The 57,671-nt window shown below is 54.7% G+C and carries 52 protein-coding genes, 1 tRNA gene and 2 pseudogenes (1 of these 55 running past the window's edge); 34 read left to right on the forward strand and 21 right to left on the reverse strand.

Features of this window, described 5'->3' with window-relative positions; translation table 11 throughout:
- Nucleotides 1-187, forward strand: a pseudogene (locus AB4Y96_RS16995) (hypothetical protein); the annotation flags it as partial.
- A gap of 230 nt (nt 188-417) precedes the next feature.
- Here AB4Y96_RS16995 and AB4Y96_RS17000 read toward each other — a convergent pair.
- Entirely contained in the window at nt 418-1,653 is a 1,236-nt protein-coding gene (locus tag AB4Y96_RS17000) for a glycoside hydrolase family 5 protein (protein WP_441918585.1), read from the reverse strand.
- Nucleotides 1,654-1,726: 73 nt separating this feature from the next.
- On the opposite strand from AB4Y96_RS17000, the gene ybgC reads away from it, so the two are divergent.
- The 14 genes from ybgC (at nt 1,727) to AB4Y96_RS17070 (ending at nt 17,728) form a co-directional block, all read left to right on the forward strand.
- A complete protein-coding gene (ybgC, locus tag AB4Y96_RS17005) occupies nt 1,727-2,194 on the forward strand; it encodes a tol-pal system-associated acyl-CoA thioesterase (RefSeq protein ID WP_441918587.1) in 468 nt (155 codons plus the stop codon).
- Nucleotides 2,195-2,612: 418 nt separating this feature from the next.
- The gene (tolQ, locus tag AB4Y96_RS17010) at nt 2,613-3,323 is read left to right on the forward strand and encodes a protein TolQ (protein ID WP_091879872.1); all 711 of its coding nucleotides are present in this window, start codon (nt 2,613-2,615) and stop codon (nt 3,321-3,323) included.
- A 33-nt stretch (nt 3,324-3,356) separates the two neighbouring features.
- Nucleotides 3,357-3,803, forward strand: coding sequence for a protein TolR (gene tolR, locus AB4Y96_RS17015; RefSeq protein WP_091879873.1), 447 nt, complete (start codon nt 3,357-3,359; stop codon nt 3,801-3,803).
- Nucleotides 3,804-3,809: 6 nt separating this feature from the next.
- A complete protein-coding gene (locus AB4Y96_RS17020) occupies nt 3,810-4,913 on the forward strand; it encodes a hypothetical protein (protein ID WP_441918589.1) in 1,104 nt (367 codons plus the stop codon).
- 29 nt (nt 4,914-4,942) lie between these two features.
- Nucleotides 4,943-6,259: a Tol-Pal system beta propeller repeat protein TolB gene (tolB, locus tag AB4Y96_RS17025; RefSeq protein ID WP_441918591.1), complete on the forward strand. Its 1,317-nt coding sequence runs from the start codon at nt 4,943-4,945 to the stop codon at nt 6,257-6,259.
- A gap of 233 nt (nt 6,260-6,492) precedes the next feature.
- Nucleotides 6,493-6,996 (forward strand): peptidoglycan-associated lipoprotein Pal, encoded by a 504-nt coding sequence (gene pal, locus AB4Y96_RS17030; protein WP_091879876.1) that lies wholly within the window; start codon nt 6,493-6,495, stop codon nt 6,994-6,996.
- Nucleotides 6,997-7,162: 166 nt separating this feature from the next.
- Nucleotides 7,163-8,176 carry a tol-pal system protein YbgF gene (gene ybgF, locus AB4Y96_RS17035; RefSeq protein ID WP_091879878.1) on the forward strand — a complete coding sequence of 338 codons (1,014 nt, stop codon included), beginning with the start codon at nt 7,163-7,165 and terminating at the stop codon, nt 8,174-8,176.
- Entirely contained in the window at nt 8,151-9,518 is a 1,368-nt protein-coding gene (gene tilS / locus AB4Y96_RS17040; protein ID WP_441918594.1) for a tRNA lysidine(34) synthetase TilS, read from the forward strand. Before ybgF ends, tilS begins: the two co-directional genes overlap by 26 nt.
- 96 nt (nt 9,519-9,614) lie before the next feature.
- The gene (ftsH, locus tag AB4Y96_RS17045; RefSeq protein ID WP_091879881.1) at nt 9,615-11,549 is read left to right on the forward strand and encodes an ATP-dependent zinc metalloprotease FtsH; all 1,935 of its coding nucleotides are present in this window, start codon (nt 9,615-9,617) and stop codon (nt 11,547-11,549) included.
- Nucleotides 11,550-11,762: 213 nt separating this feature from the next.
- The gene (glmM, locus tag AB4Y96_RS17050) at nt 11,763-13,115 is read left to right on the forward strand and encodes a phosphoglucosamine mutase (RefSeq protein ID WP_091879882.1); all 1,353 of its coding nucleotides are present in this window, start codon (nt 11,763-11,765) and stop codon (nt 13,113-13,115) included.
- A 210-nt stretch (nt 13,116-13,325) separates the two neighbouring features.
- Entirely contained in the window at nt 13,326-14,096 is a 771-nt protein-coding gene (locus AB4Y96_RS17055) for an outer membrane protein (protein WP_441918597.1), read from the forward strand.
- A 196-nt stretch (nt 14,097-14,292) separates the two neighbouring features.
- The gene (locus tag AB4Y96_RS17060) at nt 14,293-15,468 is read left to right on the forward strand and encodes a phosphoserine transaminase (protein ID WP_441918599.1); all 1,176 of its coding nucleotides are present in this window, start codon (nt 14,293-14,295) and stop codon (nt 15,466-15,468) included.
- 81 nt (nt 15,469-15,549) lie between these two features.
- Nucleotides 15,550-17,145: a phosphoglycerate dehydrogenase gene (serA, locus tag AB4Y96_RS17065; protein ID WP_441918601.1), complete on the forward strand. Its 1,596-nt coding sequence runs from the start codon at nt 15,550-15,552 to the stop codon at nt 17,143-17,145.
- 64 nt (nt 17,146-17,209) lie between these two features.
- Nucleotides 17,210-17,728, forward strand: a complete 519-nt coding sequence (locus tag AB4Y96_RS17070) for a GNAT family N-acetyltransferase (protein WP_441918604.1) — start codon at nt 17,210-17,212, stop codon at nt 17,726-17,728.
- Here the strand turns inward: AB4Y96_RS17070 and AB4Y96_RS17075 are convergent, their stop codons facing one another.
- Nucleotides 17,729-18,622, reverse strand: coding sequence for a DMT family transporter (locus AB4Y96_RS17075; protein WP_441918606.1), 894 nt, complete (start codon nt 18,620-18,622; stop codon nt 17,729-17,731).
- 190 nt (nt 18,623-18,812) lie between these two features.
- Here AB4Y96_RS17075 and AB4Y96_RS17080 point away from each other — a divergent pair, with 190 nt between their 5' ends.
- Together AB4Y96_RS17080 and AB4Y96_RS17085 are read left to right on the forward strand one after the other, a co-directional pair.
- Complete coding sequence (locus tag AB4Y96_RS17080) at nt 18,813-20,105, forward strand: adenylosuccinate synthase (protein ID WP_091879888.1); 1,293 nt, start codon at nt 18,813-18,815, stop codon at nt 20,103-20,105.
- 54 nt (nt 20,106-20,159) lie between these two features.
- Nucleotides 20,160-21,836 (forward strand): hypothetical protein, encoded by a 1,677-nt coding sequence (locus AB4Y96_RS17085; protein WP_441918608.1) that lies wholly within the window; start codon nt 20,160-20,162, stop codon nt 21,834-21,836.
- A gap of 56 nt (nt 21,837-21,892) precedes the next feature.
- Here AB4Y96_RS17085 and AB4Y96_RS17090 read toward each other — a convergent pair whose 3' ends face one another.
- Both AB4Y96_RS17090 and AB4Y96_RS17095 read right to left on the reverse strand, forming a co-directional pair.
- On the reverse strand, nt 21,893-22,354 hold the full coding sequence (locus AB4Y96_RS17090) for a GNAT family N-acetyltransferase (RefSeq protein WP_441918610.1): 462 nt from the start codon (nt 22,352-22,354) through the stop codon (nt 21,893-21,895).
- Nucleotides 22,351-22,821, reverse strand: coding sequence for a GNAT family N-acetyltransferase (locus tag AB4Y96_RS17095; RefSeq protein ID WP_441918612.1), 471 nt, complete (start codon nt 22,819-22,821; stop codon nt 22,351-22,353). Before AB4Y96_RS17095 ends, AB4Y96_RS17090 begins: the two co-directional genes overlap by 4 nt.
- 100 nt (nt 22,822-22,921) lie before the next feature.
- Between AB4Y96_RS17095 and AB4Y96_RS17100 the strand changes: the two genes are divergently transcribed.
- Nucleotides 22,922-23,320: a VOC family protein gene (locus AB4Y96_RS17100; protein ID WP_091880265.1), complete on the forward strand. Its 399-nt coding sequence runs from the start codon at nt 22,922-22,924 to the stop codon at nt 23,318-23,320.
- Nucleotides 23,321-23,398: 78 nt separating this feature from the next.
- Here AB4Y96_RS17100 and rpoH read toward each other — a convergent pair whose 3' ends face one another.
- A complete protein-coding gene (gene rpoH / locus AB4Y96_RS17105; protein ID WP_091879894.1) occupies nt 23,399-24,310 on the reverse strand; it encodes an RNA polymerase sigma factor RpoH in 912 nt (303 codons plus the stop codon).
- 258 nt (nt 24,311-24,568) lie between these two features.
- Nucleotides 24,569-25,627, reverse strand: a complete 1,059-nt coding sequence (locus AB4Y96_RS17110) for an RluA family pseudouridine synthase (RefSeq protein WP_175540568.1) — start codon at nt 25,625-25,627, stop codon at nt 24,569-24,571.
- A gap of 2 nt (nt 25,628-25,629) precedes the next feature.
- Between AB4Y96_RS17110 and AB4Y96_RS17115 the strand changes: the two genes are divergently transcribed.
- Both AB4Y96_RS17115 and AB4Y96_RS17120 read left to right on the forward strand, forming a co-directional pair.
- Complete coding sequence (locus AB4Y96_RS17115) at nt 25,630-26,031, forward strand: fimbrial protein (protein WP_091879896.1); 402 nt, start codon at nt 25,630-25,632, stop codon at nt 26,029-26,031.
- Nucleotides 26,032-26,117: 86 nt separating this feature from the next.
- Nucleotides 26,118-26,192: transfer RNA gene (locus AB4Y96_RS17120), tRNA-Glu, on the forward strand.
- Between the two features lie 158 nt (nt 26,193-26,350).
- Here AB4Y96_RS17120 and AB4Y96_RS17125 read toward each other — a convergent pair.
- From AB4Y96_RS17125 to AB4Y96_RS17135, 3 genes and pseudogenes are all read right to left on the reverse strand, one after another.
- A pseudogene (locus AB4Y96_RS17125) lies at nt 26,351-26,455 on the reverse strand (PAAR domain-containing protein); the annotation flags it as partial.
- Nucleotides 26,456-26,483: 28 nt separating this feature from the next.
- Nucleotides 26,484-27,113 (reverse strand): hypothetical protein, encoded by a 630-nt coding sequence (locus AB4Y96_RS17130; RefSeq protein ID WP_441918616.1) that lies wholly within the window; start codon nt 27,111-27,113, stop codon nt 26,484-26,486.
- A 228-nt stretch (nt 27,114-27,341) separates the two neighbouring features.
- On the reverse strand, nt 27,342-28,529 hold the full coding sequence (locus AB4Y96_RS17135) for an alpha-hydroxy acid oxidase (protein ID WP_441918618.1): 1,188 nt from the start codon (nt 28,527-28,529) through the stop codon (nt 27,342-27,344).
- Between the two features lie 202 nt (nt 28,530-28,731).
- Between AB4Y96_RS17135 and AB4Y96_RS17140 the strand changes: the two genes are divergently transcribed.
- Entirely contained in the window at nt 28,732-29,658 is a 927-nt protein-coding gene (locus AB4Y96_RS17140) for a 2-hydroxyacid dehydrogenase (protein WP_441918620.1), read from the forward strand.
- Nucleotides 29,659-29,705: 47 nt separating this feature from the next.
- Here AB4Y96_RS17140 and purU read toward each other — a convergent pair whose 3' ends face one another.
- The 5 genes from purU to cobG all read right to left on the reverse strand — a co-directional run bounded on the left by purU (nt 29,706) and on the right by cobG (nt 35,152).
- Nucleotides 29,706-30,560: a formyltetrahydrofolate deformylase gene (gene purU, locus AB4Y96_RS17145; RefSeq protein WP_441918622.1), complete on the reverse strand. Its 855-nt coding sequence runs from the start codon at nt 30,558-30,560 to the stop codon at nt 29,706-29,708.
- Between the two features lie 147 nt (nt 30,561-30,707).
- Entirely contained in the window at nt 30,708-32,402 is a 1,695-nt protein-coding gene (gene cobJ / locus AB4Y96_RS17150; RefSeq protein ID WP_441918624.1) for a precorrin-3B C(17)-methyltransferase, read from the reverse strand.
- The gene (locus AB4Y96_RS17155) at nt 32,399-33,139 is read right to left on the reverse strand and encodes a precorrin-2 C(20)-methyltransferase (RefSeq protein ID WP_441918626.1); all 741 of its coding nucleotides are present in this window, start codon (nt 33,137-33,139) and stop codon (nt 32,399-32,401) included. The genes cobJ and AB4Y96_RS17155 overlap by 4 nt, the downstream gene beginning before the upstream one ends.
- Nucleotides 33,139-33,765, reverse strand: a complete 627-nt coding sequence (locus AB4Y96_RS17160; RefSeq protein ID WP_441918628.1) for a precorrin-8X methylmutase — start codon at nt 33,763-33,765, stop codon at nt 33,139-33,141. Before AB4Y96_RS17160 ends, AB4Y96_RS17155 begins: the two co-directional genes overlap by 1 nt.
- On the reverse strand, nt 33,758-35,152 hold the full coding sequence (gene cobG, locus AB4Y96_RS17165) for a precorrin-3B synthase (RefSeq protein ID WP_441918630.1): 1,395 nt from the start codon (nt 35,150-35,152) through the stop codon (nt 33,758-33,760). Before cobG ends, AB4Y96_RS17160 begins: the two co-directional genes overlap by 8 nt.
- A gap of 125 nt (nt 35,153-35,277) precedes the next feature.
- Here cobG and cbiE point away from each other — a divergent pair, with 125 nt between their 5' ends.
- Nucleotides 35,278-36,507: a precorrin-6y C5,15-methyltransferase (decarboxylating) subunit CbiE gene (cbiE, locus tag AB4Y96_RS17170; protein ID WP_441918632.1), complete on the forward strand. Its 1,230-nt coding sequence runs from the start codon at nt 35,278-35,280 to the stop codon at nt 36,505-36,507.
- A 171-nt stretch (nt 36,508-36,678) separates the two neighbouring features.
- Nucleotides 36,679-37,728, forward strand: coding sequence for a DUF475 domain-containing protein (locus AB4Y96_RS17175; RefSeq protein WP_091879911.1), 1,050 nt, complete (start codon nt 36,679-36,681; stop codon nt 37,726-37,728).
- Between the two features lie 75 nt (nt 37,729-37,803).
- Here the strand turns inward: AB4Y96_RS17175 and AB4Y96_RS17180 are convergent, their stop codons facing one another.
- The 3 genes from AB4Y96_RS17180 to AB4Y96_RS17190 form a co-directional block, all read right to left on the reverse strand.
- On the reverse strand, nt 37,804-38,289 hold the full coding sequence (locus AB4Y96_RS17180; RefSeq protein ID WP_441918634.1) for an SRPBCC family protein: 486 nt from the start codon (nt 38,287-38,289) through the stop codon (nt 37,804-37,806).
- Nucleotides 38,290-38,378: 89 nt separating this feature from the next.
- A complete protein-coding gene (locus tag AB4Y96_RS17185) occupies nt 38,379-39,620 on the reverse strand; it encodes an RNA polymerase sigma factor (protein WP_441918636.1) in 1,242 nt (413 codons plus the stop codon).
- The gene (locus AB4Y96_RS17190) at nt 39,617-39,991 is read right to left on the reverse strand and encodes a YciI family protein (RefSeq protein ID WP_441918638.1); all 375 of its coding nucleotides are present in this window, start codon (nt 39,989-39,991) and stop codon (nt 39,617-39,619) included. Before AB4Y96_RS17190 ends, AB4Y96_RS17185 begins: the two co-directional genes overlap by 4 nt.
- Nucleotides 39,992-40,222: 231 nt before the next feature.
- On the opposite strand from AB4Y96_RS17190, the gene AB4Y96_RS17195 reads away from it, so the two are divergent.
- Nucleotides 40,223-41,107, forward strand: coding sequence for a hypothetical protein (locus tag AB4Y96_RS17195; RefSeq protein ID WP_441918640.1), 885 nt, complete (start codon nt 40,223-40,225; stop codon nt 41,105-41,107).
- Nucleotides 41,108-41,122: 15 nt separating this feature from the next.
- On the opposite strand, the gene AB4Y96_RS17200 is transcribed toward AB4Y96_RS17195, so the two are convergent.
- A complete protein-coding gene (locus tag AB4Y96_RS17200) occupies nt 41,123-42,316 on the reverse strand; it encodes an FAD-dependent oxidoreductase (RefSeq protein ID WP_441918642.1) in 1,194 nt (397 codons plus the stop codon).
- Between the two features lie 25 nt (nt 42,317-42,341).
- Entirely contained in the window at nt 42,342-43,484 is a 1,143-nt protein-coding gene (locus AB4Y96_RS17205) for a GNAT family N-acetyltransferase (RefSeq protein ID WP_441918734.1), read from the reverse strand.
- A 188-nt stretch (nt 43,485-43,672) separates the two neighbouring features.
- Here AB4Y96_RS17205 and AB4Y96_RS17210 point away from each other — a divergent pair, with 188 nt between their 5' ends.
- Complete coding sequence (locus tag AB4Y96_RS17210; protein ID WP_441918644.1) at nt 43,673-44,671, forward strand: glycosyltransferase; 999 nt, start codon at nt 43,673-43,675, stop codon at nt 44,669-44,671.
- A 12-nt stretch (nt 44,672-44,683) separates the two neighbouring features.
- A complete protein-coding gene (locus AB4Y96_RS17215) occupies nt 44,684-46,873 on the forward strand; it encodes a glycoside hydrolase (protein ID WP_441918646.1) in 2,190 nt (729 codons plus the stop codon).
- On the opposite strand, the gene AB4Y96_RS17220 is transcribed toward AB4Y96_RS17215, so the two are convergent.
- Both AB4Y96_RS17220 and AB4Y96_RS17225 read right to left on the reverse strand, forming a co-directional pair.
- Nucleotides 46,870-47,943, reverse strand: a complete 1,074-nt coding sequence (locus AB4Y96_RS17220) for a hypothetical protein (protein WP_441918648.1) — start codon at nt 47,941-47,943, stop codon at nt 46,870-46,872. The genes AB4Y96_RS17215 and AB4Y96_RS17220 overlap by 4 nt on opposite strands.
- A 141-nt stretch (nt 47,944-48,084) precedes the next feature.
- Nucleotides 48,085-49,389, reverse strand: a complete 1,305-nt coding sequence (locus AB4Y96_RS17225; protein WP_091879925.1) for a lipopolysaccharide biosynthesis protein — start codon at nt 49,387-49,389, stop codon at nt 48,085-48,087.
- A 160-nt stretch (nt 49,390-49,549) separates the two neighbouring features.
- On the opposite strand from AB4Y96_RS17225, the gene AB4Y96_RS17230 reads away from it, so the two are divergent.
- The 8 genes from AB4Y96_RS17230 to AB4Y96_RS17265 form a co-directional block, all read left to right on the forward strand.
- Nucleotides 49,550-51,028 carry a GumC family protein gene (locus tag AB4Y96_RS17230; RefSeq protein ID WP_441918650.1) on the forward strand — a complete coding sequence of 493 codons (1,479 nt, stop codon included), beginning with the start codon at nt 49,550-49,552 and terminating at the stop codon, nt 51,026-51,028.
- 12 nt (nt 51,029-51,040) lie between these two features.
- Nucleotides 51,041-52,369, forward strand: coding sequence for an O-antigen ligase family protein (locus AB4Y96_RS17235; RefSeq protein ID WP_441918652.1), 1,329 nt, complete (start codon nt 51,041-51,043; stop codon nt 52,367-52,369).
- Nucleotides 52,362-53,138: a polysaccharide deacetylase family protein gene (locus AB4Y96_RS17240; protein ID WP_441918654.1), complete on the forward strand. Its 777-nt coding sequence runs from the start codon at nt 52,362-52,364 to the stop codon at nt 53,136-53,138. The genes AB4Y96_RS17235 and AB4Y96_RS17240 overlap by 8 nt, the downstream gene beginning before the upstream one ends.
- A gap of 8 nt (nt 53,139-53,146) precedes the next feature.
- Nucleotides 53,147-54,376 (forward strand): glycosyltransferase family 4 protein, encoded by a 1,230-nt coding sequence (locus tag AB4Y96_RS17245; RefSeq protein WP_441918736.1) that lies wholly within the window; start codon nt 53,147-53,149, stop codon nt 54,374-54,376.
- Nucleotides 54,376-55,524 (forward strand): glycosyltransferase family 4 protein, encoded by a 1,149-nt coding sequence (locus AB4Y96_RS17250; protein WP_441918656.1) that lies wholly within the window; start codon nt 54,376-54,378, stop codon nt 55,522-55,524. Before AB4Y96_RS17245 ends, AB4Y96_RS17250 begins: the two co-directional genes overlap by 1 nt.
- Before the next feature lie 261 nt (nt 55,525-55,785).
- Complete coding sequence (locus tag AB4Y96_RS17255) at nt 55,786-56,145, forward strand: GtrA family protein (RefSeq protein WP_441918738.1); 360 nt, start codon at nt 55,786-55,788, stop codon at nt 56,143-56,145.
- Nucleotides 56,138-57,091 carry a glycosyltransferase family 2 protein gene (locus AB4Y96_RS17260; RefSeq protein ID WP_441918658.1) on the forward strand — a complete coding sequence of 318 codons (954 nt, stop codon included), beginning with the start codon at nt 56,138-56,140 and terminating at the stop codon, nt 57,089-57,091. Before AB4Y96_RS17255 ends, AB4Y96_RS17260 begins: the two co-directional genes overlap by 8 nt.
- Nucleotides 57,084-57,671, forward strand: the start of a protein-coding gene (locus AB4Y96_RS17265; RefSeq protein WP_441918660.1) for a hypothetical protein. The gene runs 936 nt beyond the window's last position; the window shows 588 of its 1,524 coding nt (coding positions 1-588); it begins with the start codon at nt 57,084-57,086; the stop codon falls past the right edge of the window. The genes AB4Y96_RS17260 and AB4Y96_RS17265 overlap by 8 nt, the downstream gene beginning before the upstream one ends.

A 57,671-nucleotide genomic window follows, 5' to 3' on the forward strand; every position in this document is an offset into this window, starting at 1 on the left:
CCTCTACATGGCGTGCCTTTCCATCATAAGGGCCAAGAGCCAGCCACTGGCACGCTTCTACCAGAAACTCAGAGCCGCTGGAAAACCCTTCAAGGTTGCAATTGTGGCCATCATGCGAAAACTCATCGTCATCATCAACGCCATCATCAAAACCGACACACCATGGAGATTAGAACACCAAATCTGATCAACACCCAAACACAGTTGCTCACCATGAGGGAGAGTGTGGATGCAACGATAATCGTCAACGTTTCAGATCACAAATATTGCAGATCAAAAAGGTTGCAGCGCAAAGGGTGCAGAACATGGCTCCCTTGCATCACCCCTCTCCCTCATGGTGAGCTTGTCGAACCACGAACCACGAACCACGAACCACGAACCGTGACTATGCAAACTAAGTTTGTTGAGGAACATCCATCAGCGTCCCCTCAATCCCAACCCCTTCAGGATAACCGGGTCAAGCTGACGCTTGTCATCATCAAGGGTGATGCCGAAGGCACCACCCCATGACCAGACTGACCACGGAAAGCCGCGTTGTTGTGCTGCCTGTGTCATATCCCTGAGATAGGTGGCCCGCCAGGCGGAGGGCATGCGGAACTCCTTCTGGTATTCCTGCCGGATCATGCCGAACTCGCCAAGCAGTATGCGCTCCGGCGGTATATTGTGCGCCTTGCCCCAGCTTTCGGCCTTTTTGAACGGCTCTTCCAGCTTCGATTGCGTCTGTACCGCGTTCATAACGCCGCCCGCCATGCTATCGAGCCCTTGAAGCAATTCAGGCCTTTGTGCTTCGGGCGCTTTCTCTGTGATCTTTTTGCGAATGGCTGCCAGTCGTTCGGCAAGAGCTTTCTGCCCTATCAAATCGGGTGGATAGGGCAGCCCTTCCACATAACGCATCACGTCGCCGGTCCAGCTGGCACCCTGATGCGTCAGGAAATAGGGCTCGTAACTGTGAAACGTCCAGATGATGTTGTCGTCGTTGAACTCAGCCGGATTAATCTTGTCGAGACCCCAGGCGCTGGACCAGCAGCCACCTGACAGGACCAATGTATGAACGGGGGCGCCCTTGCGCGCGGCTGCATACAGCCGTTTCAGCATGGGTGGCCATTTTGGCGTAACATCAGGATCGCAATCGATCACCGGTTCATTCAGCGCTTCAAAAGCCGTTGTGGCGGGATCGGTGACAGAGAGGGCTTTGCCGAGCCGTTCGACCATGGTCAGATAGCGGTTAAACAGGGCTTCATCGGCAATAACCTGCTTTGTGCCAATTTTGCGGGAGTCACTCGGGATCAGGTGAAAATCGACAATCACCTTCAATCCGGCTTTGTGCAGTTGATCGACGGCGGCAAGTGTGTCCCGTATCAGCCTTGATATGCGTGCTTCCGATGCATCCTCCAGAAAGATCGCAGGATCGACAGGCATGCGCACAAAGTCAAAACCCGCTTTGCGTATATCGGCAAGATTGCGGTCTGTTACGCCTTTGCGCCATTCGGGGAAGTTGGCCAAAACCTCCTCGTCATCCCAGTGCTCCGGACCCGGCCATGTGGTCCAGATATCGAGATTGAGGCCACGCTGCATGGTGAACGTGGCTGCCCAAGCGCCTGAGGCAAAGACCAGAAGACATGCAAGGCAGAGAACGGCGCGGAATGCGGGCAAGGTCAGTTTCCTTCACAACCTCTGGTAATGGCTCTGGACAAAATGCCTGTCGTGCCTGCAAAAGGGAAGGATCATGAGTGAAAACAATCTTTCCGTTCCGTCCATTGGCGGCCTTGCTGGCGAACTAACCCCATTCGGGCACCGTCTTTTGGCGCGGGTTTATTATGCCGATACGGATTTCTCGGGGATCGTTTATCACGGGCGCTATCTGGAGTTTCTGGAGCGCGGGCGTACCGACTACCTACGGTTGCTCGGCGTGCATCATTCAGAGCTTGCCGATGGCAAGCACGGCGAGAGCATTGTCTGGGTTGTCAGGCGTATGGAGATCGATTTCAAAGGTGCAGCCCGTATTGACGATGTGCTGACGGTTGAAACCCGCACTGCCGAAATTTCAGGTGCGCGGGTCAAGATGGCGCAAGCGATAAAACGAGGCGATGATCTCCTGATTTCAGCCACCGTTGAAGCGGCGCTGATCAATAATGCCGGACGTCCGCGCCGGTTTCCTGCCGAATGGATCAAGCTTTTTCAGCCTGAGGCATGAATTTATTCATCCTGGGCATGAAAATATTCAGCCCGGGCATGAAAATAATCAGTCTGTAACCTGAACTCAGCGCGTTTAAATGCCGCTTGGGTGCAGAATCATAACTGATCCTTAACCATAACAAACCATGAATAAGGCTATGAAACGGGGTGTTTCGCGTTAACGCCTTCGTTTTACCAAAATTAACCGTGAGAAGCCGCGGTATGAATACTGGAAAAAGTCCGGTCTCAGAACGTGGCTCTCGGAATTTAGTCAGCAAGTATGGATGCCGGTCCGGCGTTCGGCCGAGTTCCAAAGAAATAAATTGGCGCGTGGCCGTATTGCCGAACCTTTTATACTTCGGTGGACCATGCACGGGTACAAGAGACGATTGCAGCCCGGTTGAAATGCCGGGTTTTCGGATTCGAGGGTAGTGGATATGGAAAATTTAGCGGTTGCTGTTCAGACATCGGATGTTTCCCTGTGGGGACTGTTCTGGCAGGCCGGATTTATCGTCAAGCTGGTCATGGTCGGCCTTCTCGGGGCCTCCATCTGGACCTGGGCGATCATCATCGACAAGGTGCTCGGCTATGGCCGCGCCAAGCGCGCCTTTGACCGTTTCGAGCAGGTCTTCTGGTCCGGCCAGTCTCTCGAAGAGCTTTACCGCAATCTCGGCGAAAAGCGCACCACCGGCATGGGCTCGATCTTTATTGCCGCGATGCGCGAATGGAAAAAGTCGTTTGAGAAGGGCGCGCGTTCTCCCATCGCCCTGCAAATGCGTATCGATAAGGCCATGGACGTCGCCCTGTCACGCGAAAGTGATATTCTTGCGGCGCGTCTCGGATTTCTGGCAACCATTGGTTCCGCCGGACCCTTCATCGGTCTGTTCGGCACGGTCATCGGTATCATGACCTCGTTCATGGGCATTGCCGGTTCCAAATCGACAAGCCTTGCGGTTGTCGCGCCCGGTATCGCCGAAGCGCTGCTGGCGACGGCTATCGGTCTGGTTGCGGCTATCCCTGCGGTTATTGCCTACAACAAACTGTCAAGTGATGCGGGCAAACTGACCGCACGCATGGAGGGCTTTGCGGACGAATTCTCCGCCATACTCTCGCGGCAAATCGATGAGAAGCTGGCTCCGCGTTCTTAAGCAATTGGTTTTACAAGTGCAGGATTAATTGCCATGGGCATGTCTATTGGTAACAAAGGTTCAGGTGGACGCGGCCGGCGCGGGCGCGCCAGCAAGGCGTTGATGAGTGAAATCAACGTGACGCCGCTCGTCGACGTCATGCTCGTGCTCCTGATCATTTTCATGGTAACCGCACCGATGATGACGGTGGGCGTGCCTATCGATATGCCTGAGACACAGGCCAAGGCGCTGAACAGCGAAACCAACCCTATTTACGTGACGATCAATCAAAAAGGTCAGGTATTCCTGCAGGAAACCGAGATTCCGATTGAAGAAATCGTCCCCAAACTCCAGGCCATCGCCAAGACCGGCTATGAAGAACGCATTTTTGTCAAAGGCGACAAGTCTGCCGATTATGGCACGATCATGAAGGTCATGGCACGTATCTCCGGTTCCGGATTCAAGAATATCGGTCTCGTCAGTCTTCCGGAAGGCAGCTGATCGACCATGAGGACAAGCGTTACAACCTCCGCMATTATCCATGCCGTTTTACTCGGCTGGGGGCTGTTGACCTTTTCTGCGCCAACGCCGATGGACTTGGCCAATTCTGAATCGCTGCCCATCGAGATCATTTCCGATACGACCCAGTTACAGAAGGGCGATACCAAAGCGCCGAAGGCTGAGAAATCTGCGCCAAAGCCGACGGAAAAGCCGCAGACAAAACCTGACGCCCAGAATATTGGCRACAGCGAAGTAGATGTTGAATCAAAACCTATTCCGACGACGAAGCCAAAGGTTGTAGAGTCAGCGGAGGCTCCGAAGCCATCGGATGTGCCTGTTGCCAAGCCTGATCCTAAGCCTGTCGTTCAGCCGGAAACAAAGCCCGTTCCGGTTCCGGCAACGGAAATAGCGCCTGAGGCAAAGCCGAAACAGGACGTTGCGCCGGACCCGATCACAGCAGCGATCAACGATTCCAAGCCAGCGCCAACACCTGACGCGCCGAAGGCAGAGCCAACGCCGCAAGCGGAAAAACCTGCCGAGGAAGCATTCAAGCTGCCGGAGAACGTGGCAAAGCCCGAGGACAAGCCGAAGCCCGCCCCGGCGCAAACCGCAACGACACCTGAGCGCAAGGATCCCAAGGAAACACCCAAGCCAACGAAGACAGCGCCAACACCTTCCAAGGAGAAGAACGGTATTGCTGATCAGGTTGCAGATTTGTTGAATCGTGAGAAGCCATCTGGTGGTGGTGCCAAGCGCTCGACCGACCAGGCCTCGCTTGGTGCCACAAAATCCACGGGTGGCAATAAGCTGAGCCAAAATGAAATGGATGCATTGCGCGGAATCATCTCGAAGAACTGGAACAAGCCTGTCGGAGCCCCTGACTATCCAGACATGATTGTGGTGGTCAAATTCCGGCTTACTAAAACCGGTGAAGTTGACGGTACTCCTACGGTTACCGGCAGCGGTGGTGATGCGACGGTCTTGAATGCGGCAAAGAGTGGGGCCCTGCGGGCTGTAATGCGCTCTGCGCCCTATACTTTGCCACAAGATAAATATGAAGGTGGCTGGGACGTTGTCGAACTGACATTCCACCCCGCCGCAGATGACTAATAGGCCAGCCAAAAGAGGGCCCTGAACTTATGCTGAAAATTACCCGGATTATTCTCCCAATTTTTGTAACGTTCGTTGCGACATTGGCAATTGCCATACTGCCAGCGCGGGCAGAGCTCAAACTCGACATTACCAAAGGTGTCGTTGAACCAATGCCCATAGCAATCACGGATTTCCTTTCCGGTGATCAGCTTGGTGCCAATATTACCAGCGTCATCGCGGCTGATCTGGAACGATCAGGCCTTTTTGCGCCGATCGACAAGGGTGCCTTTATCGAAAAGATTTCCAACCCGGATGCGGCCCCGCGTTTTGAGGACTGGAAAGTCATCAATGCGCAGGCACTGGTGACCGGGCGCGTTACCAAGCAGCCGGATGGCAGGCTCAAGGCTGAATTCCGTCTCTGGGATACATTTGCCGGTCAGCAGCTTGATGGGCAGCAGTTCTTTACCTCTCCTGACAGCTGGCGCCGCGTCGCCCATATTATCGCCGACGCTATTTACCAGCGTTTGACCGGTGAAAAGGGCTATTTCGATACGCGCGTTGTCTTTGTTGATGAGTCCGGCACACGGGAGAAGCGGGTCAAGCGTCTGGCGATCATGGATCAGGACGGTGCCAATGTGCGCTATCTGACCAATGGCAAGGATCTCGTTCTGACACCACGCTTTTCGCCAAGCCGTCAGGAAATCACCTATATGTCCTTCGAAGGCAACAAGCCGCAGGTCTATCTGTTGCAGCTTGAAACCGGCCAGCGCGAACTTGTCGGCAATTTCCCCGGCATGACGATTGCGCCGCGCTTTTCCTCCGATGGCCAGAAAGTTGTCATGAGCCTGCTGCAGGATGATGGCAGTGCGAACATCTACACCATGGACGTGCGTAGCCGCACGACAACACGTCTGACGAGTACAAGCGCTATTGATACCGGTGCATCCTATTCGCCGGATGGTAGTCAGGTTGTGTTTGAATCCGACCGTGGCGGCCGCCCGCAAGTCTACAAGATGGGTGCAGATGGCTCCAACCCGCAGCGCATTTCCTTCGGCGATGGTTCCTATTCCACGCCTGTTTGGTCACCGCGCGGCGATCTTGTTGCCTTTACCAAGCAGTCTGGCGGCCAGTTCTCCATTGGCGTCATGAAAACAGATGGCTCCGGTGAGCGCATCCTGACAAGCGGCTATCACGATGAGGGCCCGACCTGGGCACCGAATGGCCGCGTTCTGATGTTCTACCGGTTCCCTCCCGGCTCAAACAGCCCGCATCTGTTCACGATCGATCTGACCGGTCGTAACCTGCGCCAGATCCAGACGCCGAACCTGGCTTCCGATCCTGCCTGGTCACCACTGCTTGAGTGAGCGAATCTTGATTTACTGCTGATTTATGCCCATTCGCGGCGGTGTTGTGTCAACACTGCCGCGAATGTCGTTTTTCCGCCGCATTGTTTGCATTAAGGATGCAGAACATTCATATATTTCGCCGTTAATCCTGGTGTTAAGAGTGGATTAACCCTGTTTCTTGAATTGGCCTTAACCTCGATATGGTTACTGCTTGTTCACCGAAACAATTCAATTCCTAAGGAGTCCAGGCTATGCGCCGCTTCGAAATGATCGCCCGCAGTCCAGTTGTCGTCGCCCTTTTCATGGCCCTCGCTATTGCGGGCTGTGCGAAGAAACCTATCAATAGTGCCGGTGATCTTGGCCTCAACGGTGCGGGTAGCGCGCGTCCGGGCTCCACACAGGATTTCACTGTAAACGTTGGCGATCGCATTTTCTTCGACGTTGACTCCTCCGTCATCCGTGCGGATGCCCAGCAGACCCTTTCCAAGCAGGCTCAGTGGCTGCAGCGTTATCCTAATTACGCAATCACCGTTGAAGGCCATGCGGACGAACGCGGAACACGCGAATACAATCTGGCTCTTGGCCAGCGCCGTGCCGCTGCTGCCCGCAACTTCCTAGCTTCGCGCGGCCTTCCAGCTTCCCGCATCAAGACAATTTCCTACGGCAATGAGCGCCCGGTTGCAGTTTGCGATGCGGACTCCTGCTGGTCGCAGAACCGCCGTGCGGTTACTGTTCTCGGCGGCGCAGGCAGCTAAGCCTTTCCAACCGAGTTGGACTTCAGAAAAGCGGCCTTTCGGGCCGCTTTTTTTGTCTCACCCGTGATCACAACAAAATTTGGCCGAAGTCGCGTTGCTCGTGTTAGATAGGTTCGCCGTAAATCGTTGCGGTGGTTAAAATTCCCATATCAGGGGCGGTAAAGGAATGAACAAACGACTGAAAAGAATGGTTGTGGCTATGGCGGTGCTGCCTTTTCTGGCGACCGGCGCAGCCCATGCCTCGAACTTTGATGGCAACTTTTTCCCGTCGGCGCCGAAGGCAAATGTCGGAACGAGTAATGCGCCAATCCAGATGGCACAGGCGGGTGATCCGCGTGTCAGCCAACTCGAGGAGCAGATCAGGCAACTGACAGGCAAGATCGAAGACCTCAATTTCCAGTTGCTGCAAATGCAGGAGCAGATGCGCAAGGTGCAGGAAGATAATGAGTTCCGTTTTCAGGAACTGGAAAAGAAGGGTGGCGGCGGCAAGAAAACGGATGCCGGTGGCAAGGGCGATCGTACGATCGCCGATGCTGCGCCTTCACGGAAAACGGGGGAGGCATCGCCAGATGCCTCCGCTTATCCCACGGCGCCGTCACAAACGTCGCCGTCCGACAGCACCGATTCCGCTGCTATTGATCCTCAGGCCAATGCTCCCGCTACCGCGCAGCCAGGCGAACTGCCGCGCGAGCTTGGGCAGATCGAGTTTGATGCCAATGGCAACGTAATCGGTGGTTCGAAGAACGATACGCCTGCTCCAGCAGCCAATCCGAATCTTGCTTCGCTGCCGCAGACGGATGATCCCAACGCGCTGTACAGGCAGGCCTATCAATTGTTTCTGTCGGGAGACTATCGCAATGCCGAGGCGGCCTTCCGCAGCCATATCGACCGGTTCCCGAAGGACCCTTCCGACCCTGATGCCCGCTACTGGCTTGGCGAATCGCTGTACGGTCAGGAGCGCTATCAGGATGCGGCTTCTGTTTTCATCGACAATCACAAGCAATTTCCTGACGCCAAGAAGAGCCCAGAAAATCTTCTCAAGCTAGGCATGACTCTGGCCAAGATGCAGGATCACGATGTTGCCTGCGCCACCTTTGCCACTGTGAGCACGCGTTATCCCAGTCTCTCAGCCGCGCTCAAAGAGCGCGTGAAGAATGAACGTGCCGCCAACAAATGCTGATAATCGCCCTGATCCGGAAGCGATTTTCGGTGCGATTGACTTTGACAGGCTGACAACGGTCGTCGTGGCCGTTTCCGGCGGCAGCGATTCCCTCGCATTGCTTTTCCTTCTTGACGATCTGCGCAAGGCAAGGGCGTCCTTTCCCTCACTTGTGGCTGTGACTATTGATCATGAGTTGCGACCGGAATCGGCTGACGAAGCATTGTATGTGGCCGGGCTGTGCAAGGCGGCTGGTCTTTCGCACCGGGCCCTGAACTGGACAGGCCCAAAACCCGTTTCGGGCATTTCTGCCAAGGCCCGGGATATTCGCTATGCGCTTCTGTGCAAGGCAGCCAGTGAGGCCGGCACCGATATGGTTTTGACCGGTCACACACTCGACGATCAGAATGAGACCTTCATGATGCGCTCTGCGCGTGGCGGCGAAAGAGGTCTTGCTGGCATGGCGCCCGCTACCCTGCTGGAACGTGAAATCTGGCTCATCAGACCGCTGCTCGGCATCACACGCGAACGGCTTCGCTGGTATTTGCGGGAGAGGGGCATTGAATGGCGGGATGACCCTTCCAACACAAACCCCAGATATGAGCGGGTGCGCGTCAGAGATGCGCTGCAAAAGCATGATCGTGATAGTATTCAACCGCTGATTGCGGAAAAAGCTTTGAAGCGGCAAACGCTCAACAGCGAGGCGGCGGCGCTTTTGCAGAGTTGCGTTACCGTCTTTAATGGTATTCGCGCTGAAGTGAAGCTGGAGCATTTTTGCAGCTATCCGGATGAGGCACAATATCTTGCCGCGGGGGTACTGATGTCGGTACTGGGTGGTCAGCCATTCCTGCCATCGGCAGAAGAATGCGCCAAGGTGGTGCGCCATCTTTGCGAGACGGATATTTCCGGTCGCATGAGCCTTGGCCGTTGCATCATTCAGCGCGGCAAGACAATTGCTACCATTTACCGGGAGATGCGATCGATCCCGGAAATCGTGGTTGAGCCTGACAGTTCACTTATCTGGGATGGCCGTTACCGGGTATCGAACGCTACACAAAAACCGGTACTGATCATGGCTGGTGGTGACGCAGGATTGGCTTTTTTAAAGGATGTCGGGATCGGGGATGTCCATCGGGCTTCGGTTAAATCCAGCCCCATGCTGATGTCCGATGGCCGGATTATGGCTGTCCCTGCGTTGAAGGATCACGGGAATGTGCCCGCCGGTGTTGTGGTGGTCAGGCATGTTGCCCTGTTCGATCATATCCTTTCAGGGTATGATGAAATACTTGCTGCCAGCGTGGCAAAATTGTTTGGTTTGCAGGATTACAAGCGATTTTCTGTAAACCAGATTGATAAGAAATGATTTGAGTTTGATTGTCAGCCTTGGCAAGGCCATGCTTCGAACCTATGTTACGTGTAAATTCCGCGTCCTTGCGGTTGTGATTGATGGGACCCGATAATGAATCCTAACTACCGGAACTTCGCACTGTGGGCGATTATCGCTTTGCTTCTGATTGCGTTGTTCAATCTTTTTCAAAGCCCTTCTCAACGTTCGGCATCCAGCGATGTGGCTTATTCAAAGTTCATCAGCGATGTGAATGATGGCAAGGTTAAAAGTGTAGTGATTGCTGGCAACCGTATTACCGGCGCCTATATTGACGGCACTACAACGTTCCAGACCTATTCTCCCGGTGATACCGGTCTTGTTGCGCGTCTTGAGAGCAAGAATGTGCAGATCGCCGCGCGTCCGGAGAATGACGGCTCTACATCCATTGTCAGTATGTTGATCAACTGGCTGCCGATGATCCTGATCGTCGGCGTGTGGATTTTCTTCATGCGCCAGATGCAGGGCGGCTCGCGCGGTGCCATGGGCTTTGGTAAGTCGAAAGCTAAGCTTTTGACCGAAGCGCATGGCCGCGTGACATTCCAGGATGTTGCTGGCGTTGACGAAGCCAAGGAAGATCTGGAAGAAATCGTCGAGTTTCTGCGCGATGCGCAGAAGTTCCAGCGGCTTGGCGGACGCATTCCGCGTGGTGTGCTGCTTGTAGGCCCTCCCGGTACCGGTAAGACGTTGCTGGCCCGTGCTATTGCCGGCGAAGCCAATGTGCCGTTCTTCACCATATCCGGTTCCGACTTTGTTGAAATGTTCGTGGGTGTCGGCGCATCGCGTGTCCGTGACATGTTCGAACAGGCGAAGAAGAATGCGCCTTGCATTATCTTCATCGACGAAATCGATGCGGTTGGCCGTCATCGTGGCGCTGGTCTTGGCGGCGGTAACGATGAACGCGAGCAGACGCTGAACCAGTTGCTGGTCGAGATGGACGGCTTCGAAGCCAATGAAGGCGTCATTCTGATTGCTGCGACCAACCGTCCTGATGTTCTTGACCCTGCATTGCTGCGTCCGGGCCGTTTCGACCGTCAGGTTGTCGTGCCTAACCCGGATGTGTCTGGCCGCGAGAAGATTCTGAAAGTTCACGCCCGCAATGTTCCGCTGGCACCGAATGTCGATCTAAAGGTTTTGGCTCGCGGTACGCCCGGCTTCTCCGGTGCTGATCTGATGAACCTTGTCAACGAAGCCGCCCTGATGGCAGCGCGCCGCAACAAGCGCCTTGTCACCATGCTCGAATTCGAAGATGCCAAGGACAAGATCATGATGGGTGCCGAGCGCCGCTCGACAGCCATGACCCAGGCGGAAAAAGAACTGACCGCTTATCACGAAGCCGGTCACGCCATTGTGGCATTGAACGTTGCGATGGCCGATCCGCTGCACAAGGCAACGATCATTCCGCGCGGCCGTGCACTTGGCATGGTCATGCAGTTGCCGGAAGGTGATCGCTATTCGATGAGCTATAAGTGGATGATCTCGCGTCTGGCCATCATGATGGGCGGCCGTATTGCCGAAGAGCTGAAGTTCGGCAAGGAGAACATCACGTCAGGTGCTTCATCCGATATCGAACAGGCAACGAAACTTGCCCGTGCGATGGTTACCCGCTGGGGCTTCTCCGACAAGCTCGGTCAGGTTGCTTATGGCGAGAATCAGGAAGAAGTGTTCCTGGGCCACTCCGTTGCCCGCACGCAGAACGTGTCTGAAGAAACGGCACAGCTGATCGATGCGGAAGTGCGTAAACTGATCGAAGATGCCTATACGCAGGCGCGCACCATTTTGACAAAGAAGAAGAAGGAATGGATAGCGATTGCCGAGGGCTTGCTCGAATATGAGACGCTGACCGGCGAAGAGATCAAGGCGCTGATGATCGGCAATAAGCCGGCCCGTGACCTCGGCGACGATACACCTCCGTCGCGTGGTTCGGCTGTTCCGAAAGCCGGTTCCGCCAAGAAGCCGCGCAAGGGCGACGAGCCTGACAAGGGTCTCGAACCGCAGCCGCAGTCCTGATTTAGACCCGCAATAGTCATTAACGGCCGGTATCTACCGGCCGTTTTTGCACCAATTGTTCATCGATTGAATGATAGTATAATCGTCACATAATTTGTGAGATGCGCATGTAGGGGTCTTCTGCAATAAGCGTGAAGATCAAGCATAAGCAAAATAGGGCTAAGCTCTGGCGCTGCCAGATGCGTGACAGCCGGTAGAGTTTGGATAGACAATATGGCTCGAAAATATTTCGGCACCGATGGTATTCGCGGACTGGCGAATGCCTATCCCATGACCCCCGATATCGCGATGAAGGTGGGCATGGCTGTTGGGCTCGCCTTTAAACGTGGCAATCATCGTAATCGGGTGGTGATCGGCAAGGATACACGCCTGTCGGGCTATATGATCGAGAACGCACTGGTGGCGGGTTTTACCTCCACGGGTATGGATGTGTTTCTGCTTGGACCCATTCCGACACCTGCTGTAGCCATGCTTTGCCGCTCGTTGCGCGCTGATATCGGCGTAATGATCTCCGCATCGCACAATCCTTACCATGATAACGGCATCAAGCTTTTCGGCCCGGATGGTTTCAAGCTTTCCGATGAGATCGAACTTGAGATTGAACGTCTGATGGATGAGGATTTATCAAGTCGTCTGTCCAGCTTTGACGCATTGGGGCGGGCAAAGCGCGTTGATGGTGATATTTATCGCTATATAGAATTTGCCAAGCGGACCATGCCGAAAAACATCTCGCTGGACGGCCTGCGAATTGTCGTGGATTGCGCCAATGGCGCTGCTTACAAGGTTGCTCCTGCCGCACTGTGGGAACTTGGCGCCGATGTCATCACGATCAATGATAAGCCGAATGGCACGAATATTAATGAAGATTGCGGTTCCACCCATCCTTTGAGCCTGATCAAGAAGGTGCATGAAGTCAGGGCCGATATCGGCATTGCGCTTGATGGCGATGCGGACCGGGTTCTTATCGTTGATGAAAAAGGTTCGATCATCGATGGCGATCAACTGATGGCGGTGATTGCCCAGTCATGGCAGGAATCGGACCGGCTTCTCGGTGGCGGCGTTGTTGCGACGGTGATGTCCAATCTCGGGTTTGAGCGTTTCCTCGGTGATCGCGGCCTGACACTGGCCCGTACCAATGTCGGCGATCGCTATGTGGTTGAGCATATGCGCAATCACGGTTTCAATATTGGCGGCGAACAATCAGGCCATATTGTTATCTCGGATTTCTCGACAACCGGCGATGGTCTTGTCTCTGCCCTGCAAATTCTGGCGGTTGTTCAGGAAGAGGGAAAGCCTGTGAGCGAGGTTTGCCGCAAGTTCGAACCGGTGCCTCAGGTTCTTAAAAACATTCGTACAGCGGGCGGTAAGCCGCTTGACGACAAGAAGGTTAAGACTGCGATTGACGATGCCCGTGACCGGCTTGGCAAATCAGGGCGTCTTGTTATTCGTCCGTCAGGCACGGAGCCTCTGATCCGTGTTATGGCGGAAGGCGATGATAGCCAGCTCGTGGATACGGTTGTCAACGACATCATCTCGGTGATTTCGTCGGTCAAATCAGCAGCCTGATCTTCAAAAACACTGCATCAATGAATGGGCCCTCTACGGGCCCATTTGCGTTTGTGCAGCCGTGCCGAGCTGTTTGGTTTTCGTTAACGTTAATGAGTATGGTGAATAAACACGGTTAAGCGGGATTTAACTTTTTCCCTTCATATTGCCGTCTAGAACCTTAGTAGCAGTCGCTACATCTAGATTTTGGGCCGGATAAGGGAAATGAAAATGGGCATTCTCAACAAATATGCTGCGATTGGTGCAGCTCTACTGTGCCTCGGGGCAATCCCGGCCCACGCTGCGGATCTCGTGGAAGCGCCAGTTGTGGAAGTTCAGCAGTTTGGTGGCTGGTATCTGCGCGGCGATATCGGCATGAGCAATCAGCGACTTGATAAGCTGGACTACTACAATTTTGACACCACTGAGGTACATGGTTGGCTCGATAGGGGTGGCTTCGACTCCGGAATCACTGGTCAGATTGGTGTCGGTTATCAATTCAATGATTGGCTGCGTGCTGACGTCACCGGCCAATATCGTGGGAAAACGTCATTTAGTGCACTCGATTACTATGACAATCCCAGCAATCCATCGTTTGGCAAGGGAACAAACGATTATCGTGCCACCAAGTCTGAATGGCTATTTCTTGCCAACGCATATGCGGATCTGGGTACGTTCAGCGGCATCACGCCGTACGTCGGTGCGGGTATCGGCGCATCACGCAACACAATCTCCAATTTCAGGGACGATAACGTCCTGAACAATGGCGGGGGTTATGCCGGAAGCGGATCGCAATGGAATCTTGCCTGGGCACTGCATGCCGGCGTGGGAATCAAGGCAACCGACCGTATGACCATTGACCTCGGTTACAGTTATGTCGATCTGGGTGATGCAAAAACAGGCACCGCCTATAATCTTGATGGCAGTACACATAATGAATCTTTCAAGTTCAAAGACATCACGTCGCATGACTTCAAGGTGGGCGTACGCTACGCTTTCTAATTGAAACAACATGATTTTTCGAGCGGCAGGAGGCTTTCTCCTGCCGTTTTTGTTTGTGCTTCATTCCGCCGGATGGGACAAATTTAATGTCGCGCACAAACATATTTCTTGACTGTGAACGACATTTCTCCTAGTTCCCGGAGTGGGCCACCTCTCCCCAACGAGAGGCGTGCTATCTGTGAGGATAGGAGAAAACATGACGACGCTTACAAAGCCGGCGCAGCGCCCGGCTAACCCTAATTTTTCATCAGGTCCCTGTGCAAAACGCCCCGGATGGTCGCTTCAAGCGCTTTCCGACGCATCGCTTGGCCGCTCGCATCGTGCGAAGGTTGGCAAGACGAAGCTGAAACAGGCGATCGATCTTACCCGCGAAATCCTGCAAGTCCCCGCTGATTACCGCATCGGCATTGTTCCTGCATCCGATACTGGTGCCGTCGAGATGGCTTTGTGGTCGCTGCTTGGCGAACGCGGCGTCGACATGGTTGCATGGGAAAGCTTTGGTGCAGGCTGGATCACCGATGTGGTCAAGCAGTTGAAACTTGCCGATGCCCGCAGCATTGAAGCTGGTTATGGTGAACTGCCTGACCTTTCCAAGGTCGATTTTGACCGCGATGTGGTCTTTACCTGGAATGGTACGACTTCGGGTGTGCGTGTTCCCAATGGTGATTTCATTCCTGCTGATCGCAAGGGTCTGACAATCTGCGATGCCACTTCGGCAGCCTTCGCGCAGCGGCTTGATTTCGACAAGCTCGATGTCGTCACCTTCTCCTGGCAGAAAGTGCTCGGCGGAGAGGGCGCACACGGCATGCTGATCCTCAGCCCGCGCGCTGTCGAGCGGCTCGAAACCTACAAGCCCGCATGGCCCTTGCCGAAGATTTTCCGCCTCACATCGGGCGGCAAGCTCATTGAAGGCATTTTTGCCGGTGAGACCATCAACACACCGTCGATGCTTTGCGTTGAGGACTATCTTGATGCGCTGAACTGGGCGAAGTCGCTTGGCGGTCTCGATGGACTTGTTGGACGTGCGGACAGAAATTTTGCCGCTCTCGATGCTTTCGTTGAACGCACGCCATGGATTGCCAATCTGGCAACGGTTCCGGCCACACGGTCCAACACCTCCGTTTGCCTGACAATTGTCGATCCGGAGATCACGGCACTCGACAAGGATGCGCAGGCCAATTTCGCCAAGAACCTTGTTGCGGTTCTGGAGAAGGAAGGTATTGCCTATGATATCGGCGCCTATCGCGATGCTCCGTCTGGTCTTCGCATCTGGGCCGGGGCAACGATTGAAACGGCTGATCTTGAAGCGCTGACGCTGTGGCTCGACTGGGCATTCCAGTCGCAAAAGGCCGCGCTGAAACAGGCTGCCTGATTTCTTCGGCATGATGTGACCGCACTCGGGTGCGGTCACTCCCCCAATCATTTGATTCCTGATTCAACGATGGAGGCCATGATGGCACCGCGCGTACTCGTATCTGATAAGCTCTCCCCAACCGCCGTACAGATCTTCAAGGATCGCGGTGTCGAAGTCGATTATCTGCCAGACCTTGGCAAGGACAAGGACAAGCTGGCCGAAGTGATCAGCCAATATGATGGTCTTGCCATTCGTTCGGCTACCAAAGTCACGGAAAAGCTGATTGCTGCCGCAACCAACCTCAAAGTCATTGGCCGCGCTGGTATCGGCGTTGACAATGTTGATATTCCCGCTGCATCGCGCCGCGGTATCATCGTGATGAACACGCCTTTTGGCAATTCCATCACCACTGCGGAACATGCCGTGGCCTTGATGTTTGCCGTGGCGCGCGAACTGCCTGAGGCTGATGCTTCGACCCGTGCGGGCAAGTGGGAAAAGAACCGCTTCATGGGTGTTGAGATCACCGGCAAGACGCTGGGTGTTATTGGCTGCGGCAATATCGGCTCGATTGTGGCCACGCGCGGCGTCGGCCTCAAGATGCATGTCATTGCGTTTGATCCCTTCCTGTCGGAAGGCCGGGCGGAAGAACTTGGTGTTGAGAAGGTCGAACTTGACGAATTGCTGGCCCGGGCAGATTTCATCAGCCTGCACACACCGATGACCGACAAAACGCGCGGCATTATCAATGCTGAATCCATTACCAAGATGAAAGATGGTGTTCGCATCATCAATTGCGCTCGTGGAGGTCTGATTGTTGAGAAGGATCTGGTTGCAGCACTGAAAGCAGGCAAGGTCGCCGGTGCCGGTATCGACGTGTTCGAGGTGGAGCCAGCCACGGAGAACGAGCTGTTCAACCTGCCAAACGTTGTCTGCACACCGCATCTCGGTGCATCGACAAGCGAAGCACAGGAAAATGTCGCGTTGCAGGTTGCCGAGCAGATGTCGGATTATCTGATCAAGGGTGCCGTTTCCAACGCCATCAACATGCCTTCGATTACGGCTGAAGAAGCACCGCGCCTGAAGCCTTTCGTCAAACTGGCGGAAGTGCTGGGTGCTTTCGTTGGTCAGGTCACCGATGAGCCGATCGAGGAAGTGGAAGTCCTTTTTGATGGTTCCACTGCGGGCATGAACACACGGGCACTCGTCAGTGCAGCACTGGCCGGTTTGATCCGCCCGCAGATGGCCGATGTGAACATGGTTTCGGCACCTGTCATGGTGAAGGAGCGGGGCATCATCCTCTCCGAAGTTCGCCGTGACAAGTCGGGCGTGTTTGACGGTTACATCAAACTGACAGTCAAATCCGCTTCTCTGACCCGCTCCATTGCCGGTACATGCTTCTCCGATGGCAAGCCGCGCTTCATCCAGATCAAGGGTATCAATCTCGATGCCGAAGTTGGTCAGCACATGCTTTATACGACCAACAACGACACACCGGGTATGATCGGCATGCTCGGAACGATCTGCGGGCAGAATGGCGTCAACATTGCCAACTTCTCGCTGGGCCGTGATAATCCGGGTGGTAATGCTATCGCGATGCTCTATCTCGATGAGCGGATTCCGGATCATGTTCTGGAAGAACTGCGCGTCAACAAGGCCATTGTTTCGGCCAAGCCGCTGGAATTTGACATCGGCTGATTGTAGGGATGTCCAAGCCTTTCCTGCTTAGGTAGAACTGGTTCCAGTAAGCAGGAAAGGCACTATGTCAACATCGTCAACACATGCACTGAACTGGCGCTTGATGGAAGCGGGGGACCTCGTTTCCGTCATCGCCATGGCTGCCGTCATCCATACGGATTTTTACGAGGATGATGCGGTTTATCTGGAGCGTATGCGCCTTTATGGTAAAGGCTGCTTTGTGCTGGAAGGTCAGAACGGCGAATTGTTTGGCTATGCCATCACGCATCCGTGGCAGCTTTACACAACGCCTGCGCTCAATAGCCTGCTCGGGCAGATACCCGATCATCCAAACACCTATTATCTGCATGACATAGCGTTGCTGCCAGCATCACGCGGCAGTGGGGCTGCGCCGCGCATTGTTTCGATCTTAGCCGATCAGGCAAAGACAGAAGGGCTAGAAACCATGTCGCTGGTCTCGGTCAACAATTCGGTCGGCTTCTGGCAGAAGCAGGGGTTTGAGGTGGTGAGCCGCCCTGAACTCGACGCAAAGCTCAAATCCTATTCGGATGACGCCTGTTTCATGGTGCGAAAGCTCAACTGATCACGCAGCTGCGTGCTTGCGCCCGCTGATTTCGGCGATGCCGATGCCGCCAAGAACCAGCACCAATGCAATGGCATGATAGAGATGAAACGCCTCGCCCAGCAGGATGACTGCCAGAAATGTGCCAAAGATGGGCACGGCATTGATGAACAGGCCTGCGCGGTTGGCACCGATATATTCAACGCCCTTGATGAAAAGCACCTGCGCGGCCAGTGATGGCAGGACAGCCGTGTAAAGCACGATCATGATACCGGTGAAATCAGGTGTAATCATTGCGCCGTCCCGCCATTCCCAGATTGTGAAGGGGATGGCGGTGATAAAGGCAAAGAATGTCATGACTGTCATCAGGCTTTGCCAATGAATGGCCGGCCGAAAACGCAAAGCCACCGTGTAACCGCTGTAAAGCAGCACGGCGAGAAGCATCAGCGCATCACCCTGATTGACCTCAAGTTCGGCGAGTTTGAGAAAACTGCCATGGCCCGCCGTTAAAGCCACGCCGACAAGCGACAGGCTGAAACCCACTATCTGGCCGGGACGTACCGCCATGCCGAATAGCAGGAGATTGGCGACGAAGATCACCATAGGCATCCCGGCCTGTTCAATGGTGACGTTGATAGCCGAGGTGTAATTCAAGGCGCTGTAGAGCGCCATGTTGAAAAAAGTGAAGCCAAAGGCACCCAACGCCGCGAGCAAAGGAAGATGTGCGCGCAGCATCTTCCAGTCGCGACGGACCTGATTGCCGCTGATCGCAGCAACGATGAGAAATGCCACGAGCCAGCGCAGCAAAGTCAAAAGCATCGGCGATATATGTCCGACCGCAAGTTTACCTGCTACGGCATTGCCGCCCCACAGAAGGGCTGTTACGAGCAGAAAGATGTAGGCGGTACGGTTCATGACGTGTGTCTGCTTATACTGACGGAGGAAGTGTTGCTTTGCTGCCAGAACCATAGGTTTATTCGTTTGATAATGGCAAATTCGCCACGCTTCAGCCGAAAGAATTGTCGCGCTTTTATGAACCAGCCTGTATAGAAGCACCGCATTTGGCAAAAAATGCATGACGAGGTTGTGACTCGAGGAGTTTTGAATGGCTAATGTTGTGGTGATCGGCTCCCAGTGGGGCGATGAGGGCAAGGGCAAGATTGTCGATTGGCTTTCCGAACGGGCCGATATCATTGTCCGCTTTCAGGGGGGGCACAATGCCGGTCATACGCTGGTTGTCGATGGTGTCACCTACAAATTGTCGCTGTTGCCATCGGGTGTGGTGCGCAAGGGCAAGCTCTCGATCATCGGAAACGGCGTTGTTTTCGACCCGCATGCATTCATTGCCGAAAAGAAGAAACTCGAAGCGCAGGGCGTGGTTATCACCCCTGAAACGCTGAAGATTGCCGAAAATACAACGCTGATCCTCTCCCTCCATGGTGAGCTTGATCGCCGCCGTGAAGCCTCCAATTCCGGTACCAAGATCGGTACAACGGGTCGCGGCATCGGTCCAGCTTATGAAGACAAGGTTGGCCGCCGCGCCATTCACGTGCTTGATCTTGCCGATCCCGATACGCTGCCTGCGAAGATCGAGCGGCTGCTGGCCCATCACAATCCACTGCGTCGCGGTCTTGGCATTGAAGAGGTTGATGGTTCCAAGATTTTAGCCGAACTGCTTGATGCTGCTCCGCACATCATCCCGTTCATGGACCGCGTCTGGTATGTTCTTGATCAGAAGAAGCGGGCGGGCGAGCGCATTCTGTTTGAAGGCGCCCAGGGTACGCTGCTTGATATCGACCATGGCACCTATCCTTTTGTAACTTCGTCCAACACTGTGGCGGGTCAGGCTTCTGCCGGTTCCGGTATCGGACCGGGCTCACTGCATTACGTGCTTGGTATCACCAAGGCCTATACGACCCGCGTGGGAGAAGGTCCGTTCCCGACGGAACAGCAGAACGAAGTTGGCGAGTTCCTCGGCCAGCGCGGCCATGAATTTGGCGTTGTCACCGGGCGCAAGCGCCGCTGTGGCTGGTTCGATGCGGTTCTCGTGCGTCAGGCCGTTGCCAATAATGGCATCAGCGGTATTGCCTTGACCAAGCTGGATGTTCTCGACGGGCTCGACGAGATCAAGGTTTGCACCAGCTACGAACTGGATGGCGAGGTCATTGATTACCTGCCAGCCAGCCAGGGCGCTCAGGCACGCGTCAAGCCGATTTACGAGACACTTGAAGGCTGGAAAGAGACAACGGCCGGTGCCCGTAGCTGGAGCGAACTGCCCGCACAGGCGGTAAAATATGCGCGTTATCTGGAAGAACTGATCGGTGCGCCGATTGCGTTGCTTTCGACCAGCCCGGAACGTGACGATACAATACTTGTTACTGACCCGTTTCATGATTAGAGTCGCAAACAGGTTTCGAGGTTAATCTCACAACAAAACCATAGGTTTGGGTGAATGGCAGATTTCGTTGCAGTATTGAGAAAGACAATTGACGGGCTCGCGGATCCAACTCCCGAGCTTCGCCAACGTGTGTATGCAAAGGCTCGCGCAACGATTGAGCAGAAGCTTGCGACGCTGAATGCGCCGGAGGCTGTCGCCGTCCGCCAGAAGCAGTCGCTGGAAGATGCGATCATCGAGGTCGAGTCGGGTTTTGCCGCTGTTCTGGAAGACCCAAAGCCTTTAATTGAGCCCATTCCTGTCGCGCCGCCTGTTCCAGCTCCGGCACCGCCTGTTGTGGCGGCACCCATTGTCGCAAAACCAGAACCTGCCCCGGAAGCACCAAAGCCAGCGCCTGTTGTTGCGCCGCCAGTGGTTGCGGCCCCGTCCTTTACCAAGCCGCTTGCTCAATCCGATGCGCTTGAAGATTTTCTGACGACCCATGGTTCGACAGGTGCCAAGCCGATCGAACCCAAGGAAGAGAGTTTCCGCGATGAACGTCCGCTTGCCGGATCGTTCTCGGGGGGAGATCTGAAAGCTGGTCGCGGGCCCGAAGAAGAGTTTGATGATGAGCCGGAGCTTGATTCAACCGATCGTGGCCCCAGTGATTATGGCGTTTACACACGCGGTCCGCTGAAGCAGCCAAAGCCGAAGCGTTCGCTGGTGCCGCTGCTGAGCCTGCTTGGCCTGCTGGTTATTATCGCAGGCGGAGCCTATGCGGGCTGGACTTACAAAGACCAGATTTCAGCACGGGCCGCGTCGGTAAAGACCTATCTTGCCAGCCTCACCAGCGGGGGCGACAAAACGCCTGCGAAGCCAGCCGAAACAGCCGCTAACCAGCCTGCGACACCACCGGTAAAGACTGAACAGCCTGCACAACCGGCGGCTCAGCCGACACCGGCAACGCCTGCAGCACCKGGCGCATCGGATGCAAAGCCCGAACCGAAACTGACGCAGCGTCTGTTGCCGGATGGTCAGGAAATCAATCCGGGGCCGGCCAATGATACACCGTCATTGGGTGAGGGCACATCGGTTGCCGCTTCTACACCGGACCAGCAGCCTGCCCAGCCGCCAGCGGCACAGGGGCAGACACAGCAACCTGCGGCACCGGCTGGCCAGACACAGCCTCCGGCTGCGCTGCCAATTGGTCAAAAGGCGTTCTTCTATGAGGAGCGGTCCGGTCAGGATGCCGGTACTGCGGATGCGGGCGGCGTTGTCTGGTCCGTGGTGCAGGAATCACCCGGCAATGATCTGCCGCCTGAGCCGGCAATTCGCGCTGAAGTGACAATTCCGGATCGTGGGATCAAGCTGCGTATGGTCATCCGCCGCAATGGTGACAAGACGCTGCCAGCAAGCCATCTTGTTGAAATGATCTTCACTGTTCCCGATGGCTTCCCCGGTGGTTCAATCGATACCGTGTCGCGCATGACGCTGAAGGATACGGAACAGGCTCCGGGCAGCCCGCTTGTCGGCATTCCGGCCAAGATTGCCGATAATTTCTTCATCATTGCAATGAATGATGCCAAGACCGCTGTGGACACAAACATGTCCCTGCTGCGCCGTCAGTCGTGGATCGATATTCCAATCGCCTACAAGACGGGCCGCCGCGCGCTCCTGACCCTTGAAAAGGGCCTGCCGGGCGAGAAGGTTTTTGATGATGTCCTGAAATCCTGGGCAGCAAAAGCTGGCGGCTGATAGCGCTATGATCTTATGACAGGATAAAAGGCTCCGGAAACGGAGCCTTTTGTTCTCTAGAGTTGTTTTTCCATGGGCTGCGCGTTGATCTGTCTGTGCATCTGCGCCGGGCCACTATCGCTGTAACCACAGGCTTTATAAAAGCCATGCGCGGTGCTTGTGCTCGTCAGTTTGCTCAAGCTGTTTCCCTGCTCCCGCAGGTAATTTTCAAGCTCACCCAATATGGCCTTGCTGACACCACGAAAGCGGGCGTCCGGTGAGACATAGTTGAGGGTGATTTCGCCGGATGCGTTGGCCGAGCCAACGCCGAGTATTGTCGTGCCGTCGACAGCAATCAGCATGCGCGCCGTTGGATCGTTCATCCATGCGCGCACATTTTCAGGGGTTTTGTTGAAGAGCCATGGATCGAGCCGGGCAGGATCACCGGCATGATCGGCAGTGCATAATTCTGCGATCGAACGACGGAGTACGTTGCAAATCTGGTCCTTTTCGGCAGGAAGAGCAGCCCTGATCTTCATGCGATGGCATCTGTTTGCCGAACAGACACCGTCTTCGGCTGGCGCTCGTAATAAACGTCCCATTCATCCTCACCCGTCTGTTTGAAGCCATGTCGCGCATAAAAACGTCCGGCTTCACTTTGCTGGAGGACACTCAAACGAATAGGCAATTTGGCGGCGTCGGCTTCCCCAAGCAATTGGCGCAGAACCGCACTGCCCAAACCATTGTCCTGCTGTTCCGGCTCGATATAGAAATGCTCAAGCAGCAAATGTCCATCAATCGGACCCATGGCTACACATCCGGCCATGTGCCCATTCGGCGTCATAATCAGGCGGGTATAATGCGGTCGATAGGAGTTGCGAAAACGGTCATAGGCACGCCATTCATCGAAGCGGCCAATCCGTTCCAGACTTTCGCGCATACAACGAAGGCGTAATTGCAGGAGCCGGTCAAAATCCTCTACAGTCGCGGGTACAAGGGTGAACATGGAAAACTGCCTGTGGTGACTCGTTTGCCGTCAGGCTGATTCTACTCGGTATCTTTGTCAATATTATCTACGTCAGAACACGATATTCATGGGGAAGGCGATGATCGGTTACACGATGTTCGGAACGAATGATCTGCCAAAATCTCTTCAGTTTTACGATCCGATCATGGCCGAGATGGGCCTTGATCTGTGCTGGCGTGACGAACAGTCGGTTTCATGGGGTAAGCGAGCAGACGAGGATTTGCCACGCTTCTTCGTGGGGTATCCCTTCGACGGCGGCTCGGCAACCATTGGCAATGGCGCGATGACCGCCTTCAGGTTCGACGATGCTGACATGATTGATCGCCTCTATGCGCTGGCAATGCGGAATGGTGGGAGTGATGAGGGCGCGCCCGGACGGCGACCGCATTATGGAGAAGGCTTTTACGGCGCTTATGTCCGCGATCCTGACGGCAACAAGCTGGCCTTCGTTTGTTATAACGCGAAGAAATCCGCGTGATATTTTCCAGTTGATAGGCAGGATTGAAACAAAAAGGCTCCGGAAATCCGGAGCCTTTATGTTCGTCATGGCGCAGCGTTAGCGGGCGTCGGAACCCGTCGAGACGAGTGCCTTCTGCTGTTTGATGGCAGCGGCTTTCACCGCGTCCTGCACCTTTTCAAAGGCACGTACTTCGATCTGGCGTACACGTTCCCGGCTGATGCCGAATTCGGTCGACAAATCCTCGAGCGTTATCGGATCATCAGCCAGACGGCGGGCCTGGAAAATGCGCCGTTCACGATCATTGAGCGATGACATGGCTCCGGTGAGCATTTCGCGCCGGTTCTCCAGTTCATCCTGTTCAATCAGCATTTCCTCGGCGCTGTCGTGGTCATCAACAAGCCAATCCTGCCAGTCACCGCCAGCTTCGCCGTCGGCGGAGCGGATCGGAGCATTGAGCGACGCATCGCCGGAAAGCCGACGGTTCATCGATACGACTTCGTCCTCGGATACGCTGAGGCGCGTTGCGATTTCCTTGACCTGTTCAGGGTTAAGGTCGCCATCATCAAGCGCCTGAATCTTGCTCTTCACCTTGCGCAGGTTGAAGAACAGGCGCTTCTGGTTGGCTGTCGTGCCCATTTTCACAAGGCTCCACGACCGCAGGACATATTCCTGAATCGAGGCCTTGATCCACCACATGGCATAGGTTGCCAAACGGAAGCCGCGTTCCGGCTCAAAGCGTTTGACCGCCTGCATCAGGCCGACATTGCCTTCGGATATGACTTCGCCAATCGGCAGGCCGTAACCGCGATAACCCATGGCAATCTTGGCGACGAGCCGCAGATGGCTGGTCACTAGTCTATGAGCCGCTTTCGGATCGGCATGCTCCAGATACCGCTTGGCGAGCATGTACTCTTCCTGCGGTTCGAGCATGGGAAAACGGCGAATCTCTTCGAGGTAACGGGTCAAACCACCGTCACCAGCTACAATACTTGGAAGATTTTGGGCCACTGAGCACCCCTCCTCATTGTGAAATGAACCCCCATTACCGGCGGGTTCGCAGCAACCGGCCGCCCGCATTGCGCGGCACGACCGGATTAATGCTATCCATATATAGGTAGCATTTTGTCAAAAACACGATGCATTAAGAACCGAAACAATTTGTCACATAAATGTGAACAATAGAGTCAGGATTTCCGCCTGCGTTCTATAACGTACGGTATGAAATAAAGTTCCGCAAGTGTTTTTGATTTTTTTGTGCGCTCTGGTCTAGAGGGGGGTGGTGCGGAATGCCTCGAGCAATTCAGCCATATCATCGGGGGCACCGACTTCAAATCGCATGATTTCGCCGGTGGATGGATGTTCGAAAGCCAAAACCTGCGCATGCAACGCCTGCCTTGAAAAACCCTTGACGACGCTTTGCAGCGGTTCTGCCAGCTTGTTGGCCTTGGTCTTATAGGCACCGCCATATTCCACATCGCCAAGCAGGGGGTGGCCGATATGCGCCATATGCACACGAATCTGGTGGGTGCGGCCCGTCTCCAGACGGCATTCAATGAGGGAGGCAACCGCCGTCGAATCCTCTTTCGCGCCAAAGCGTTCCTGCACATCGAAATGCGTGACCGCATGGCGCGCATCATCGCGCTCTTCATGCACGACAGCCTGTTTGGTGCGGTCGCGGTGTGAACGGCCAAGCGGCGCGTCAATGGTGCCGGTCTTTCGATCCGGTGTGCCCCAGACCAGTGCCAGATAGGCCCGCTCCAGATCGCCAGTGCGGCCGTGATCGGCAAACTGGGCGCTGAGGTGGCGGTGGGCAAGGTCATTCTTGGCGACGACCATGACACCGCTGGTTTCTTTGTCGAGCCGATGAACGATGCCGGGCCGCTTCACGCCGCCAACGCCGGAAAGCGTATCGCCGCAATGGTAGATCAGGGCGTTGACGAGGGTCCCGGTCCAGTTGCCGTTGCCGGGGTGAACCACAAGACCTGCTGGCTTGTTGATGACGATGAGGTCCGCATCTTCATAGAGAATATCAAGGGCGATATCTTCGCCCGCGGGCGTTGCGTCTTCCGGTTCGGGTATCTCAACGGTGATGCTGATACCTTCGCGCAGCTTGTGTTTTGTCTCGCGCACAACCTTGCCATCGACCGTAACCTGACCATCGGCAATAAGCGCCTGAATGCGGTTGCGCGACAAATCCGGTGCGAGTTGCGCTGAAAGCCAAGCGTCAAGACGCTTGCCCGTTGCCTCACTATCGGTAATTAGCTCTTTCAAAGACCGCGTCCCTTCGTTACAGAGGCTTGGTTTCGAAACCTCGGAGAATGCCATACATGGCCAATATCAATGCTGATACAGAAACGGAAGAGCAGCCGCTCGATCCTGCAATGGAACGGGTGCGCCGCAAGATGATCCGGCTTCTGGCTGTTTCCATCGGCATTATGGTGATTGGTCTTATGGCCGTGCTTGCAGCCATTGTCTACAAGATTAACCAGCCGGTGGGTGGTGCAGCCAAGCCAGCGGCCGTTCATACCGAAACGCCGGGGCAGCCAATTGGCGATGCACTGGTTGGCGAGGCCATCACGCTTGATCCCGGCACACGGGTGTTGTCGCACAACCTTTCCGGCTCGATGCTGTCGCTGGAAACGCGGCTGGCAAACGGCACGCGGCAAATTCTCGTCTATGATGTGGCCACCAAGCGCGTGGTTGCGCGCATTTCGGAAGCTGCCAATTAAAGCTTTGACGTTGCTGCAATGACCATTCTCCATAAATGGTCATTGCACTTTTCGATTTGCTTGATTATACCCGCCCAATCGACTGCGCGCCCATCGTCTAGCGGTCAGGACACCGCCCTCTCACGGCGGGAACAGGGGTTCGATTCCCCTTGGGCGTACCAAACATTTCAAAAACTTAGTGAATGTCTTGGCGAACTTGTCAAGTATACGTCAACTAAGCGCTTTTATTGACAGTTCCGTTCTCGATTATTCAGGGGCGTTTTTGCTCTGAACCCATGAGCGATCACTCATGGCCACCGCAGTTTGCGACTGCGACACGTTGGCCGGTCGAAATCACCGGTCCGCCAACATGCGGCCTTGGTCCCGGATCAACCATCGGGCAGATATGCATGTGGCCTTTGAGGGTGACGGGCAATGCAGGCATATTTGGGTTTCACAACGTTGATAAAATATCAGAGAAATGAATGAGTTACAAACTGATCGAGTTCATTCTTCGGGGCGTAGGGCTTTGGCCGTAACGTAATTGTGCGATTACTGAAACGCTCGTCCTTTCCTCCCATAGGCCTCACCGTCCTCTCCCTCTCTGCGCCATCTGTAGTACTGAAAGCATCTAGAGAGATTGCAAGATTGTCAAACGCCGCCTCCGTTGATCGATATCGACCGGGGCCTCTATTGGCTATCTCAAACAAAACAAGGGCATCTATCGCACTCAACCCAAAAACAGGCTTCTCCAGCAAATTTGTGGACTTGTGGCTGGTCGATAACATAACTTCAATTAGTACATCTCTTTCATACCGCAAAATGAGACCATGATCACCACGAACTTCGGTTACACTTGTCTGGTCTGGGCCGCTTTCAGTGTAGAGAGTCATCAATGACGTCTTCTCTTCTTCACTAAGGGCACCGCCAAATTGCTTTAGAGTATCTTCGAGAATGGAGTCTGGAATTCGATCCGACCCACTGCGCACAACCACACCATAGATATCTGCGAACGTGTCTATATTGGGTTTTGTAATGCCAAATCGCATGTTGCCAATACCCATTTTAGGATGAATTTCCCAGTTTTTGACTGTGCTGGACATGGTTAACTTTCAACTCTCTGTTAGTTGATGATGCCGTTTTGTTTCAAGCAAGTTGCGTATGCAGTGGCTTGTTCAATGGCGGCACCATACCGGGAAGGATCACCGGCCATCGTAGCAACACGACGTGCATCTGTAACATCAAGTAAGAATACCCCATTCCCCTTGGGCGTACCAATCCAGAAACATTGGGCAAAATGATTGGCCGGTTTTCACCGGCCATAGGCTTGATCAAGCGCGCTTTTGCTTGACGGTGGCCATGCGTGGCTTGGTTTCGAGGCCGCTCTTGTAAAGGTTATTGCGGTCGAGATTCTTGACGTCACGCTCGCCGCACAGCGCCATGGTAACATCCAGCTCCTTGCGGATAATCTTTAGCGCCTGCGTGACACCCTGTTTGCCGCCTGCACCAAGCCCGTAAAGGAAAGCGCGGCCGATAAAGGTGCCCTTGGCGCCGATGGCAAGTGCTTTGAGCACATCCTGACCCGACCGGATACCGCCATCAAACAGCACTTCGATCTTGTCGCCAACCGCATCGACAATATCGGCGAGAACGGAGATCGAGGAGGGGGCGCCGTCCAGCTGGCGACCGCCATGGTTCGACACGATGATTGCGTCCGCACCTGTCGATACCGCCATGCGGGCATCTTCGACGTCAAGAATACCCTTGAGGATCAGCTTACCGCCCCAACGCTCCTTGATCCAGGCGACATCGTTCCAGGACAAGCGCGGGTCAAACTGTTCGTCCGTCCATGTGCCGAGCGAGGACAGATCGCCAACACCCTTGGCGTGGCCGACAATGTTCCGGAATGTGCGGCGCTCAGTTTTGAGCATGCCAAGGCACCATTGCGGGCGCGTTGCCATTTGCCAGATATGTTTGGCGGTGAATTTGGGTGGGGCGGACAGACCATTGCGCACATCCTTGTGGCGCTGGCCAAGAATTTGCAGATCAAGGGTCAGTACAAGAGCCGAGCATTTTGCAGCCTTGGCGCGGTCGATGAGATTGTAGATGAAATCCCGGTCGCGCATCACATAGAGCTGGAACCAGAAGGGCTTCTTTGTCACCGAAGCGACATCCTCAATCGAGCAGATGCTCATGGTGGACAGGGTGAAGGGGACGCCGAATTCTTCGGCTGCCTGCGCCGCCAGCATTTCGCCGTCCGCATGCTGCATGCCGGTGAGACCAGTCGGAGCTAGGGCAACAGGCATGGACACGGTCTGTCCTGCCATGGTGCTTTCCAGCGTCCGGTCGGTCATATCCACGGCGACGCGCTGGCGCAGCTGGATCTTGCGGAAATCCTCTTCATTGGCGCGGTAGGTACTCTCTGTCCAGGCACCTGAATCCGCGTAATCGAAGAACATTTTTGGTACGCGGCGTTGGGCGAGTCTTTTCAGATCGGCAATTTCAATAGGATTGGTCATCGGTTCCGTCCGGAGGTTTCTGTTCTTGTTTGTGACAATAGCAATGATCGAGCGACAATCACTAGAATTGTATGAATGTGCATCAAAAACCATATACGATTATTTATTTTACAGGTAAATTTAAATCGAGCATTTGGCATAAGCCCGGCAGTTTGATTATGATCGGGTTCCACCCCGTGTCATTTCCAAAGGATACCCATTCATGACCAAACAACCGGTTCTCGTGCTCGGCCGCCTCATGCCCTATTTGCTGGCTGAACTGGAGAAGAGATATGCGGTCGAAAAACTCTATGAGGAAAAGGACGCGTTACGGTTTCTTCAGGAGAATGCTGGACGCTTCCGCGCTGTGGTGACAAGCACTTTTACCGGTATTACGGCTGATATGATTGATCTCCTGCCTGCGGTCGAAATCATCTCGTCCTTTGGCGTCGGTACGGATTCGCTTGATGTGGCCTATGCCAGCACGAAGGGGATCAAGGTTGCCAATACACCTGATGTCCTGAATGAAGACACGGCGAATATGGCACTGTTGCTGCTTCTGGCCTCAACGCGTGATCTGGTGAAAAATGACCGCTTTGTGCGCGAAGGACGCTGGGCGAAGGGCGAGAATGCACCATTGGCTCTGGGTATCGAAGGCAAGCGCGTTGGCCTTGTCGGGCTGGGGCGTATTGGCAGCGTGATTGCTGAAAAGCTCTTGGCTTTCGGCTGCGATATTGCCTACCACACACGCAACAAGAAGCCCGATGCGCCTTATACCTATTATGGCAATCTCGTTGATCTTGCGCGGGACAGTGCGGCGCTGATCGCCATTCTGCCGGGTGGTGATGCAACGCAGGGCGTCATTTCACGCGAGGTGCTGAAAGCGCTCGGACCAGACGGTACATTCATCAATGTGGCACGGGGTACGGTTGTGGATGAGACGGCGCTGGTGGAGCTGCTGCAATCGCGTGAACTTGGCCGCGCCGGGCTCGATGTATTCGCCGATGAGCCCAATGTGCCGGAAGCCCTGTTCAAGCTCGACAATGTGATATTGCAACCGCATATGGGCAGCGCCACGGAAGAAACACGCCGCGCCATGGCAGATCGTGTCGTCACCAATCTGGAAGCGTATTTCGCAGAAAAGCCTTAAGGGCCAGTCGGGCTTGTCTAGAAGATTTGACAAGCCCGATTTCGGATTTAGCCGAACACCACCGTCTTATGCCCATTGAGCATGACGCGGGATTCAAGGTGCTTTTTGACCGCCCGTGCCAGTACCCGGCTTTCAATATCGCGGCCGGTGGCAACAAAGTCCTCGGCGCTCATGGCATGGCTGACCCGCTCGGTCTCCTGCTCAATGATCGGACCTTCATCAAGATCGGGGGTGACATAATGTGCTGTCGCACCGATCAGCTTCACCCCGCGCTCGAAGGCCTGATGATAGGGCTTTGCCCCCTTGAAGCTTGGCAGGAACGAGTGGTGGATGTTGATGACCTTGCCGAAGAGCCGCTTGGAAATGTTGTCTGAGAGCACCTGCATGTAGCGGGCAAGGATGACCAGATCAGCACCGGTGTCCTTGACGATCTTGAGCAGCGCGTCTTCCTGCTCCTTCTTGTTGTCCTTGGACACAGGCAGCACATGGTAGGCAATACCCTCATGCTCGGCAAAGCGGCGGCTGTCTTCGTGGTTGGAGACAATGGCGGCAACGTCCGCATCGAGCCAGCCAACCTTGATCTGGTAGATCAGATGCAGCAGTGCATGGTCGAATTTCGACACCATGATGATGATCTTTGGCTTCTTGGCCTGATCGATGAGGGTTGTCTTCATGCCGAAACGCTCGACGGCAGGTTTCAATGCCCGCTCGACATCATCCTTGGAGGTGGCCTCCGATGCGGCAAAGGCAATGCGCATGAAGAAGCGATTGGTCTGGCGATCCCAGAACTGGTTGCTCTCGGCAATATTGGCATCGAGTGCCGCAAGCTCCGTCGTCACCGATGCCACAATCCCCGGCTTGTCTTCGCACGATAGGGTGAGGACGTAGTTCTTGTTTGGCATGTGAGGCTCCCGGGATGCGGATAATTGGCGGGGATCATAGTGACGACTGCTTGAGCGCGTCGATACAAATGCGAAGCGCTCAGTCCTTTTTCCGGCATTCTCCTGTCCGGTCAAATGATCTTTCGTCACAGGATGATGAGATTTCACCTAGTGAGCTGGCTTTGTGGCGTACCAGCGTGGTGTGTAGACCCACTTGCCGCCATCTGTGCGATCAAAGCTCTGGGTCAGCGATGAGCCGACGAGAATGACCGTGCGCATATCAACCTGTTCGGGCGTCAGGTCATCAAGCGTGATGACGCGCAGGCTTTCTGCCGGGCGGCCAATATCACGGCCAAGCACGATGGGTGTTTCCGGTCCGCGATGCTGGCGCAATATCTCGATGGCGCGCGGTAATTGCCACGGACGGGGTTTGGAAATCGGGTTGTAAAAAGCCATGGCGAAATCCGCCTCGGCGGCGAGCGCAATGCGCTTTTCGATAATGTCCCATGGTTTCAGATTGTCTGATAGCGACAGGATGCAGAAATCATGGCCGAGCGGTGCGCCGCTGCGGCTGGCGGCGGCGAGTGCTGCGGAAACACCGGGAAGAATCTGCAGATCAACGCCGTGCCATGCGGGATTATCCGATTCGTGCAGCGCTTCGACCACAGCGGCGGCCATGGCAAACACGCCGGGGTCACCGGAGGAAATCATCACCACGAACCGGCCAGAAGCGGCAAGTTCGAAGGCATGACGGGCGCGCTGCATTTCCTCGCGATTATCGGTCATATGGATAATCTGATCGGGGCGGAACATTCCGGCCATGCGCACATAGGTTTCGTAGCCAAGCACATCTTCGGCGCGTTGCAGTTCCTGCTTGACCGCCGGTATCATGAAATCCGGATCACCGGGTCCAAGACCGATGACCGCAAGACGGCCACGACGATGCCCGGCCAGTGTTACGTCCGCAGGGGTGGCGGCGATGGCGATAGCCAGGTTTTCATTGCCGTTCAGGCTAACGGGCTCTTTGATGAAGGCTGATACGATATCAGTGGCATTATTTTCTTTTGCCGCAAGAATACGCAGTGGCAGAGCAAGCTCTGCTGCTGTCAGGTGGAATGATGCCTTTGCGCTGTCCTCTTCAGAAATGGCAAGACATGCGACCGAGGCGAGCGCAATGCCGGCTGTGGCAAGAGCAGCCTTGAGATCATCAGCGCTGGCATTTCCGGCCACACCAATGACAGCGACCTTCGGATGAAAGACCAACTCGCTTTTTTGCGGCAAAACATCAAAGGGCGTGACGCGGATATGCATTGTGCCGTTGTCGTCAACCGGCAGGCGTGCCTCTTCCAGCCATGGCGCTGACCCATCAATGCGCACTGTCTTGCCAGCAAGCAGATCAGCAATGAAACGCTTGCCATCCTCAGGGTTTTTCAGATGGAATTCCGCAGGTGGGTTAAGCAGGCAAGTGCCGAACCGCAATTCTCCCGATGTGGTGATGGCGGGAGAGACGTCAAGGATCTTCGATAGCTGCCGTGCCAGCACATTGACGCCGGTTGTTCCGCCCAGAAGCGGCACCACGGCGCTGCCATCATCAGCGATTGCAAGCACAGGCGGTTCAGCCCCCTTGTTTTCAAGGATAGGTGCCAGTGCACGAATGGTAATCCCGGCTGAACACAGAGCAGCAATGGCATTGCCGTCGCGGTAATGCGCGCGTAGCGTTTCACCAAAGTTGCTATAAATCTGATCCGCGCCGTTAACCCGGCCTTCCAGCCCGTGAATGGCAGCGTCGGGATAGGCGGCCTTGATCCGCAAGGCCGTTTCCATGCCCTGTTCGCTCAGGACCATCAGCACAAGCTGTGTCATTCGCCGCCGCCCTGCCATCTCTCGCCGGGCACCAGAATCAGCGAGAAATAGGGTGAGGTATCGGGGTCGACATCACGCAGGGGAACAATACGCTGCGCGTCCATGGTGGCGCGCTCGACATAAAGAGCGCGGTCCATCAGACCGAGTTCGGCAATGACATCGCGTACCTTGGCCAGATTTTTGCCGAGTTTCATGATCGCAGCCGCTTCCGTTGCGGCAAGCCGCGTTTTCAGCTCATCGGCAGGAAGCACGCCGGAAAGAACCGTCAGCGTCTGATTGCGATAAACCAGTGGGGCACCGAGTACCGCCGCGCCGCCAAGGATGGAGCATACACCGGGGACGACTTCTGTTTCATAGTCCTCGGCCAGCCGGTCATGAATATACATGAAGGAGCCGTAGAAGAACGGATCACCCTCGGCGATGACAGCGACGTCTTTGCCCGCATCGAGATGGGTGCGCAGGACGCTGGTGATCTCGCCATAGAAATCGCTGACAATGGCTTCGTAGTTCATATGGGCGGGCAGCTTTTCCGTCGTCACCGGATAGATAAGCGGAACAAGCAGCTGGTTTTCGTTGAGATAGGTCTCAACAATGGTCAATGCATTGCCCTTCTTGCCCTTGGCGGCGTGATAGGCAACGACTGGCGCGGCCTGCAACAGGCGCAGTGCCTTGAGAGTGATGAGTTCGGGATCGCCGGGACCAACGCCCAGTCCAAAGAGCCGGCCTGGCTGCGGCATTATTCTTTCTCCGAAGCAAGTGCATTGATCGCAGCGGCGGCCATGGCGCTGCCGCCCCGCCTGCCATGCACAACCACAAAGGGAACACCGTGACTGTTTTCAGCAAGCGCCGCTTTTGATTCCATGGCGCCAACAAAGCCCACCGGGAAGCCGAGGATCAATGCCGGTTTGGGTGCGCCTTCATCCAGCATTTCGAGGAGGCGGAACAGGGCTGTCGGGGCATTGCCAAAAGCGACAACAGCTCCGGCAAGATGTGGACGCCATAATTCCAGTGCCGCGGCCGAGCGGGTATTGCCCATCTCGCGGGCCAAGCCGACGACAGAGGGATCGGAGAGGGTGCAGATGACATCATTACTGGCAGGTAGCCGGGCGCGCGTAACACCTTCCAGCACCATGCGCGCATCGCAGAGAATCGGCGCACCTTTTGCCAGTGCGGCTACTCCTGCCGTTCCCGCGCCAGCGGAAAAAGCCAGATCTTCGATCACATCCACCATGCCGCAGGCATGGGCGACACGCACGGCGAGTTTTTCCAGATCGGCGGGAATGCGGGTGAGGTCAGCCTCGGAGCGGATAATGGCGAAGGAGCGATCATAGATCGCTTGACCGTCGCGAATATAATCAAGCATGCGTTGGCCCCCCAGAGCCGGAATTGGGCGGAAGATTACCGATACAGTCGGCAGCTTCCTCGATAGTTACATGTGCAGCCAATAGCTTGCCAAAACGCGACGGTCCATTGGTCGCACGCAGAAATATGTCGTAATACCCCGGTTCGGTTGCAACGAGCGTGACGGGTTTGGCCGAAGGCGAGGCGCAGGATTTGGTGCAGCCGGTCAAATGCACCGCGAGATTTGCCGCTTTGCCCTGCAACAAAGTGCCGAGCTTCAGGCCATCAGATTGGGTTGCCGCCAGCGCCGATCCACAGCCCGCCGAACCCGAACAGCTGATCATGGTTGCGCGCGGATTGTCCGGTTGTGTGGCGAAACCAAGCGCTTCAAGCTCTTGCAAACTATGTGTGGTTGCGGCTTCGGGTATGTCGGGCAGGAGTATGCTCTGCCAAGGCGTTGCCCGCAATTTCCCGTTGCTGGCCTTTTCAGCTAATGCCGCCAAGGCATCCAGTTTGTCCGGGGAGAGCCGCCCCAATGGCGGCATAGCGCCGACAAGACGGGAAGCACCGCTTCGTTCCGGCAAAAGGCCGAGATGACCATTTGCGCGTGGTAAGGTTCTGCACCATTTGGCGGCGTTGTCATTGCGAACCGGGAAATTTACGCGCTTTTCCAGATCGGTGACAAATGCACCGATTCCAACGGCAGCAATCATATGGCGCAGACGCGACGCTGCCGGGTTTGTCGCATTCCACTGGATGAAAAGATCGAGAACCGCCGTGACGAGATCAAAGGCCTGCGACGAACCAACAATACCAAGAGCGGCGGTATCATCCATTTGTGTTGGCGGCGTGCCCGCCACCCCAAAGGCAAAACATGGATTGTCGCTATTCCTACCCAGTGCGCTCAGCCAGATGTCATGTGGATGTTCCACCATGGCGACGCTTTCGCCGCCATCGACAAGAAGAGAAAATTTCGGCGACAGGGTCTGATAAGCAGGGCTGGTTTGCAGGGTTTCACGCAATTGCGATGCGAGCGGCCTGACATCGACCTCGCGGGGTAGAATACCTGCAATCGGGCTGATCATGACATTGCGCACATCATCGCCCCGGTCGGTCAGCGGTCCTAGCCCTGCGGCAAGCAAGGCTGCAATCAATGGGTTTTCCGTATCCGGCCGCACGCCGCGAATTTGCAGATTGGCACGGTTGGTGATTTCGATAACGCCATTGCCAAACTGGCGCGATGCATCGGCAATGCGGTGCGCCTGTTCGGCGCTTAAGTTACCAAAAGTCAGTTTAACTCGGCATATCGAACCGTCGAGCGCCTTGGCCATACGAAACAATCCGGGGCAGGCGGATCGCCGGTCCTCGATCCCGCTTGTTGCAGCGAATATGGTGCTTAACTGGCTCATTGCATCAGGGTTTTACAGGATGGGCGGTGGGGAGGAAAGAAATATGATCTGAAATTGCAACTTGCCACTCCTGCCAGCTTCGTTGACCCGTCAGATGCTTTCGGGCATGCATAGCCCAGCAAGCAATGGGATGCAAAATGACGCCTTGGCTGACAATTATCGGGATTGGTGAGGATGGCTATGGCGGGCTTGGTGCCAATGCCCGTGATGCGCTGGGTCAAGCGGCAACAATCTTCGGCGGCAAGCGGCACCTTGAATTCCTGCCCGGTACGGTGACTGCCAAGCAGGTTGCATGGCCAACGCCATTCTCGGATGTCTATCCCACCCTCAAAGCATTGCGTGGGACAAATGTCGTGGTGCTTGCCAGCGGCGATCCCATGCATTTTGGCATGGGTGCAACCCTGACGCGGTTCTTTGATCGGGGCGAGATGCGAATATTGCCTGCGCCAGCGTCGTTTTCGCTTGCAGCGGCTGCTATGGGCTGGCCAATCCAGCATGTGCATCTGCTCAGCGTGCACGGGCGTCCAGTGGAAACACTGTTCAAATCCTTCACGCCGGGGGCAAAGCTGCTTGTCCTCAGCAATGATGGCGGTACACCTGTTGAGGTGGCACGGATGCTGATGGAGAGCGGCTTCGGTTCGGCTCGGCTTACGGTACTGGAACATCTGGGGGGCGAGGCGGAACATCGCGTCGACGGGCTGGCCGGGGATTGGAGCCACCCTCGGAGCGCCGATCTCAACGTTATCGCAGTGGATTGCGGACCAGCTGCCATAGAGGCGCGATCCTATTCCACGCTCTCAGGCCTGCCTGATGAAGCCTTCGAGAATGATGGCCAATTGACCAAGCGGGATATCAGGGCGGTGACATTGGCGCGGCTCGGACCGCTTCCGGGTGAATTGCTCTGGGATGTGGGCGCCRGATGCGGTTCTATCGGGATCGAATGGATGCGGGCTCATCCTTCCTGCCGTACAATTGCGGTGGAGGCCAATGAGAAGCGGCAGGAGATCATCGAGCGCAATGCCCGGGCGCTGGGTGTTCCCGACTTGAAGCTCATCCGGGGCGAGGCACCATCGGCACTCAACGACCTCGAAAGACCGGATGCCATTTTCATCGGCGGCGGTGTGACCAATGATGGTGTTATGGAAGCCTGCTGGAACGCACTGAAACCGGGCGGACGGCTTGTGGCCAATGCCGTGACTATGCAAAGCGAAATGGCTTTGCTTGGCTGGCGCGACAGGTTGGGGGGAGATCTGACAAAGATCGCCGTTGCGCAGGCGCAGCCGCTTGGTTCATTTGACGCATGGCGCTCTGCCTTGCCTGTTGTGATCTATTCCACCCGCAAACCCGCCGTTTGATAAGCCCAATCCACAGCACGACAGGATAGAGACAGGATTATACAGTCTAAGGGTTGTGGGTGATTGCTATTGGGCGGGAATTCCTATTCAAACGGTACGTAGTTTTGTTCGTAAAGCCGTTTTGATTTCCCGCGCTGACAGCAATCTGGGAGACTCTAGCAGGAATTAAGTATGGCAACTTATCGATATTTTACTTGGCCGTTTCTCTTTACTGTGGCCGGACTGGCACTCGGTGCATGGATAGGTTTCATCTATTCAGGCACGATTGAGGGAATGCTATCAGTCCTCTTTATCTGTGCGGTTCTGGGTATTCTTGAAATCTCATTGTCGTTCGACAATGCGATTGTGAACGCCAAGATTCTTCGCGATATGACGCCGGTCTGGCAGCGCCGGTTTTTGACATGGGGCATTATTGTTGCCGTTTTCGGTATGCGGATTATCTTTCCGCTGGCCATCGTGGCCATTGCGGCGTGGATTGATCCCATTTCTGCATTGAAGCTTGCGATCTCGAATCCGGAAGAATATGCGCGGATCATGCAGGACGCCCATGTCGGCATTTCTGCTTTTGGCGGCACGTTCCTGTTGATGGTTGGTCTCAAGTTCTTCTTTGATCACGAGAAGGATGTGCACTGGATACGCATTATCGAAAGCCGCGCTTCGCGCTTTGCCTCGATTCAAGGTATTGAAGTCGGCGTGGTTCTGGCGCTGATTATCTTCTTCTCCAGACAGCTTGAGGGTGCCGAGTCCGTAACATTCCTGACATCGGCAATTTATGGTCTGCTGACATTCCTTCTGGTTGAAGGGCTAGGCGCTGTTCTCGACGCGACACAGGAGCAGATGGACACTGTCCACAAGGGCGGCCTTGGCGCATTTCTTTATCTGGAAGTGCTTGATGCAAGCTTCTCATTCGATGGCGTCATCGGTGCATTCGCGCTTTCGACCAATCTGTTTGTGATTGCAATTGGCCTTGGTATCGGTGCGTTTTATGTGCGTGCTCTCACCATCATGCTGGTGGAAAAGGAAACGCTTGGACAATATCGCTATCTCGAACACGGGGCGTTCTACGCAATCCTCGTTCTGGCGGTGATCATGTATTGCCAGACGTTGTTCCATATCCCGGAGGTCATCACCGGCCTTATCGGCGCCGCCCTGATCATCTTCTCGCTCTGGTCATCGATCCGCTACCGGCGCCGGAACCCGGAGGAACTGGGACACGCCTGATCCCTTTCAGCAATTCAGCAAAAAGCCATCCCGTTTCAGGATGGCTTTTTTGTTGGCAGGAATTGACCAGCCGAATCAGAGTTTAGCGGCCAAAGCGGCAAGCTGATCGGTGCAAATGCCCCATCCCTCCTGAAAGCCCATCTTTTCATGGGCTTCGCGATCAGCCACGGTCCAATGGCGGACGAGCGCTGTATATCTTGTCTTGCCGCCGCCGATATCTTCCAGTGTGATGATAGCAGTCATGAACGGCTTTTCTGTTGGTACCCAGCCTTTCGTATAGGCATCGGTAAAGACGATCTTCTCGTTCTTGATGACTTCAAGATAGACGCCGTGGTTTGGAAATTCAGTGCCATCGGGTCCGCGCATGACAACAACACTGGCGCCGCCCGCGCGCACGTCCAGCTCGGCATGTGGCGTGGTGTATGGCAGCGGTGCAAACCATTGCTTCAGAAGGTCAACCTCGGTCCATGCCCGGAAAATATTCTCGCGCGGAGCATTGATAATGCGGGTCAAAACGAGATCGCGGTCTGCAATCTGGCTTGTTTCGGTGGCGGAAGTCATGATGTTCTCCAGTGTTGGTGTTTCCTGATCCAAGGACGAACGGCAACCGGCCAATCCGACACTGCATCGAAATTTTTGTGTTTTTTGATTCAGTTTTGGCTGAGACGGTCGAGATGCATGCGAATGTGGGCGGCTTCGGCGGGTGTATTGGCAAGTGCTATTGCACGGTCGAAAGCCACCCGTGCTTCCTGCTTGCGGCCGAGCTGCATGAGCAGTCCACCCTTGACACCGAAGAAGTGAAAATAGCCGGAAAGGCGGTCTTCCAGAGGTTCGATCAGAATAAGTGCCTCTTCGGGACCGCGCACTTTTGCCACTGCTATGGAGCGGTTAAGCGTGATGACAGGCGAGGGTGTAATCTGCTCAAGCGTGGCATACAGCAAGTCTATCTCCGACCAATCCGTATCTTCAGGACGCTTTGCCCGCGCATGAAGCGCCGCAATTGCCGCCTGAATGAGATAGGGACCGGGTCGGCGGTGGCGCATGGCCTTGTCGATCAGGGCAAGCCCTTCGGCAATCATTGTCTGGTTCCACAGATTGCGGTCCTGATTATCCAGAAGAACGACCGCGCCTTGCTCATCAAAACGTGCTTTCGCGCGGGCATGCTGTAGCAAGAGCAATGCCGTCAGGCCCATGATTTCAGGCTCCGTCGGGAAGATGCGCAGGAGCAGCCGTGCCAGCCTTATAGCCTCGTCGCACAGCGGAAAGCGTGCCTCCACTTCGGTACTGCCGGCGGAATAACCCTCGTTGAAGATGAGGTAGACCATGGCACCGACGGCTGCGAGCCGCTCCGCCCGCTCAAATGCGTCGGGTGTTTCAAATGGAATCTCGCCGGATGAAACGCGGCCCTTGGCACGGGTGATGCGTTGCTCCATGGCGCTTTCTCCGACGAGAAATGCCCGGGCGATCTGCTTGACCGAAAGGCCCGAAACAATCCGCAATGCCAACGCGATTTGCTGGGTGGCTGGAAGATCAGGATGGCAGCAAATGAACAGCAGGCGCAGAATGTCGTCGCGATAATCGGCGCTGTCGATCTTTTCGACGATCGTTGATTCGGCATCTTCAAGATCGGATAGCACTTCTTCAGGTGGCAGCGGCTGCTGTTTGGTCTGGCGGCGAACCGTGTCGATTGCGCTGTTGCGACCGACAAAAATCAGCCAGGCTGTGGGATCACGCGGCGGACCGTTCTTGGGCCAGTTCTTGAGTGCGCGCAAGCACGCCTCCTGAAACGCTTCCTCCGCTATATCAAGATTGCGAAAATAGCGAAGCAGTGCACCCACCGCTTGCGGGCGCGCTGCCGTTAGTGCCGCGTCTATCCACGATGGATCTGTCATTGGAAATTCGATCCGGGTCTGAATATCCCGATTGGCCGTATTTCATAGGAACCCTGACCGGGATTGGCCTCGGCAAGATCGCGCGTAATATCGAGCACTTCGTCGAGCGAGGCGCAATCAACCACATAGAAACCGAGAAACTGTTCCTTGGTTTCGGCAAAAGGTCCATCGATGACAAGATGCTCGCCGCCGGCTTTTCGCAGGGTTGTCGCGGCAGTGGTTGGCAGCAGGCGGGCGACAGGACCAAGTTTGCCCGATTTAGCCAGCTTCTCCTGCACGGCACCAAGCCGTTCCATGACAAGATCATCTTCCTCCTTTGTCCAGGAACCGACGACGTCCTCCATATTGTAGCAAAGTATGGCGTAAAGCATGCGGGTATACTCCTTCTCCCTAAAGACGAACCACTATGGTCAATCCCGACACGCGGTCTAGAAAAATTTCTTGGCAATGCAGCGGTATAGGGTTGGTGGGCTTGCCGGCGTGTCGTGCCGCCGCGACAATCGGTCAACACCTTGGAAAGGATTGGTGTGTGAGGATGTCACAGCGAGGATACATGCAATGCCCGCATCCCGATCGGATGGGAGCCATAAAGCAGGTGACGAATGGAACATAGTATCCGCAACACGGCCATGTACTTAGCCGGAATTGTTTTTCTGGGTCTCGCATGGGCGAAAAACAAGCTGCGCGGCTACACCACGCCCAACAAAGTTGATCGTTCCGACACGGAAGGCCGTATCGAATATGTCTACGATACGGTTGCCTCGTGGAGACGCTATTTTCCGTCCGGCTTTGATGTAAGAGACAAGGACGTGCTTGAACTCTGCCCAGGTTCGTCCCTTGGCACCGGTGCCATCCTTTTGGGGTACGGCGCAAAATCCTACCGTGCCGTCGATGTTTTTGAACTCGCCGGTACGGAATCAGGCGCTTATTTTTCGGCGCTGCTCGATCGTTTTCCGGAAGATGAGAAAGACCAGGCAAGCATAGTCAGGGCAAAGCAGCTGACTGTCGATATGGATTCGGATTTGTTCAGTTATCGTGTCGGGCGCAATTTCGACATTCCCGAACTCGCCGGTCACAAGAAATATGACCTCATCCTGAGTTGCGCCGCGTTCGAGCATTATGACGATATTGAAGAAACCATTGCCCATATGTCCAAGGTTGCGCGCAGTGGCTGCATTGCGGAGCACATTGTCGACTATCAGACGCATTCCCGCTGGATTCGTGAAGCCGATCCCAACAATATCTACCGTTATTCCGAAGGGCTCTACCGGCTGTTCTCATTTCCGGGGCAGCCGAACAGGCGGCGGCCAGTGGATTATGTCAGGGCATTCGAAGCCAATGGCTGGAAGAATGTTCGTGTCATCAATGCCCGTGCCATTGCGCCTGAGCATCTGGCGCGCTCTGTTGCGGGAATGGCGTCGCCATTTGATCGGCCGGAGATGCAGATGGATATGCTGTCAGGTGTGGTCATCGCCGAATGGCCATGACCGGGTGCCACAATTCTATGCCGAAGATTTCAGCCGCTTGAGCACACCGCGGACGACATAGCGCGCGCGGCCGAGCGTGTTGCTGCGCAGGCGGCGCAACTTCCAGTAAAGGCCGGTCTCGGTTTTGATACTCTTTGAATTGAGGCTCATCTTCATCGCTGATTCATCCCGCGCCGTTTTTACGGGATCGGCATAGAATTCGCGGATTTTTGCAGTGGGCATGCCAGCGCTTTCAAACCAGCGTGGAATATAGGTATTGCACAGGCGGTCGACATCGGTGAGCGCCTTGTCGATCCCTGTGCCTGTTATGGGGCAGACAACGCAAAAGGCATCGCCAATCAGAACCATGCCATCGCGTTCGTGGTTGTGAACCTTCACAAGATCAATGGGCCGCGCGATAACCGGGCCCGTCACCTTGATTTCGCCGAACAGTCTCTCAAGGTCCGGCATCAATTCACGCATGCTCTGTTCCGGATGATCGCGAAACGAGCGCGTCCATTCTTCGGAGGAGTTCCGGTAGACGAAGAAGTTGGCGCGAATCTTATCCTCAATCGGAAACAGGGTCAGATAGGATACGCGGTCATTGAAACGTTCGCCGTTCCAGACCAATGAGGGAAACGGAAAATCTCCACGTGGTTTCTCAAGGTCAAAACCACAGCAAAGCGAATGCTGCGGGCTGATGATTTCCCGCTCGACGCCCAGTTTTTTGCGGACGGCATCGCCAAGGCCGGTTGCCACAACAAGCAGGCGTGCATTGAATGTTCGCCCGTCAGAAAGCACCGCAATCTGCCTGTCAGCACTGGTCTCCATGGTTTCAACCCTGCCGACGACAGAGCGCACCTCTGGAGGAAGCGCGCGGCGAAGCGCATTGACGAGATCGGAATAGTCGCTGCCATATTCGCGTTTGGTGCCGCGCTCGATGATGCGCCCAAAGCGATGCAGCCAAACCCCGTCGAATGCGGTCATCTGGGCATGGACTGCATCCCCCAGACCAAGGCGTTCAAACAGGATCATCTGGTCTTCGCCAATCTTCTCGGCGCGAAAATCAGGGGGATGGCGGTCATGGGTGCTGACCAGCGTTACATCATAGCCTTTGCGGGAGAGGGCCGTTGCCGCGCAGACACCGGCCAGACCACCGCCGATGATCAGCACATCAGTTTCCTGAACTGGCGTCTGTAGTTCCCTTGCTGGCAGCTCGGTTTCGGCCATGCCTGTTCCGCTTACTTTCCTGATTTCAGTCTTTTTTGCGCCACTGGCGCAACGTCCGCAAAACAGTCCATTTCAACGGGCGTAGTTTCTGCCACGCTCCGGTCGAGCGAAGATGTTCCATCATTTGCAAACGTCGCATGAACATGCGGCCTTTCCAGCTGATAATACTGGTCATTTTGGAAAGTGGGACAGTTGTGTCGCAATGTTCAAGCTTCCATGGTTCATTGCCGATGCCAAGATCCATGTATTCAAAGCCGTTTTTGTGCAGCCATTCAAGTGTTCTGTAGTATATAATTCGTCCAACCGAATATTTTGCCCAATCGTCACCTTCAAAGCCGATCATAATGGCGTAATAGGTCTTTGCCTGAACAAGACCCCATAAGGTTGCGACAATCTTGTCGCCAACTTTCAGGGCTGTCAGATGCAGCATTCCGGCTTTGGCAAACTGTTCCGTCCCATCGTGAAAGAATGCATATTTTTCCGGCTCGGCGTCGAAACCCGGCACCTGCGTGTCTTCGAAACGGCGCTGTTTCTGCTTGAGCAGTTGATCGACAATGATCGCCTGCTCACTCTTGTCTGTTGCGATGATGTAGTGGGTGGGTGCCAGGCGCTCGAGGCCGCGCATTTTCTTGAGCAGCGTCTTCCGGTAGGGCTGCGCCTTGTCAATCTCTTCCCACGACCGTTGCAGATTGTTGCCATGGCAGAAAACGTCGTTGGGGCCATCTGCAAGCAGGTCAAGCGGGTTCACCAAATCGCCGATCCGGGCTGGCATTTTGTCCAGCATGATCACATCGAAATCGGGAAGCGCGGCGGTTATTTTTTCCCAAAGGTTGACGGCGGTGTCATAGGTCCAATCCGGCGATCCCGGAAACAGAATCGGCGCGTTATAATCGGCGGCATCAGCGTCGATAAACCTGAGTATTTTTGCGCCCTTGCGGGTGGTAATGCATAGCGGGATGAAGATGAGCGGATTGTTTGCCTCATCACGCACCTCAACGAAACAGGCGCGGATGTCGCCCACCTGACCGAATGTCGACCACCACACCTCGAGAAATGTGCGGGATTGAAAAACGTGATACTGCGGATTGGCTATAGGCGCGGGTGCTCCGGTTGGCCATTCTGCCGACAGATTGTCCAGACTGTCATGTACGTGGATGGTGAAATTCATGTTCACGACGATAAGTTGACCTTGTGGCCTTTTTCAGAAATGTGCGCAGAGAATTTGACCAATCGACCTGTTCGCCCTGACTGATAGAGGTAACGGCTTGTATATCGCATATCTTTATAAAAAAATGCTTTCTTTATAGTGTAAGTCTAACAACTTAACCTGCTCTGCCATTCTACAGGATACGATTGATGACCGTTTCGATTATCATGAAAACGCTCAATGAAGAGAAGCGCATTGCAGCGGCTATCGAAAGCGCATTGCAGGCTTTGCCAGATGGCAAGATTGAAATCATTGTCGCCGATAGCGGATCGACGGATCGTACTGTTGAAATCGCGATGCAGTATCCGGTTATCGTTGCGCAGATCATGAATCCGGCAAAACCCAGCTGCGGGATCGGGCCACAACTGGGTTTTCAGTATAGCCATCATGATCTCATCTGCCTGATGGATGGCGACATGCTGCTCGACAAGGATTTCCTCACCGAAGCTATCGCCTTTCTGGTAGCGAACCCTAAGGTTGCAGGCGTCACGGGGCATGTGGCGGAAATGAATGTCGATAATCTCGAATTCACCCGCCGCGTGCGCCGGGCATCGCCGGAAAACCGGATCGGATCAATCGACCGGATGAATGGCGGTGGTCTTTACAGACGCAAGGCGATTGAGCAGGCGGGTTACTTCTCGGATCGCAACCTGCATGGCTATGAGGAGTTTGACCTCGGCGTAAGGTTGCGGGCATTGGGATGGGAACTCTACCGGTTGGACCGGCCGTTCGTCGAGCATTTCGGCCATTCGATCAATGCATATAAATTGCTGGTGCGGCGCTGGCAGTCCAAATATTTGCGCGGCGTCGGCGAATTGCTTCGCGCTGCACTCGGTCGCCCGCACTGGAGCAAGCTGGTGCAGGAATTGCCGGAATTGCGCCTGTGGGCAGGCGTGTATGTCTGGCTGCTGCTGATGATCGGTCTGCTGATTTTCCTGCCAGACAAGAAGCTGGCTCTTTTGATTGATGTGGCATTGATCGTGCTTGTTATTGCCGCGATGAGCCTGAAGCAGCGTAGTCTTTCCCTCGGCTTTTATGCTGTTGTTGCTTGGTTCTTTCATGCGGCGGCGCTGCCGCTCGGTTTTTTTCACCCGAGGCGTCAGCCCGATGACTGGATCGAAAGTCAGGTTATTTCAAAGGACCCGTGAGGCAGGCACGTCATGATGGGTCAGCACTTTCTGTCGGGGCGGATATTTGCGGTATTTGCGTCATGCTTGCTGCTGTTTGCAGGTTCGGCTGGCGCGCAAGATGTCTGGTCGCCGGTCCGCGAGATATCGCTCGAACTTCAAAGCGGCAGCCCGCTTGATTTTTCGGCCCTGCTTCCCAATCCCTCAATCGGTGAGGAGAACCGCATTGTCATCAACAAGGACGGGCGATTGGCGCACGCCGATGCATCGGAAAAGCCGGTGCGCTTTTTGTGTGCGTCGCTGGGCTGGAGCCCGGCCTCGGGTGGCTTTCCGGATCATGATGGGGCGGATCGTTACGCGCGCCAGCTGAAAATGCATGGCTACAATATTGCCCGCTTTCACTTTGTCGACGCGGCGCTGATGTTCGGGCGCAGTGCAGATTTCGATTTCGATCCGGAGGTACTGGACCGCATCCACTATCTGATGGCCGCTTTGAAACGAAATGGCATCTACTGGATTATGGATGGCTTGAGTTCATCCCGCGGTGCCTATGGCGGGTTTGATGACCGGTGGGATCTCGCGGGCGAATTGAAAATCGAAGTGCAAATCGATGAGAAATCATTTCAGCATTGGTTGCGGTTCCAGAAGGAAGTGCTTGGAAGGGTCAATCCCTATACGGGTATCGCGCCAATCCGCGACCCGGCGCTGGTTGTTATTGTCCCGTTCAATGAAAATGGTATCGAATTTGACAGCATCGTACATCAACGGGACGGGCAGCCACATTATTCAAAGCTATTGGCGCCCGCGTTCAATACCTGGCTGCAAGCGCGCTATGGATCGACAAAAGCGCTCGCTGATACCTGGGGATGGGTGAAGGCGGGTGAACGTCTGGAAGAGGGGACTATCAGTCTTCCCGCCAATCGCTACGAAAAGACGCCGCGAATGCGCGATCTGCAAGCTTTCTTCGTCGATGTGGAAACGCGCTCGGCCGAACGCATGACGGCGGCGCTGCGGGATCTCGGCTACAAAGGGGTGATCGCCCCCTATAATAATTGGCCGAGCGTGCAAACGAGCCTGTCTCGTTCGGGTCAACAGGCTATTGCAATGAATACCTATCAGGATTGGGTCGGCTCCTACGAACCCGGCAGCACGATGGGGCAGAAAAGCTCGATCGCCGATGGGGCTTTCTATGTGCGTGCGATTGCCGCTGCCCGCTGGCTCAATCGCCCCTTTATCGTCACCGAGTATGACCATCTGTTCTGGAGCAAGTATCGCTATGAGGCCGGTATTGTCATGCCAGCTTATGCGGCCCTGCAGAACTGGGATGTGCTGTGCCGCCATGGTCATGGTCCCATCGTGCTGGCCTATGGCGAAGATGTGCCGCACAAGCGTCAGATGCTGCCCTATGCGATTGCCCTTGATCCGGTGGCCCGCGCTGGTGAAACGCTGGCGGCATTGCTGTTCCGGCGCGGTGATGTGGCAGGGTCATCCGTCTCGATCCCGTTCATGGTCAAAGGGGTTGAGGATCTGACACAGAGTACGCAGGAGCGGGAGCCCGATGCATTGACGGGGCTTGCTCTGCTGGGTGCAATCGGGTTGCAAAAGGATGCGTCTGCGTCACCGGGCAATCTGGCAGTTCCGTCACCCCGCAAGAGTGCCTCTGCCGAAAAAATCATGGCAGCGTTGCATGACGCCAGGCTGCTTGATCCGGCCAATATCACCAGTGTCAATAAGGGGATTTTCGAGAGCGATACCGACCAGATTGTTCTTGATCAGAACAGGCTCCGCATCACCGTAAAGACCGAGCGTACGGAAGCAATCGCTTTTGCCGATCTTACGGATACGATCACGCTCGGCAATCTGACCGTAGGCAATGCCACGGGTAAAGGATTGTTTGCCGTGTCGGCTCTCGATGATCTACCTATCAAAAGCAGTCAGCGCCTGCTGGTTATTTATGCGACAGATGCGCAGAACACTGACATGCGGTTTTCAGACAGGCAGGAGCGCGTCATTGCCGATTTCGGTCATTTGCCGGTGCGCATCCAACTTGGCAGTATCGATTTTTCTCTGCCGGGTACAGGGCGCTGGACTGTCTCGCCGGTGGGTCTGGATGGAAAGGTGAAGGCCGCAGTGGCCCAGGGAGACGGGATGGTTGCAACGCGCCTTGCAAATGATGGGCCGGATGGCCCAACGACTTATTTCCTGATTGAGCGGCAACCTTAGAAAAAGTCGGTTACAAGACGGCTCCAGGATTCTCCGGCAAGCCCGCCAATAAATATATCGTTGCGGTGGATGGCGTCCGTGACGCTCTTGTGACGCGTTGAGACGCACACATGGGCGCGGTGCCGGTAAAACATTGCCCGGTGACGGGAAAGTACATCCAATTGCGCGGGTTGAACGCGGCCTTGCGCTGCGACAAATCCGGATTGATCCAGATGATACATCATCTGGTTGATAACGGCGTGTTCCTTGCCTTTTTTCGCGAAGATGTTCAGCACCTGCGCAATGGAACCCGGACGGCCGAAATACACAAAACAACCGGTAAGTTCGGCGTTGTAATCCCAGACTGAGCGTATGTTCAGAGAGCCATCCCCAGTGTTGAGTCTGGCTACTTCAAGTATCCAGTCGAGTTCCGGTTTCGACCAGACAGGCCGCACTTTATAGCCGGGTAAGAAATCCTGAACACTTGCGACGAACAGGTCTTGGGACATCTCTTCATCATGCATGACAGGATCGCCCTCAATGTGAAGGGCAGGCATCACACGTCTGGTGAGATAATCAAGCGGCCGCGCCAGCGGCAGACGAGCGGCGTATCGAACGAGAGAGGATCGCTTGGCGGCAGATTGCGCAAGGTAAGCGGCAGGCTGAAACACCCGGCACCATTCCAGACCGTGCAACGGCAGGATTGCGCCGCTCACAGCCCTGAAATGATTGGCACTGACAGGTGATGCGCTGTCAGTGAAGCACAGATCCTGATGGCGGGGCCGCATGGTCAGCGCCAGTTCGGCAGCGCCAAGGCATGATACGTCAGGGTCGGTCATGAAAGCACATAGAAGCCGGGCCGTTATGATCTCGCCCTCGACCATATATTGCATCGGAATGGCGGATACGGCGCTGCTTATGGTTCCGCTCGCCGTCTCATGAACGAAACTGCCATATTTCGGATCGTATATCGGGCTGTCGAAGAACAGCTTTTCGAAGTAATCATTGAATGTATCAGGCGAATTGACTGCCTTCTTGCGGAATATTTTGTAAAACAGTCGCCCGACCTGCGGAATATCTTCCACAGTCATTGGACGTATCTGCCTTCTTCCGCCCATCATCGCTCCCGTGCAAATTATCTGTCCGGACTATGTGTCTGAATCTCTCGATCGCCGGTATCGAAACTCAATGCAATCGAATGGTTGTTTTTATAATTTCTGCTAAAAGAATATCTACTTGGTAAATACGCGCTCCTGTGCCGCAGCGCGACTGTTTCTTGCCAATCTGAGAAGCACAAGCCAGGCAGCGATCATGATGCCGATTTCGATCAGATAGATCGAAATGAACGTACCCTGTGGCGGCGCTATCCAGGTTGCCCATGCGATCAGCCCGGCACCCAATGCGTTGCCGGTGTTGAGAATGGCGGCGCGTGGACCGTGATAACCTGCAGCCCCCAATGCATCGATTGCCACCGACCAGACAGCAAGGAAGATAACGGTTCCGCTCAGAATACGGCAGAATGAAACGAGTGATACGTATTCATTGCCAAAGAGCAGGGGCAGAAATGGCGCGGCGATATAGATGATCAGGGCCGAACCAAAGCCGATGCCAAGAGCCGCCAGCAATATCTTCTTGGTGCGCCCGATTGCGTTGTGAATGCCGTCAGTGCTCAAGCGGGCAAGACCGGGATAAACGAGGCGGTTCATTGCATCGATTGAGAGATAGCTGCTGTCGATAATACGCCGGACAACACCATAACTGCCCACAACCTCGGGATTGGCCATGATACCGAGCATGAGAAGGTCGACATTCTGGCGAATGGCGCGGAAGATAAAAGGCGTGGCAAACAGGATGCCAAGGCGAATTTCCTCGCGCACGATGCGGTATTGCGGACGTCCGAGCTTGCGCAACGACCACATATAGAAAACCAGCACCAGCACATGGACGGCAAATTGCCAGATTGCCCAGTCAACCAGACTGGTCACGCCGAATACCAGACAGGCAAGCGCTGCCGCAGCTGTACGCGCAAAGGCAAAACCAACCACCGAACGGTTCGCCTCGGAAAATTTCGAATGACCAATGAAGATTTGCTCGGTCAAAAGGATGATGCGAACCAGAATGATGTTGGTGATGAGAATGAGCAGGATCGCAATGATGTTTTCGACGGGATCTGCTGAAAGCTTCATCCAGAATGGCAGAATGATGATGCCGAGAATGACGAGCAGAACCCCGCTTGTCAGCGTCAAAATGAGATTGTGACCCAGCATGACAGGATACATGGAGTGATCCTGCGCAACCCGCCTTACCAGACATTCCGAAGCGCCAAGGCCGCAGAGATGAACGGCAATACTGGTCACAGCCGTGACAGAAACGAAAACACCAAATTCCACCGCGCCGAACGAGCGCGCAAGAATAGCGAACGTCACCAGCTGTGCGACATTGGCCGTCAGCAGGCTGCCGCTTGACGCGGCGTAAGACAGGACCATGGGAAACAGACGTGGCAAACGGCTGATGATCTCGGCAACACTCAGTTTCATCGGGCTCTGCGATCTGATCGAAAGACTGGAATTTGCATCTGTTCGCTATACGACTTGGTGGGAGATAGCCATTTATTAACCAAACTTTGAAATCTATGGTTTAGATATACATTACTGGCAAACCGTTACGGTTTGATTGATGCTTATAGAGTATTGCTGAATGTACAAACTACGCGACGCGTCAGGCAAAGCGCAACCGGTGGCTCCAATAAAGGAACCAGTGGTTGAAAGTCGCGTGCGTAGCGAGCCGCCACGCAAGCCAGCCTACGCATTTTCATTGCCGCAGATAGATGTAAGCAGCCTGATTTCCTGGCTTCTTGCCCGGTGGCACTGGATTTTGATCGCCGCGGTCATTGGTGCGCTTGTCGGTATTGGTTACGGAATGAGCGCCAAGCCCCGCTATACTGTGTATACGGATATTCTGGTCCCGCCAGCCAATCTGCAAGTGTTGCCGAATGATGTTTACTTGCAGAATCAGCAAAGCGATAGCCAACTGCTCGATGTGGAAAGCAAATTGCTTGTGCTGACATCAGGCAATGTGCTGCGGCGCGTTGTGAATGAACTCGGACTTGCCAACGATCCGGAATTTGTTGGCACCGGGGCGTCAGGCTTCAGTCTTGGCTCGTTGTTCTCAAGTAAACCAACGGTGGCTGACAAGACCTTGGCGGCCATGCGCAGTCTGTCCGAGCGGATTTCGGCACGGCGTCAGGAGCGGTCATATATGATCACAATATCGGCCTGGGCGAACAACCCGGATACCGCTGTGAAAGTTGCCGACACTCTGGCCAAGGCATTTGAAGAGGAAGTAGCGCAGGCCGAAGCCGATGGCGCTGGCCGTGCAGCGGCTGCTCTGACCGAACGTCTGGCGGAATTGAAAAAGGGTGCATCGGAAGCTGAAGCAAAGGTTGCGGAGTTCAAACGCGACAATGGGCTTCAGACCACATCAGGCGAATTAATCAGTTCGCAGTCCATGGCACAGATCAACATAAAGCTGGTGGATGCCAATGCCCGACTTGTGGAGGCCCAGTCGCGTTATAATGAGTTGACCGCGTCGAAGCCAAATCAGTCGAACCCGTCAGGCACATTGCAGTCACCGACTTTGACGGGCTTGCGCTCACAATATGCAGCGGTCAAGCAAACGGTTGATTCCATGTCGATGACCTATGGGTCGCGCTATCCCGGATTGATCCGGGCCAGGTCCCAGCTTGGCGGTCTGGAACAGCAGATTTCGCAGGAGACCGGCCGTATCCTGCGGGCCGCGCAGGTAGATCTCGAACAGGCAAAATCCGTTGTCGATGCGCTTAAACAGCAGGCTGCCAGTGCGCGGTCGTCGGTTTCCATGGACAATGACGCACAAGTGCGATTGAGTGATCTGGAGCGGGATATGGCGACGAAGATTGCTATCTACCAGACGTTCCTGACACGCGCTGGCGAAACAACCGAACGCCAACAGTTAAACAGTACCAATATTCGTGTCATCTCGTCAGCCGTCCCACCCCTGCGCCGTAGCTGGCCACCGCGCACGGCGCTGCTTGCAGCCGGCGGCACGTTTGCCGGACTGGGTATTGGCGCATTCCTCGCAATAGGCGTGGGTTTGCTGGGTGCGATGCGCAATGACCGGAAAACACAGAAGGCGTAAGGCTAGTCCTTTATGGATAGAAACGAATACAGTGCACAACCAAACGCACCCTCTGCGGGTGGTCTTGGCGCGCTCCTGTTTCTGGCGATCTTTTTATTCTTCTGGATCACCACCACGCCCTTTGTCGATCTGACCGGCGCAGCTGCGGTCGACCCCAGCGCCGGAAATTCCAATCTGGTCAACCAGCTGGTAACGCTTGTCCTGTCCGGCAGCCTGCTTGCCTTTGGTCTCAGCAGTCCCATGCGCAGCGCCATCCTGCAGCCGCGCGGCCTGCTGATATCGCTGTTCATCTGGTACATTCTCGTGTCGGCCCTGTCGGCTCATCCGGACCTTGCGCTCAAGCGTGTTGTGCTGGCCATCATGGTTTGCGTCAATGCGAGCGTGTTTCTGCTTCTGCCGAAATCCGACGCGCATTTTGGCAAATTGCTGGCTCTGGCAACGCTGATCATGCTGGGCTTTGCTTATTTCGGTGTGGTTTTCCTGCCGCTGCGCGCGATTCATCAGGCATCGGAACTGCGCGAACCGATGAATGCCGGTTTCTGGCGCGGGCAATATGCACACAAGAACGAAGCCGCCGCCGTCATGGTGGCCGCAGTCTTCTTTGGCCTGTTTGTCTATAGCGTCGGGCGGAAACTGGCGGGTGCAGCCATTATCGTTCTGTCGACATTGTTTCTGCTGCACACGGGCGGCAAAACTTCGACCGCGGCCTTGCCGGGCATTCTGATCCTTGCCTGGATTTTCCAACACTGGAAATGGACACGCTTTCCGATCGCCATTGGCGGGATCGTCGCGTTCAATGTGCTCGCCATTGGATCGGCGGTCTTTGAACCGATCCGTTCATTGATCAATGCCGTCGGTATCGATGCCACTTTTACCAATAGAACCGATATCTGGCGTTTTGCCTTCTCCGCCATCGCCCAAAAGCCGATTACCGGCTACGGGTTTCAATCCTTCTGGCAGACTGAAGAACTTGTTTATAGCGGCGGCAATGTCGAGACATGGGCTGTTGCTGCTTATAACGGGCATAATGGCTATCTCGATACGCTTCTGACAACAGGCATCCCCGGCTTGATTCTTACGGTCATATGGTTGCTTTTCCTGCCCTTGCGTGACATTGGCAGGGCAGACGCGACGGGCAATAATCCAGCACTTACAACGCTCTTCGTTCGCATCTGGCTCTATGGAATTTACACAGCCTGCGTCGAAAGCATGTTCTTCCAGAATGGTAGCCCATTGTGGTTTGCCCTCCTGTTTGCGGTGTTCGGCCTGCGTCTGCAGGCGCGTGCAAGTGTTGTGAGTGTAGCGCCTTCGCAGGCTAAACTGACGGTAGCCCATGCCTGAAATCTTGAACAAACTGGACTATTGGTCAGACCGGATTACCGACAGGCTGATGCGCCGCCTGCCGGGACCGCGTATCCATATCCCCACATCGCAGCCAATCGTGTCCTTCACCTTCGATGATGTGCCGGATACCGCACTGACCAATGGTGCCCGTATACTGGAGAACCATGGCGTGCGCGGAACGTTCTATATCGCCGGATCGCTGGAAGGGCAGGTGGAACCCAAGCGGACGCTGATTTCACGCGATGGATGCCGGGTACTGGCGCAGCAGGGCCATGACATCGGTTGCCATACGTTTTCCCATACGAAAGTTTCCCATATGGGTAGGCGCAAGCTTTCCGCCGATCTGCAGCAGAACAAGGATTACCTCGACGCGATTGATCCGCGCGATGACAGGCGCAATTTCGCCTATCCCTACAATGCCGGTTCACTGTGGGGACGTGGTATCTTCCAAAAGAATTTCCAGACCTGCCGCTCGGGCGGCGAGCGGATCAATCGCGGTTCGGTCAATCCCGTCTTTCTGTCCGGGGTCGAGATCAGGCAGCCGGAGAGCCACGCAATTGGCCTCACCAGCTGGATCGATACGCTGATTGCAGAGCCCGGCTGGCTCATTTTTTTCACCCACGATATCGCGGCACAGCCAACAGATTTCGGTTGTACACCGGAGACATTCGAACGGCTTGTTGCCTATACGCTGGAGCGCGGATGCATGGTGCTGCCCGTCAAGGATGCGCTGGATCAATTCAGCGCGGGGAGGCCACTATCCTGAAAACTCCGATACCGCAGAAACGTCTGCTTGCGATCAATAATTATTTTTATAAGCGCGGTGGTGCGGAAGCGATCTTTCTCGAACACATGCAGCTGTTTTCGGAAATTGGCTGGGATGTTGTTCCATTTGCCATGCAGCACCCTGACAATAATGATTCACCGTGGTCGGAATATTTTGTCTCTGAAATCGAATATGGCCGCCAAAGCAGCGCACTGACCAAGGTGGCGCAGGCTGGAAAGATCATTTACTCCTTCGAAGCGCAGCGCAGCATCGAGGCTTTGATTGAACAGGCCCGGCCTGATATCGCCCATGCCCATAATGTCTACCACCACCTTTCGCCGTCGATTTTTGCCACGCTGAAAAAAGCTGGCATACCGACTGTGATGACGGTGCATGATCTGAAGCTTGCCTGTCCCGCCTATAAAATGCTGGTGAACGGGCATGTATGCGAGGAGTGCAAAGGCGGCAGAATCTACAATGTCGTCCGGCATCGCTGTATCTACGGTTCACTGGTGCTGAGCAGTCTCGTCTTTCTGGAAACGATTGTGCATCGCGGCCTTGGTCTTTACCGCAACAAGGTCGACAGATTCGTTGTTCCCAGCAAATTCTATCGCGAAAAGCTGATGGAATGGGGCTGGCCGGCGGAGCAACTCGTCTATATCCCGAATTTCGTCGATACGCAGGCATTTGCGACCGGCTGGGACGAAGGCGACTACTTCGTTTTTGCCGGGCGGCTTGCGCCTGAAAAGGGCCTGGTAACGCTGATCCACGCTGCGGCAAAGGCGAAGCAGCGTCTGGTTATAGCTGGCACCGGTCCCGATGAGGCTATGCTCAAAGCACTGGTGCAGGAGCTGAATGCGGATGTGACATTTGCTGGCTACGTATCGGGTGAAAACCTGACGCGGCTGATCGGCCAATCCAAAGCTTTGATCCTGCCTTCCGAATGGTACGAGAATGCGCCTGTCAGCATTCTGGAAGCCTATGCGCTGGGCAGGCCTGTTATCGGTGCAGCCATTGGCGGTATTCCGGAAATGATCCGCGAAGGTGAAACGGGGATGACTGCGGTTGCGGGTGACGCCGATGATCTGGGGCGTGTCATATCGGCCATGGCTCATCTGACGCCCGCTGCCCGCACCCGAATGGGTATGAATGGCCGGGACTGGATTGCCCGCGACTTTTCTGCCGATGCCTACCGCAATCGCATGATCGATCTCTATGCAACGCTGGGGGTGTCGTGATGGCGGACGGAAGCGGTTCCGGAAGACAACCAAGGGTGATGATGCTGGGTTTGCGTGGCATTCCCGATGTGCAGGGCGGCGTGGAAAAACACGTTGAAGAGCTCAGCCAGCAGTTTGTCGATAAGGGCTGGGATGTCTCGGTTCTCGGTCGTAAACGCTACCTGCTGACGCCGGACCCTTATGTCTGGAAGCGGGTGAAGGTTTTCCCGCTTTGGTCGCCCGCCTCCATGAAATTCGAGGCGATTGCGCATACGGCGCTTGGAGTACTTTTTGCGGCATATCATCGTCCAGATATTTTGCATATTCATGCTGTAGGACCAGCGTTGCTGACGCCTCTGGCGCGTCTCCTGGGCCTGAAAGTCGTCGTGACCCATCATGGCTATGACTATGACAGGCAAAAATGGGGCGGTTTTGCCAAGCGCATCCTGAAGCTGGGTGAGCAGGCGGGAATGCGCTTTGCCAATGCGCGCATTGCCGTATCGAATGATATCGCCCGGACTATGGAAACACGCTATGGCGTGCCTGTTCAAGCGGTGCCCAATGGCGTGACGGTTCGCCGGAGCGAGACGGATACGGGCATTCTGCAAAAGCTTGCACTAACACCGCGCCGTTACATCATCATGGTCGCGCGCATCGTTCCGGAAAAACGCCAGCATGATCTCATTGCCGCTTTTGCCAAACTCGCCGATCCCTCGGTCAAGCTGGTTCTGGTGGGATCAGCCGAATTTATGGCTGCCTATTCGCAGGAAGTCGAGAAGCTGGCGGGAAACGTGCCGGGTGTTGTCCTCGCTGGCATGCAGACCGGCGACGATCTTGCCATTCTTTACGAGAATGCCCGTTTGTTTGTCCTGCCATCAAGCCATGAAGGCATGCCGATTGCCTTGCTGGAGGCTATGGGCGTGGGGCTGCCGGTTCTTGCCAGCGATATCACCGCCAACCTCGAAATAGGCCTCCCGCCCGAAGATTACTTCCCGCTTGGTGATGTCGAACAGCTGGCCGCTGCCATGCGTTCAAAACTCACCACGCCGTTCAATAAGGATAAGGCGGCGGAACAGGGCAGTGTTGTCGAAAGGGAATATGGCTGGATCAGCATCTCTGACCAAACGCTTGGCGTCTACAACGCAGTCCTGAAGCGCAAGGCGCTTTGATCATTCACAGATAAGATGGTGATCCCGGAACACCAGGTGGTAAAACATCGCGATTCATAATCAATTCCCGACGTGCAACCTGTTTTCGATTGGATGCAAAGTCTCAGGATTGGCGGCCAGCCTTAAAGCAAGGATTCCATTTGCCTGCCGTTTCAACTGTCTCGGTGGTGGAACACTTTCGAGTTGATTTAGCTATTGGGATATCGCATAGATTAATGATTAAATCTTCGGAGATTGTCGTTGCCAAGGCTTTTATCTCAATTGGCCAAATATGGCCTGATAGGGGCCCTAAATTCTGCAATCACGTTGATTACTATTATTATTTTCACTTACGCCGGATTTGGGCCGTATGTGTGTAATGCAGTGGGTTTTGCTTGCGGACTTCTGAATAGTTTTTTTATGAATGGCCGTTTTACGTTTGAAACATCATCAGGCCGTGGCGGTGTCATAAAATTTTCCATCGCCTTTGCTATAGCGTACTCCATCAATCTATTCGTTTTATATTATGCGATTAGATTCTCATCTGCAGGCGTCGTGATTTCTCAAGTGATCTCTACGTTATTTTATAATGTTACATTTTTTATACTTATGAAATTTTGGGTCTTTAAAAATTATGAATAAACAATACCTGTTGGACGTTGTTATCCCTTGCTATTGCGAAGAGGAAACAATCCCACATACTGTTCCTGAGCTGATAAATTTCTTGAACACTTGCATTAAAAGCAGTGAATTCGGAATGCAATCATTTCGATTGATACTCGTTGATGATGGCAGCAAGGACCGCACATGGTCTATCATCAAGGATTTCACCGAGAAGCTCCCCGTAAAAGGCATCAAGTTAAGCCGAAATTACGGTCATCAAAGTGCTATGCTCGCCGGGCTGACTATTGCGGACGCTGATGTTGTTTTGACCATCGACGCAGATCTTCAGGACGACATATCCACGATCGGGGAAATGCTGAAGGCATATCAGGAGGGAGTTGATTTAGCTCTCGGGGTTCGTTCGTCGCGCGGGAATGATAGTGTAATTAAGAAGTCTACCGCCATCGGCTATTATAAGCTAATGCGCGCAATGGGCGTGAATATCATAGAAGATCATGCAGACTTCCGATTAATGTCCCGGCGGTCACTTGATGTGCTTCTTGCCCACCAGGAAGTAAATCTCTTTCTCCGTGGCGTGATACCGTCGATCGGATTTCCGACGAAAATCATCCACTATGAACGACAGGATCGTGAATTCGGAGAGACCAGATATACGTTGCGAAAGATGTTGGGTCTGGCCATAAATGGAATTACATCATTTTCTGTCGTCCCACTCCGTTTTGTAGCGTTCACAGGCGCAGCCTTCAGCTTTGCCGCCTTCGTCGGAGTATTCTGGGTCATAATTGTCCGTGTATTTTTTTACGGTGACGTTGTGCCAGGATGGGCATCGATTGCACTCCCCATTCTATTTCTCGGTGGTGTTCAGCTTTTTAGTCTCGGCATTGTTGGCGAATACATCGGGAAAATTTATCTCGAAGTAAAGAAACGCCCACGATTCGTGATCGAGGCGACAACAAATGACTGAATTTTCTTGGCAGTTCGTGCTCATTGTTTGGGAACACCCTTACATATTCATGTCACTGGTGGTGATCTTCCAGTTGGTTGTTTCTTTTAGCCTGCTAATGATGTGGTGTATTGAGATACTGCCAATGCGAGGCGAGAATCCAGAAACGACCATGCGTGTCTCGGACGTGGCAATGCTTACAGCCATCGTGCTTGCTGCCGGCTTCTTTATTCAATTTCGCGAAAGTTTCACTTGGTGGGACGCAAACATTTTCTTCACAACGGTGAGCCCGACATCGCACCAATGGTATGCGCCGCCGATATGGCCCACCGGGGGAAGATTTTTCCCGCTGGCTCATCAAGAATTTTATTTTCTTGGCAAACTGAGCAAGACAATGGAATTCTACCGACTGTTTTCTACAGTCGAGTTTGCCGTTGTTTGCCTTCTTTCGTGGTGGATATTGAAGCCATCGAAAGCAGCTCCTCTTCTTTGGTTCGCCATTCTTTGCTCCACTCCAATTGCTTCCAGTTTTATCGATCTCATTTATCCTGAGCGCAACATTGCTCCGTTAAGCACGATAATCATCTGCGCAGTCTTCATA

This window comes from Phyllobacterium sp. TAF24, assembly GCF_052113785.1.
GTDB lineage: Bacteria > Pseudomonadota > Alphaproteobacteria > Rhizobiales > Rhizobiaceae > Phyllobacterium.

Coding starts and splice junctions, on each gene's coding strand:
- AB4Y96_RS17075 (WP_441918606.1), bottom strand. CDS start 18,622: ATGAACCGTACCGCCTACATCTTTCTGCTCGTAACAGCCCTTCTGTGG.
- purU (WP_441918622.1), bottom strand. CDS start 30,560: ATGCCAAACAAGAACTACGTCCTCACCCTATCGTGCGAAGACAAGCCG.
- tolB (WP_441918591.1), top strand. CDS start 4,943: ATGCTGAAAATTACCCGGATTATTCTCCCAATTTTTGTAACGTTCGTT.
- AB4Y96_RS17240 (WP_441918654.1), top strand. CDS start 52,362: ATGCCTGAAATCTTGAACAAACTGGACTATTGGTCAGACCGGATTACC.
- AB4Y96_RS17225 (WP_091879925.1), bottom strand. CDS start 49,389: ATGAAACTGAGTGTTGCCGAGATCATCAGCCGTTTGCCACGTCTGTTT.
- AB4Y96_RS17080 (WP_091879888.1), top strand. CDS start 18,813: ATGGCTAATGTTGTGGTGATCGGCTCCCAGTGGGGCGATGAGGGCAAG.
- AB4Y96_RS17230 (WP_441918650.1), top strand. CDS start 49,550: ATGTACAAACTACGCGACGCGTCAGGCAAAGCGCAACCGGTGGCTCCA.
- AB4Y96_RS17220 (WP_441918648.1), bottom strand. CDS start 47,943: ATGACTGTGGAAGATATTCCGCAGGTCGGGCGACTGTTTTACAAAATA.
- pal (WP_091879876.1), top strand. CDS start 6,493: ATGCGCCGCTTCGAAATGATCGCCCGCAGTCCAGTTGTCGTCGCCCTT.
- AB4Y96_RS17060 (WP_441918599.1), top strand. CDS start 14,293: ATGACGACGCTTACAAAGCCGGCGCAGCGCCCGGCTAACCCTAATTTT.
- AB4Y96_RS17210 (WP_441918644.1), top strand. CDS start 43,673: ATGACCGTTTCGATTATCATGAAAACGCTCAATGAAGAGAAGCGCATT.
- AB4Y96_RS17100 (WP_091880265.1), top strand. CDS start 22,922: ATGATCGGTTACACGATGTTCGGAACGAATGATCTGCCAAAATCTCTT.
- tolR (WP_091879873.1), top strand. CDS start 3,357: ATGGGCATGTCTATTGGTAACAAAGGTTCAGGTGGACGCGGCCGGCGC.
- AB4Y96_RS17205 (WP_441918734.1), bottom strand. CDS start 43,484: ATGAATTTCACCATCCACGTACATGACAGTCTGGACAATCTGTCGGCA.
- AB4Y96_RS17160 (WP_441918628.1), bottom strand. CDS start 33,765: ATGCTTGATTATATTCGCGACGGTCAAGCGATCTATGATCGCTCCTTC.
- AB4Y96_RS17260 (WP_441918658.1), top strand. CDS start 56,138: ATGAATAAACAATACCTGTTGGACGTTGTTATCCCTTGCTATTGCGAA.
- AB4Y96_RS17185 (WP_441918636.1), bottom strand. CDS start 39,620: ATGACAGATCCATCGTGGATAGACGCGGCACTAACGGCAGCGCGCCCG.
- AB4Y96_RS17095 (WP_441918612.1), bottom strand. CDS start 22,821: ATGTTCACCCTTGTACCCGCGACTGTAGAGGATTTTGACCGGCTCCTG.
- glmM (WP_091879882.1), top strand. CDS start 11,763: ATGGCTCGAAAATATTTCGGCACCGATGGTATTCGCGGACTGGCGAAT.
- AB4Y96_RS17130 (WP_441918616.1), bottom strand. CDS start 27,113: ATGTCCAGCACAGTCAAAAACTGGGAAATTCATCCTAAAATGGGTATT.
- serA (WP_441918601.1), top strand. CDS start 15,550: ATGGCACCGCGCGTACTCGTATCTGATAAGCTCTCCCCAACCGCCGTA.
- AB4Y96_RS17110 (WP_175540568.1), bottom strand. CDS start 25,627: ATGGCATTCTCCGAGGTTTCGAAACCAAGCCTCTGTAACGAAGGGACG.
- AB4Y96_RS17135 (WP_441918618.1), bottom strand. CDS start 28,529: ATGACCAATCCTATTGAAATTGCCGATCTGAAAAGACTCGCCCAACGC.
- AB4Y96_RS17055 (WP_441918597.1), top strand. CDS start 13,326: ATGGGCATTCTCAACAAATATGCTGCGATTGGTGCAGCTCTACTGTGC.
- tolQ (WP_091879872.1), top strand. CDS start 2,613: ATGGAAAATTTAGCGGTTGCTGTTCAGACATCGGATGTTTCCCTGTGG.
- AB4Y96_RS17250 (WP_441918656.1), top strand. CDS start 54,376: ATGGCGGACGGAAGCGGTTCCGGAAGACAACCAAGGGTGATGATGCTG.
- ybgF (WP_091879878.1), top strand. CDS start 7,163: ATGAACAAACGACTGAAAAGAATGGTTGTGGCTATGGCGGTGCTGCCT.
- AB4Y96_RS17195 (WP_441918640.1), top strand. CDS start 40,223: ATGGAACATAGTATCCGCAACACGGCCATGTACTTAGCCGGAATTGTT.
- AB4Y96_RS17155 (WP_441918626.1), bottom strand. CDS start 33,139: ATGCCGCAGCCAGGCCGGCTCTTTGGACTGGGCGTTGGTCCCGGCGAT.
- cobG (WP_441918630.1), bottom strand. CDS start 35,152: ATGAGCCAGTTAAGCACCATATTCGCTGCAACAAGCGGGATCGAGGAC.
- AB4Y96_RS17180 (WP_441918634.1), bottom strand. CDS start 38,289: ATGACTTCCGCCACCGAAACAAGCCAGATTGCAGACCGCGATCTCGTT.
- ybgC (WP_441918587.1), top strand. CDS start 1,727: ATGAGTGAAAACAATCTTTCCGTTCCGTCCATTGGCGGCCTTGCTGGC.
- AB4Y96_RS17190 (WP_441918638.1), bottom strand. CDS start 39,991: ATGCTTTACGCCATACTTTGCTACAATATGGAGGACGTCGTCGGTTCC.
- AB4Y96_RS17115 (WP_091879896.1), top strand. CDS start 25,630: ATGGCCAATATCAATGCTGATACAGAAACGGAAGAGCAGCCGCTCGAT.
- AB4Y96_RS17200 (WP_441918642.1), bottom strand. CDS start 42,316: ATGGCCGAAACCGAGCTGCCAGCAAGGGAACTACAGACGCCAGTTCAG.
- tilS (WP_441918594.1), top strand. CDS start 8,151: ATGAACGTGCCGCCAACAAATGCTGATAATCGCCCTGATCCGGAAGCG.
- cobJ (WP_441918624.1), bottom strand. CDS start 32,402: ATGACACAGCTTGTGCTGATGGTCCTGAGCGAACAGGGCATGGAAACG.
- AB4Y96_RS17070 (WP_441918604.1), top strand. CDS start 17,210: ATGTCAACATCGTCAACACATGCACTGAACTGGCGCTTGATGGAAGCG.
- ftsH (WP_091879881.1), top strand. CDS start 9,615: ATGAATCCTAACTACCGGAACTTCGCACTGTGGGCGATTATCGCTTTG.
- AB4Y96_RS17175 (WP_091879911.1), top strand. CDS start 36,679: ATGGCAACTTATCGATATTTTACTTGGCCGTTTCTCTTTACTGTGGCC.
- AB4Y96_RS17235 (WP_441918652.1), top strand. CDS start 51,041: ATGGATAGAAACGAATACAGTGCACAACCAAACGCACCCTCTGCGGGT.
- AB4Y96_RS17140 (WP_441918620.1), top strand. CDS start 28,732: ATGACCAAACAACCGGTTCTCGTGCTCGGCCGCCTCATGCCCTATTTG.
- AB4Y96_RS17215 (WP_441918646.1), top strand. CDS start 44,684: ATGATGGGTCAGCACTTTCTGTCGGGGCGGATATTTGCGGTATTTGCG.
- AB4Y96_RS17090 (WP_441918610.1), bottom strand. CDS start 22,354: ATGAAGATCAGGGCTGCTCTTCCTGCCGAAAAGGACCAGATTTGCAAC.